Origin of the sequence: Ktedonobacter sp. SOSP1-85 (assembly GCF_016587415.1) — a bacterium.
GTDB lineage: Bacteria > Chloroflexota > Ktedonobacteria > Ktedonobacterales > Ktedonobacteraceae > Ktedonobacter.
This window is the reverse complement of record NZ_BNJI01000001.1, coordinates 1,368,871-1,426,541: the sequence shown is the minus strand read 5'-3', so window position 1 is coordinate 1,426,541 and position 57,671 is coordinate 1,368,871. Positions and strand designations below refer to the sequence as shown.

General features: G+C 52.4%; 39 protein-coding genes, 1 tRNA gene and 3 pseudogenes (2 of these 43 only partly in view). 27 read left to right on the top strand and 16 right to left on the bottom strand.

Annotated elements, in window-relative coordinates; translation table 11 throughout:
* Positions 1 to 987 (bottom strand): annotated as a pseudogene (locus KTE_RS06155) (RNA-guided endonuclease InsQ/TnpB family protein); it reaches 217 nt to the left of the window's first position.
* A gap of 502 nt (positions 988 to 1,489) precedes the next feature.
* Positions 1,490 to 3,100: a class I adenylate-forming enzyme family protein gene (locus KTE_RS06150; protein ID WP_201379566.1), complete on the bottom strand. Its 1,611-nt coding sequence runs from the start codon at positions 3,098 to 3,100 to the stop codon at positions 1,490 to 1,492.
* A 261-nt stretch (positions 3,101 to 3,361) separates the two neighbouring features.
* Between KTE_RS06150 and KTE_RS06145 the strand changes: the two genes are divergently transcribed.
* Both KTE_RS06145 and KTE_RS06140 read left to right on the top strand, forming a co-directional pair.
* Entirely contained in the window at positions 3,362 to 4,948 is a 1,587-nt protein-coding gene (locus KTE_RS06145) for a GxGYxYP domain-containing protein (RefSeq protein WP_201379565.1), read from the top strand.
* A 15-nt stretch (positions 4,949 to 4,963) separates the two neighbouring features.
* On the top strand, positions 4,964 to 6,100 hold the full coding sequence (locus KTE_RS06140) for a cytochrome P450 (protein ID WP_201379564.1): 1,137 nt from the start codon (positions 4,964 to 4,966) through the stop codon (positions 6,098 to 6,100).
* A 67-nt stretch (positions 6,101 to 6,167) separates the two neighbouring features.
* On the opposite strand, the gene KTE_RS06135 is transcribed toward KTE_RS06140, so the two are convergent.
* On the bottom strand, positions 6,168 to 7,475 hold the full coding sequence (locus KTE_RS06135; protein WP_201379563.1) for an RNA-guided endonuclease TnpB family protein: 1,308 nt from the start codon (positions 7,473 to 7,475) through the stop codon (positions 6,168 to 6,170).
* Positions 7,476 to 7,865: 390 nt separating this feature from the next.
* On the opposite strand from KTE_RS06135, the gene KTE_RS06130 reads away from it, so the two are divergent.
* The 3 genes from KTE_RS06130 (at position 7,866) to KTE_RS47380 (ending at position 9,809) form a co-directional block, all read left to right on the top strand.
* A complete protein-coding gene (locus tag KTE_RS06130; RefSeq protein WP_201379561.1) occupies positions 7,866 to 8,300 on the top strand; it encodes a hypothetical protein in 435 nt (144 codons plus the stop codon).
* A gap of 128 nt (positions 8,301 to 8,428) precedes the next feature.
* The gene (locus tag KTE_RS47385) at positions 8,429 to 9,256 is read left to right on the top strand and encodes a transposase DNA-binding-containing protein (RefSeq protein ID WP_236600303.1); all 828 of its coding nucleotides are present in this window, start codon (positions 8,429 to 8,431) and stop codon (positions 9,254 to 9,256) included.
* Complete coding sequence (locus tag KTE_RS47380) at positions 9,183 to 9,809, top strand: IS4 family transposase (protein ID WP_236600302.1); 627 nt, start codon at positions 9,183 to 9,185, stop codon at positions 9,807 to 9,809. Before KTE_RS47385 ends, KTE_RS47380 begins: the two co-directional genes overlap by 74 nt.
* A gap of 22 nt (positions 9,810 to 9,831) precedes the next feature.
* Here the strand turns inward: KTE_RS47380 and iscB are convergent, their stop codons facing one another.
* Complete coding sequence (gene iscB, locus KTE_RS06120) at positions 9,832 to 11,148, bottom strand: RNA-guided endonuclease IscB (protein ID WP_201379559.1); 1,317 nt, start codon at positions 11,146 to 11,148, stop codon at positions 9,832 to 9,834.
* A 1,177-nt stretch (positions 11,149 to 12,325) separates the two neighbouring features.
* Here iscB and KTE_RS06115 point away from each other — a divergent pair.
* Together KTE_RS06115 and KTE_RS06110 are read left to right on the top strand one after the other, a co-directional pair.
* Positions 12,326 to 12,649 (top strand): hypothetical protein, encoded by a 324-nt coding sequence (locus KTE_RS06115; protein ID WP_201379557.1) that lies wholly within the window; start codon positions 12,326 to 12,328, stop codon positions 12,647 to 12,649.
* Between the two features lie 430 nt (positions 12,650 to 13,079).
* Positions 13,080 to 13,418: a hypothetical protein gene (locus KTE_RS06110; RefSeq protein WP_201379554.1), complete on the top strand. Its 339-nt coding sequence runs from the start codon at positions 13,080 to 13,082 to the stop codon at positions 13,416 to 13,418.
* Positions 13,419 to 14,329: 911 nt separating this feature from the next.
* Here the strand turns inward: KTE_RS06110 and KTE_RS06105 are convergent.
* The 3 genes from KTE_RS06105 to KTE_RS48780 all read right to left on the bottom strand — a co-directional run bounded on the left by KTE_RS06105 (position 14,330) and on the right by KTE_RS48780 (position 17,520).
* Positions 14,330 to 16,150 (bottom strand): hypothetical protein, encoded by a 1,821-nt coding sequence (locus KTE_RS06105; protein ID WP_201379552.1) that lies wholly within the window; start codon positions 16,148 to 16,150, stop codon positions 14,330 to 14,332.
* 357 nt (positions 16,151 to 16,507) lie between these two features.
* A complete protein-coding gene (locus KTE_RS48785) occupies positions 16,508 to 17,083 on the bottom strand; it encodes an IS630 family transposase (protein WP_236600298.1) in 576 nt (191 codons plus the stop codon).
* The gene (locus KTE_RS48780) at positions 17,014 to 17,520 is read right to left on the bottom strand and encodes an IS630 family transposase (RefSeq protein ID WP_236600299.1); all 507 of its coding nucleotides are present in this window, start codon (positions 17,518 to 17,520) and stop codon (positions 17,014 to 17,016) included. The genes KTE_RS48785 and KTE_RS48780 overlap by 70 nt, the downstream gene beginning before the upstream one ends.
* Before the next feature lie 261 nt (positions 17,521 to 17,781).
* Here KTE_RS48780 and KTE_RS06095 point away from each other — a divergent pair, with 261 nt between their 5' ends.
* From KTE_RS06095 to KTE_RS06045, 11 genes are all read left to right on the top strand, one after another.
* Positions 17,782 to 18,351, top strand: coding sequence for a hypothetical protein (locus KTE_RS06095; protein WP_201371523.1), 570 nt, complete (start codon positions 17,782 to 17,784; stop codon positions 18,349 to 18,351).
* 37 nt (positions 18,352 to 18,388) lie between these two features.
* Complete coding sequence (locus KTE_RS06090) at positions 18,389 to 20,653, top strand: peptidase domain-containing ABC transporter (RefSeq protein ID WP_236600301.1); 2,265 nt, start codon at positions 18,389 to 18,391, stop codon at positions 20,651 to 20,653.
* A 483-nt stretch (positions 20,654 to 21,136) separates the two neighbouring features.
* Complete coding sequence (locus tag KTE_RS06085; protein ID WP_201379549.1) at positions 21,137 to 21,556, top strand: mersacidin/lichenicidin family type 2 lantibiotic; 420 nt, start codon at positions 21,137 to 21,139, stop codon at positions 21,554 to 21,556.
* 946 nt (positions 21,557 to 22,502) lie between these two features.
* Entirely contained in the window at positions 22,503 to 22,925 is a 423-nt protein-coding gene (locus tag KTE_RS06080) for a mersacidin/lichenicidin family type 2 lantibiotic (RefSeq protein WP_201379547.1), read from the top strand.
* A gap of 343 nt (positions 22,926 to 23,268) precedes the next feature.
* On the top strand, positions 23,269 to 23,706 hold the full coding sequence (locus KTE_RS06075; protein ID WP_201379545.1) for a mersacidin/lichenicidin family type 2 lantibiotic: 438 nt from the start codon (positions 23,269 to 23,271) through the stop codon (positions 23,704 to 23,706).
* A 347-nt stretch (positions 23,707 to 24,053) separates the two neighbouring features.
* Positions 24,054 to 24,473 carry a mersacidin/lichenicidin family type 2 lantibiotic gene (locus KTE_RS06070; protein ID WP_201386991.1) on the top strand — a complete coding sequence of 140 codons (420 nt, stop codon included), beginning with the start codon at positions 24,054 to 24,056 and terminating at the stop codon, positions 24,471 to 24,473.
* A 341-nt stretch (positions 24,474 to 24,814) separates the two neighbouring features.
* Entirely contained in the window at positions 24,815 to 25,192 is a 378-nt protein-coding gene (locus tag KTE_RS06065; protein WP_201379544.1) for a mersacidin/lichenicidin family type 2 lantibiotic, read from the top strand.
* Between the two features lie 334 nt (positions 25,193 to 25,526).
* Positions 25,527 to 25,964 carry a mersacidin/lichenicidin family type 2 lantibiotic gene (locus KTE_RS06060; protein WP_201379543.1) on the top strand — a complete coding sequence of 146 codons (438 nt, stop codon included), beginning with the start codon at positions 25,527 to 25,529 and terminating at the stop codon, positions 25,962 to 25,964.
* 418 nt (positions 25,965 to 26,382) lie between these two features.
* A complete protein-coding gene (locus KTE_RS06055) occupies positions 26,383 to 29,688 on the top strand; it encodes a type 2 lanthipeptide synthetase LanM family protein (RefSeq protein WP_201379542.1) in 3,306 nt (1,101 codons plus the stop codon).
* Between the two features lie 502 nt (positions 29,689 to 30,190).
* Positions 30,191 to 30,502: a mersacidin/lichenicidin family type 2 lantibiotic gene (locus KTE_RS06050; RefSeq protein WP_201379541.1), complete on the top strand. Its 312-nt coding sequence runs from the start codon at positions 30,191 to 30,193 to the stop codon at positions 30,500 to 30,502.
* A 292-nt stretch (positions 30,503 to 30,794) separates the two neighbouring features.
* Positions 30,795 to 34,076, top strand: a complete 3,282-nt coding sequence (locus tag KTE_RS06045) for a type 2 lanthipeptide synthetase LanM family protein (RefSeq protein ID WP_201379540.1) — start codon at positions 30,795 to 30,797, stop codon at positions 34,074 to 34,076.
* A gap of 301 nt (positions 34,077 to 34,377) precedes the next feature.
* Here the strand turns inward: KTE_RS06045 and KTE_RS06040 are convergent, their stop codons facing one another.
* From KTE_RS06040 to KTE_RS06030, 3 genes are all read right to left on the bottom strand, one after another.
* Entirely contained in the window at positions 34,378 to 35,316 is a 939-nt protein-coding gene (locus tag KTE_RS06040) for a ribonucleotide-diphosphate reductase (RefSeq protein WP_201379539.1), read from the bottom strand.
* A gap of 103 nt (positions 35,317 to 35,419) precedes the next feature.
* On the bottom strand, positions 35,420 to 36,190 hold the full coding sequence (locus KTE_RS06035) for a thioesterase II family protein (protein ID WP_201379538.1): 771 nt from the start codon (positions 36,188 to 36,190) through the stop codon (positions 35,420 to 35,422).
* Positions 36,191 to 36,371: 181 nt separating this feature from the next.
* Positions 36,372 to 43,973: a type I polyketide synthase gene (locus KTE_RS06030; RefSeq protein ID WP_201379537.1), complete on the bottom strand. Its 7,602-nt coding sequence runs from the start codon at positions 43,971 to 43,973 to the stop codon at positions 36,372 to 36,374.
* Between the two features lie 501 nt (positions 43,974 to 44,474).
* Between KTE_RS06030 and KTE_RS47375 the strand changes: the two genes are divergently transcribed.
* The 4 genes and pseudogenes from KTE_RS47375 (at position 44,475) to KTE_RS06015 (ending at position 47,671) form a co-directional block, all read left to right on the top strand.
* Positions 44,475 to 44,981: an IS630 family transposase gene (locus KTE_RS47375; RefSeq protein ID WP_236600299.1), complete on the top strand. Its 507-nt coding sequence runs from the start codon at positions 44,475 to 44,477 to the stop codon at positions 44,979 to 44,981.
* Positions 44,912 to 45,487: an IS630 family transposase gene (locus KTE_RS47370; protein WP_236600298.1), complete on the top strand. Its 576-nt coding sequence runs from the start codon at positions 44,912 to 44,914 to the stop codon at positions 45,485 to 45,487. The genes KTE_RS47375 and KTE_RS47370 overlap by 70 nt, the downstream gene beginning before the upstream one ends.
* A 111-nt stretch (positions 45,488 to 45,598) precedes the next feature.
* Positions 45,599 to 45,745: pseudogene (locus tag KTE_RS49465) on the top strand (ISAzo13 family transposase); the annotation flags it as partial.
* Positions 45,746 to 46,819: 1,074 nt separating this feature from the next.
* Complete coding sequence (locus KTE_RS06015; RefSeq protein WP_201379535.1) at positions 46,820 to 47,671, top strand: aminoglycoside 6-adenylyltransferase; 852 nt, start codon at positions 46,820 to 46,822, stop codon at positions 47,669 to 47,671.
* Positions 47,672 to 47,973: 302 nt separating this feature from the next.
* On the opposite strand, the pseudogene KTE_RS47365 reads toward KTE_RS06015, so the two are convergent.
* Positions 47,974 to 48,613 (bottom strand): annotated as a pseudogene (locus KTE_RS47365) (GDP-mannose 4,6-dehydratase); the annotation flags it as partial.
* Between the two features lie 678 nt (positions 48,614 to 49,291).
* On the opposite strand from KTE_RS47365, the gene KTE_RS06005 reads away from it, so the two are divergent.
* The 3 genes from KTE_RS06005 to KTE_RS05995 all read left to right on the top strand — a co-directional run bounded on the left by KTE_RS06005 (position 49,292) and on the right by KTE_RS05995 (position 52,374).
* Entirely contained in the window at positions 49,292 to 49,807 is a 516-nt protein-coding gene (locus tag KTE_RS06005) for a CHAP domain-containing protein (RefSeq protein ID WP_201379533.1), read from the top strand.
* A 281-nt stretch (positions 49,808 to 50,088) separates the two neighbouring features.
* Positions 50,089 to 51,186 (top strand): acyl-CoA dehydrogenase family protein, encoded by a 1,098-nt coding sequence (locus KTE_RS06000; protein ID WP_201379531.1) that lies wholly within the window; start codon positions 50,089 to 50,091, stop codon positions 51,184 to 51,186.
* Between the two features lie 6 nt (positions 51,187 to 51,192).
* Positions 51,193 to 52,374 (top strand): acyl-CoA dehydrogenase family protein, encoded by a 1,182-nt coding sequence (locus tag KTE_RS05995; protein ID WP_201379529.1) that lies wholly within the window; start codon positions 51,193 to 51,195, stop codon positions 52,372 to 52,374.
* A 178-nt stretch (positions 52,375 to 52,552) separates the two neighbouring features.
* On the opposite strand, the gene KTE_RS05990 is transcribed toward KTE_RS05995, so the two are convergent.
* Together KTE_RS05990 and KTE_RS05985 are read right to left on the bottom strand one after the other, a co-directional pair.
* Positions 52,553 to 52,945 (bottom strand): hypothetical protein, encoded by a 393-nt coding sequence (locus KTE_RS05990; protein ID WP_201379527.1) that lies wholly within the window; start codon positions 52,943 to 52,945, stop codon positions 52,553 to 52,555.
* A 374-nt stretch (positions 52,946 to 53,319) separates the two neighbouring features.
* A complete protein-coding gene (locus tag KTE_RS05985) occupies positions 53,320 to 54,459 on the bottom strand; it encodes an RNA-guided endonuclease TnpB family protein (protein WP_201379525.1) in 1,140 nt (379 codons plus the stop codon).
* Between the two features lie 263 nt (positions 54,460 to 54,722).
* On the opposite strand from KTE_RS05985, the gene KTE_RS05980 reads away from it, so the two are divergent.
* Together KTE_RS05980 and KTE_RS05975 are read left to right on the top strand one after the other, a co-directional pair.
* Positions 54,723 to 54,794 (top strand) — tRNA-Val (locus tag KTE_RS05980).
* Between the two features lie 262 nt (positions 54,795 to 55,056).
* Positions 55,057 to 55,593: a hypothetical protein gene (locus KTE_RS05975; protein ID WP_201379523.1), complete on the top strand. Its 537-nt coding sequence runs from the start codon at positions 55,057 to 55,059 to the stop codon at positions 55,591 to 55,593.
* 40 nt (positions 55,594 to 55,633) lie between these two features.
* Here KTE_RS05975 and KTE_RS05970 read toward each other — a convergent pair whose 3' ends face one another.
* The 3 genes from KTE_RS05970 to KTE_RS05960 form a co-directional block, all read right to left on the bottom strand.
* Positions 55,634 to 56,782, bottom strand: a complete 1,149-nt coding sequence (locus tag KTE_RS05970; protein ID WP_201379521.1) for an RNA-guided endonuclease TnpB family protein — start codon at positions 56,780 to 56,782, stop codon at positions 55,634 to 55,636.
* 189 nt (positions 56,783 to 56,971) lie between these two features.
* Positions 56,972 to 57,226 carry an ATP-binding protein gene (locus KTE_RS05965; protein WP_236600296.1) on the bottom strand — a complete coding sequence of 85 codons (255 nt, stop codon included), beginning with the start codon at positions 57,224 to 57,226 and terminating at the stop codon, positions 56,972 to 56,974.
* Positions 57,223 to 57,671: the 3' portion of a histidine kinase dimerization/phospho-acceptor domain-containing protein gene (locus tag KTE_RS05960; protein WP_201379519.1), read on the bottom strand. 1,069 nt of this gene lie beyond the right edge of the window; only the last 449 of its 1,518 coding nucleotides appear in the window; its start codon lies beyond the right edge, outside the window; its stop codon occupies positions 57,223 to 57,225. The genes KTE_RS05965 and KTE_RS05960 overlap by 4 nt, the downstream gene beginning before the upstream one ends.

The following is a 57,671-nucleotide window of genomic DNA, read 5'->3' as shown; positions in this document are numbered from 1 at the left end:
CGTGCTCCACAGGCGCTACACTCCTGGGTGGTGAAGGCTGGCTCGACGGCGATCACTGGAACCGCATGCAAGGCTGCATAGTAGGTGAGCCACTCAATGAAACGGCCCCAGGCTGCATCGCTGATCGACTTTGCGAGCCTCCGGTTCTTGACGAGGTTGGCGATTCTCAGGTGCTCATAGGCAATCAAATCGTGAGATGTGATAAGCGCGTTCGCTGTCTTTCTGGCGAAATCTTCACGCTGCCTCTGGACCTTGAGATAGCCTTTGGCAAGCTTCTTTCTTGCCTTCTTGCGATTGTGAGATGTCTTGTGCGTGCGCGAAAGGCGACGATGCAACCGCTTGAGCTTGCATTCGGCCTTTCTGAGATGGCGCGGGTTGGCAACGGTGTTGCCCTCTGCATCCGTCAAGAACACGTTGAGACCGAGATCAATACCCGTGTGCTTGCCTGTTGGGACATGCTCCATGTGCCGCTCAGCTTGTATGGCAGCTTGAGCATAGTAGCCATCGGCACGCCGGATGAGACGAACACGCTTGATAGCGGGTATGGGACGAGTAGCAAGATCACGACTCCCGATCAGACACATCACCTTCACCGATCCCACAGCCATCGGTGAAGGTGATGTGTCTGCCATCTGGCTCAAGGCGCCAGCCAGTCTGTTTGTACTCCACACTGCGGCAATCGTGCTGAAATTGGGGATAGCCTTTCTTGCCGGGTTTCTGGCTGCGGCAGTTGTCATAGAAGCGGGAGATGGCAGCCCATGCGCGATCAGCGGCGGCTTGCCGGGCCTGGGAATTGAGCAGGATGGCAAAGTCGTAGGATTTGGCAAGCTCGGCGCAGTAGCATTGCAAATCATTTCTGTTGATGCCACGAGTATCCATCCACAGGTGCAGGCACTTGTTACGGATGAACTGTGTGATCCGTATGGCCTCATCAATGGCAGCGTATTGTGCTTGTGTGCCATCCAGTTTGTACTCGTAGATCAGCATAGCGTCTCTTGCTCCTTCCCTCTTGCTGTGCTCTATGGTACAGCAAGAGGTTGATGTATGCAAGAGGTGAAAGAATGAAACGTACAACTATTTCTCTGAACGAGAAACAACACCAGAAATGACATGAGCAGGCAGAGAAAGAGGGCGTCCCGGTTGCGGAATTAGTACGACATGCTATTGATGCGTTTCTTCTGTGGGACGATCCAACGTATCAACTCGACTCAATCCACCCCAAAACAAGGACTCGCCATTCATCCCCCGCTTAAAAGACTGTCTTTTACCCACAATTAACAAAGCGAGCTTGAGTGCAGACCGTTTCCATTGAAAATGAAAGCCCATCAGCAGCGTTTCCAAGCTCGCACCTGCTATCAATTGTAAAATGAGGGTAAAAGACAGGCTTAAAAGACGAGGGCTTTCTGGCTCGTTTCTTGTAACTTCACTTCTTGATTGGGAATGTGTGCATGGGTAACCTACGGCTACCCATGCACACATTCCCAACCAATTATTCTTGTGTGAGCTTGAGCGCCTTTTCGCGCTCTTTTAGTTCGCGGCGTAGAATTTTGCCTGAAGCGGTTTTCGGTAAGGCATCAATCTGCTCGATGAAGTGGAAACGCTTATAGCCTGCCAACTTGCCATTGGCAAAGGCCATGATCTCATCAGGTGTGGCGCTCTGTCCCGGGCGTAAGACGACAAAACCCTTGATCAGTTCGCCAGCCTCATCGTCTGGTATGCCAATGACCGCAGAGTCCATGACCGCGGGATGCTCCATCAGCAGGGACTCCAGTTCCGCGGGCGCGACGCCAAAGCCTTTGTACTTGATCATCTCCTTCTTGCGATCCACAATGTAGGTATAGCCCTCAGCATCCAGGTAGCCTATATCACCTGTATACAGCCAGCCATCGCGTAGCACCCGTGCAGTCTCCTCTGGCGCCTTCCAGTAACCCTTCATGACCTGGGGGCCGCGAATGACGATTTCGCCTGTCTCGCCCAGGGATAGCTCTTGCTCGCCCGTCTCAATGTCCATGATCCTGATATCTGTATTATGGACAGGCAGTCCGACGCTTTCTGTACGTACCAGGGCTGGATCCTTGGGCTGGGAGTGCGTCAGGGGAGAGGTCTCGGTGAGGCCATAACCCTGGACGACATTGATGCCAGTCTTCTCTTTCAGGCGGCGTGTGGGGTCCATGGGTAGCGGGGCCGCTCCTGAGAAGATATACTTGACGCTCTTCATCTTGCCCAGGTCGATGGGCGCGTTCGCCAGTGCCAGCACGATAGGTGGTACCGCGAAGTAGTAGGTGACGTTGTGCCTCTCACAGAGTTCAAGCGACTGAACCAGGTCGAAGCGTTCCATTAGCACCTGTGTCGCGCCACAGGCGAGGAAGCCTCCCATAAGCATCACACCATAAATATGGTAGAAGGGTAAGAAGATAAGCGCGACATCATTGGGAGTGGTCTGGAGTGCTGTCGTGAATTGGAGATTATTTGTCGTCATATTACGATGGGTGAGCATGGTTCCCTTGGGCAGGCCCGTGGTGCCGGAGGAATAGGGGAGGGCCAGCAGGTCATCGCCAGTGATATCGGCATGCTTCTGATAGGTTGGTGCGTAATTTCTAATGAACTGGCTGAGTGGAATGGCCTCGGGCAGGCTTTCAGGGGCCTGGCTTCCCGTGACGAAGATGTGCTGGAGGTGCGGAAGTTTGGTGTTATTGAGTGCAAGCTGCAAGATGGGTACAAGCTCTCGTTGCACCAGGATGGCGGAGGCCTCTGAGTTCTCTAGCTGATACGCAACTTCGCGCTCTTTATACGCGGGATTCATAGGGCTTGCGACCAGGCCCAGTGTCGCGGCAGCGATAAATGTAACTGTATATTCGGGGCGGTTGGTAGTGAAGAGACAAATGCGCTCACCTTTGCGTAAGCCTAACTCATGCATTCCATTGGCGACGCTATTGACCATAGAGACTACTTCGCGGTAGGTGAAGTAGAGGTCATGGTAGATAATCGCTGTTCGTTCCGGGTATTGTTCTGCGGTTTTTCTCAGCAAGTGATCATAGGGGACATCAGGAAATTCAACGGGCGGACGAAAGAGTTCGGGAGCAACCATCTTGGTAAGCATGACATGGCATCCTTTCGCTGCAACTCAGCACTGAGTAATAATCAAAGGCGTGAAAGGTTCCTATCTCTAGATCCTAGCCGCAAGGCTATTTGCTATGCAAGTAGAATAACATCAATCAGGCAGGAGAATCAAGAAATGTTGTGTTAAGGTTTCTTTTGTACGCTTTTTTGGTTATACTTAACTTCAGGTATAAGCGAAAGCTATGGTTTTTGTAACTTCGCTTAAAGGCGTAAGTGTCAGCGGCGGAGAGGAGATGCTAGCGTGCATAATCCAATGATGCACCTGAATGAGTGTTTAACTCAATTGCGTTCCCTGTTCCAGGCCCCTGAGCAGTTGTCCATCTATGATATCTCCTCAACATCCTCAGAGGAGCGCCAGGCGGTATCGACCCTAACAGGCCTGATCAATCGTTCTCAGCCTGAAGTCTACCTGATCTACAATCAAGACGACCGCTTCTGGCTCGAGCAGATTCCTGACTCTCTGCCACGCCGCAGTATGAGCGTAAGTGGTGGCGACGTATTAGGTGCGCTGATCCAGGAGTATCGCACACGTATCAAGGGCATTGTCATCTATGATCCCGCTCAACAGGATACACTCAATCTGGCAACAACGATTGCGGGTTTGCGCGATGGCTTTGTGGCTGATCCTGAACTGGCGGCTTCCCTTCAGCAGCAGTATCATCTTCCCGTTATCGATGACCTGCGTAACTACCAGTGGCGTTCGCGTCTGCACATGTATCGCTGGGCGCAGCAGAGCTTCTTGCGCGACACTAACAATCTTTTACTGGCTGGTCTGACTCCGGAGGGCCTGACGCCCTTGCGCTCGCTTCTCGTCGCAACACGTGCCTTTGTCTACTGGCTGGATGCACGCAAATATGTGCCAGAACCCCAGGTAGACTGGCTCTCCGAGCGGGCGTTGTTCAAAGAGATCCTGGCTAACTACCCGGCGGGGGCGCTACACCTGGGCTGGTTTCCTGATGAGGGGAGCGGTGTACAATTGACTTCGCAGCATGCCCTGCCTGTCTACGCTTCGGACTACTATCAGAACCTGGAGGTCTGGTTGTCGCTACCCATGGCCGATATGCCTCTGCCAGTCGCTCCAGCTGTGCAGGCCAGCAAAGCGCCACAGAAGAAAACGTATCTCTCTTTTACCATTAGCGACGGTGACAATATTCAGTATTGCCAGCACCGCTTGCTGCAACTCTGGCGTGATAACGTGCGTGGTTCATTGCCACTGGGCTGGACCATCTCGCCCGCGCTGCCCTACTTCGCGCCTTCCCTGGCGAAGTATTACCTGGAGAGCGCGACGGCGAATGATGAGTTGATAGCGGCTCCCAGCGGGGCTGGGTATATGTTCCCATCGCATTGGCCTACGCAGCATATGCAAGACTTCCTGGATGATACGGGTGAGATGATGCAAGCCATGGGACTCTCGACATTAGAGGTTCTAGATACAGACTTTCTCCATGGCCTGGGCCTGCTCCCATTTAGCATCACTGGCATGGGTTTTCTCAATAAACGTCTACAACGCACCTTCACCAGTCTGCTTACTCCTGATGGTTTGCGTGGTATATTAAGTGGTGCTGGCACATTCTGGGCCTGCTGGCACCTGGCGAACAAGGTTCCCTGGTATCAGAGCCTGGGCCTGGCAATGAGTGTTGAGCAGACGGTACAATTGATTACCACAACCGCGAAGATTCGCCGCCAGCGTCCACTCTTCCTCAATATCTATGTCCTGGCCTGGCGCATGTCACCCTCAACACTTTTAGAGGTCATGGCGCGCCTGGGAGACGAATATGAACTGGTGTTGCCGCGTGATCTCCTGGCAATGCTCGCCCAGACCTTGTAACAGGAAAGCCTTTTAATGCATAATGACTCCGATTTTTCATCCTTTGCCTGGTATCGGCATATGCGAGAGCATGCGCCTGTCACATACAGCGAGCAGCATCAGCAGTGGATGGTGTTTCGCTATGACGACGTCAAGCGGGTACTCTCCGATTATGAGGCCTTTTCCTCCGAGGTCGAGTCTGAAGGGCATACGCTCACGCCGATGGACGTAAGCCTGGTGGCGCTGGATCCACCGCGCCACCGCCATCTCCGCGCACTGATCACCCAGGCTTTTACGCCTCGCATCGTGACCCAGATGACTGCCCGCATTGAGCAACTGGTCAATGCTTTGCTGGAAAAGCACGCCAGTCGCGGCGAGATGGATATTATTGACGATCTGGCTTATCCGCTCACGGTAACCATTATTGCTGAAATCCTGGGTGTGCCTGCCTCCGACCGGGCACGCTTTCGCCACTGGTCTGATCTCCTGGCTGGCGTGGCTCCTTTTGATGGCAGCGATTTTATGGGTGAGATGAGTGCATATTTCTCGCATATGCTTGATGAACACCGTAGTGAGCCACGGGAGGACCTGATCTCCAGCCTGCTCGCGGCCCAGGTGGGAGGAGAGCACCTCTCTACGCTTGAGCTGTTAGGCTTTTGCATCCTCTTGCTAGTGGCAGGCAATGTTACATCCACGCACCTGTTGGGCAATGTCTTTCTCTGCTTTGATGAGTTCCCTCATCTTCTTGACGACCTGGCACGAGACCTGATGCTATTGCCAGGAGCCATCGAAGAAGTTCTGCGCTATCGCTCGCCCTTGCGCTTCATGTTCCGCGTCGCCAAAAAGGATACGCATTTAGGTGGACAGTCTATTTATGCAGGGCAATGGATCAGTGCCTACATCGCCTCCGCCAATCATGATGAAGCTGTTTTCTCGCATCCTGAGCGCTTTGACATCACCAGAATGCCCAATCCCCATCTCTCATTCGGCCATGGTGTGCACTACTGCCTGGGTGCTCCGCTGGCGCGCCTGGAGACGCGAATAGTACTAGAGATCATGCTCCAGCGTTTCTCCTCGATTCAAAGACACCCAGGAAGCACGCTAGAGTCGCTTGACCCCCAGGGTTTTATGCAAGGTGCCAAGCACTTCCCCATCGTTTTTACCCCTCGTTAGCCTCATTGCGATTCCGCCTTTATTGCTGAGAATAGCGTACCTGAACAATTCGTCAGATACCCTACGGCTAAAGCCGAGGGCTTGTGTCTGAACTCCACCGCAACTCAGCATACCTTTTCAGGCGTGCTGCTTTGGCTTCAGCGTCCGACACATCAGGGCGTACTGACAAGACGCCCGTTCCTATCCAGTCTTGCCGGATAAGAAGCGTTCTCATGGCAATATTCCTCGCGCCAACCAGATCGGCATGGAGCATGTACTGACAATTCTTACAGACAAACATCAAACCATGGTGAGAGCGATTCTCTTTGCAGGTGTGCCCACATTTGGGGCAGGCCTGCGAGGTATAGTTGGCATCCACCTTGATCGCCATACTTCGATGCAAGAGCGCTTTATAGGCGATCATCGCGTGCAACTCACCAAAAGCCCATTTGGAGTAGATACGATTGGCTTTTCGCGCTTTTGCACTGGCTTTTTTGCCTTTCCGTCGTTTGGTCCGCTCTCGAATGTCTGTCAGATTCTCCAGTCCAATCAAGCTTTGAGGGTGCTCTAGGACGATCCGCTTACTCACGACATGATTGGTATTCTGCTTCAACCGTCTCTCTCGTCCACTCATGGCAACCAGTTTCCTGGTCGCGGAACGAGTGCCTTTCTTTTGCAGACGCTTTCTCAGTCGTGCGTAGTGGTGTGATTTGGCAATAGGAGAGATATCAGCATGGAAGGTGCAATCGCCTTGCATCGTCGCCGTCACGGCAAGGTATCGCATCCCAACATCCACGCCAACGACCTGCTTGTGCGTTTCAGGGGTAGGATCAGCCGCCTCCACTTCAAGGGAGACGAGCAGGTAAAACTGCTTCTTGGGCTTGTCATACCAAAGTTTCGATGCACCAATCTGTGCTCCACGCTGGATCAATGCCACGTGCTTATCATAGCCAGTATAGGGAACCTTGACACGTCCCTCAAGAGTGAGGAGACTCACCTGCTGCTCTTTCTTGAACGTGTAATCCTTCTTATACTGATAGGTCAGCGTGGGAGAGAGAAACGTAGGAGCCTTATCAAGCCCTTTGTGCCGCTTTTTGGTTTTCTTTGCCTTACGATGAGCAGCGTTGTTCTTCACCTTTGTCCAGAGAGCTTTATAGGTGGCTCCAACTTGGCGAGGAACAGAACAGGCCATTTGTGAGGGAAGGTGAAAATGGAGGCGAATCTCATCATATGTGCCATCTTGCAGACGAACAGCATTACTCATTTTGCCATTCTCAAAGGCATATTTACTGACATAGTTGAGAGCATCACGATATGCCAGTTGCGTCTCACGTAATGCCTTGAATTGCTCGGGCGTTGTATTCAATTTGAGTTTCGCTGTTAATACCGTTTTCATACTCTGGAGTATATCATAGTTTTCATTTACCTGTCAATAGAGAAGTAGCAGATGAAAGAATGTCTACGGTGTATCTCACCCAAGCCACCTACAAAGGAACGCCGCATTCCTCCCCATGCCTGAAAGGGCAGGGGCATCCTGCGGCGGTTTCGGTGAAAAAGATTGGTTTTGTGTTGATGGGTTTGAATAGCTTTCTATCAGATAGGGATAACCTGAATAGTGACGGAGGGAAAATAGGTTGCTTGATGGAACACTGTTCATAAAGAGCGCTTTATTCTCTCTAAGGGTTATGTCTCTTTTTGAGAATTGGTTGTAATTTATAAGCTTGACCAAACAATCAGATCTGATCACTTAACACGATCTTTGTCTGATGAAGAAAGGAACCCTGGTATGAAGTGTGATAGTGCGCAGTATTGGGATGAAGAGCCGGAAACCGTGAGGCTCAGAGATACTATCGGTGGTTTTGAGTTAGACGAAGCCGAACTTCAACAAGCTTCTGGTATGGGTGGCGATACTAGTGGAGGCTATGGCAACGGCTATGGCGGTTATGGCAACGGCTATGGCGGCTATGGCAACGGCTATGGCGGTTATGGCAACGGCTATGGCGGCTATGGCAACGGCTATGGCGGCTATGGCGGTTATGGTAACGGCTATGGCGGTTATGGTAATGGCTATGGCAACGGTTATGGCAACGGCTATGGCGGATTTGGAGGCGGATTTGGAGGCGGATTTGGAGGCGGATTTGGCCATGGTGGACATAAAGGTTTCATAGGTGGGAGAGGCGGCAAAGGCGGCAAAGGCAACAGAGGGGGCTGCGGCTGCTAGAAAAAGCTGATCGGCGGGGAAAGGTTGTTCCAGCACATTTACTCCTACGTCAGCAAAACGCCGGCGCGGAGGCCCCAGCGTTCACGCCTGTCTCTTTTACGGATTTAACAAACTGCTAGAATAGGAAGATGAACACGCAAGACCTCCTGGACCCAGAACGCTGGGCCCAAAAGACGTTCGGGCCGGCCAGGCTCAAGGCTATTCGGCGAACGGGTCGAGCCGTCAAGGCGGCTCGTCGCATGGCTGAGAATGCCTCGGCCTCCTTGCCGGCCCAAATGCAGACCTGGAAGGATGTGATGGCCTTGTATCGCTTGCTCGATGCAGATGATGTGACCTTTGAGGCGCTCATGCAGCCTCACTGGCAACAGACCCGCCAACAGATTGAGGCACAGAGCATTATCCTGCTGGTCCAGGACACGACCCAGGTCGACTTGAGCCATCATCCCAAAACGACAGGTCTGGGCCAGGTTGGCAACGAGCGGGGACGAGGATTGTACCTGCAAACGGTGCTCGCAGTCCAAGCTGAGAGTGGCCAGGTGATGGGCTGTGCCATGCAGGAGCCCTTTGTACGTACTCCTGCCCCCCAAGGCGAGACACGAGGCCAGCGACGACAACGTAGCCAACGGGAAACGGATGTCTGGGCGCGTTTGGTGAGGCGGTTAGGCCACTTTCAGCCAGCGCTGCTCGTGATCCATGTTGGAGATCGCGCCGCCGACCTGTTCGCGTTTTTTGAGGCGTGCCAAGCCACACAGACCCACTTTCTGGTACGAGGCATGCAAAACCGGCGCGCCTACGAGGAACATGGAGAAGCAACCCATGTGCTTGATGAGATCCGCTCCTGGCCCTCTCAAGAGACACACCCTTTGAACGTGCCTGCCACTCATGGCAGAAGCGCTCGTTGCACTCAGGTCCATCTCGCATGCGGGACCATTGAAGGTGTTGCCTCCTCGCAATGAACCAGGAGCAGGCAACACGCCATTGCCTCTTTGGGCGGTGCGAGTCTGGGAAGAGCTGACTCCGGCTGATGAAGAGCCCTTGGAGTGGATTCTGCTGACGTCGGTGCCAACAACGACCCTTGCTCAGGCCTGGGAGCGGGTCGAGTGGTACAAACATCGTTGGGTGGTCGAGGAATATCATCAATGCCTCAAAACAGGATGTCGTCTGGAGGAACGCCAACTGCAACGTGTAGAACGCATCATGCGGTTGTTGGGATTGTTGTCTCCAGTGGCTATGCGATTGCTGCAACTGCGAGATCTTTCCCGCCAAGAACCTCAGGCACCTGCGTCCCAGGTGTTTGAAGCCGATGTCCTCGCCGTAGTGGCGGCGCAAACGGGTCAGTCCCCGACACAGATGACAACAGAAGCCGCTTGGAAAGCCGTCGCTCAAATGGGAGGCTATTTGGCCCGCCGCAGCGATGGTCCTCCCGGTTGGAAACCCCTTTGGAGGGGTTGGCTTCGCGTTCAAACCCTTCTTGAAGGGGTGCGACTCGCTTCTCATCTTCGTTTGTAATTTGTGTATAAGAGACAGGCGTTCACGCCTGGGGAGGAAGCGCCGCCTCTCCCTGCCAGTAGGCATAGCCATCTCTTTGGTGCAATGGTGTACAATAGCGAACGTGAATGCCCTCAACCATGCCATAAGGGCGGCCCATGAGCTTAAAGTACCCGTCGGCTTTGATCGCAACGCGCCCCACGTAGGTGCCGATCTTCTTCCCTTTCGTCACCCTGGCGCGGACCAGATCTCCGGTGCGAAAGCTCTGCACACGGCTCGGCCCCTTGGCTCGTCCGACCGGAAACCCATGCTTGTCGACATTGACCATGCGTCTCGCTTGCCGACCCGTCGCCTCGATGATCCAGGGACGAACGTGCTGGACCACAAGACGTGCTGGCGTCGAGCGTCCGCAGCAAGCAGCATCGATCCAGTGCCTCTTGGGGAGGTCCCGGCTCACTCTGTTCCACTTGGTGAGACCACCAGAGCCTGTTTCCAGCGGCGTCCCCAGCGCCTTGAGGTGCGCGTACAGCGCCCACCTCGTGCTGTTGACCGCGGCAGCGTCTCTCAAGGGCGCTTTGCGCTGTGCCTGCACCCGCGCGAGCACTTCCGGCCGATCGGCTAGGAACGCTTCGAGCGCTTGATCGGCCTTGCTCTGATTACAGCGGTGGCATGCGATCACCAGATTGGCGATCCGGTCGCTGCCCCCGCGGCTCTGGGGGACCACATGATCGATCTCTAGGGGGACCCCGGTGCCCTGGCAGTAGGCGCACTGATGCTCCCATTTCGCCAGCAGATACTGGCGCACTTCGGTTCCCCACAGGGTGCCGCGCTGGTAATCCACCTCCTCGATCGCGGGGTTTTGCAACAGCGCCAGGTCAAAACGCACCAGTTCCAAGGAGAGCGCACCAACCGGACACCAGTGGGCAAGCCGCTTGACCCAGGTCAGCAGATGCAGCACCCGGCTGCGCAACGAGGGGGCCAGCCAGCCTTGGGGGCGGCGGCGATTGGCAAAGCGGGCTGCCCGGTACCTGGTGTGGCGGCTTCGCCGAGAACGACGGGCCGCTCGGCGCTTGGAGAGGGCTTCGTGAATTTCCTGGCTCCGATGGGTGAGTTCCGCCGCCCACACCACTTCCCCAGAACAGTCGTTGACGATGGCCATTCCACTGGTCTTGGAGCCAGGGTCCAGTTTGACCCGCAGTGGCTCGACCACGGCATCTGGACGCTCCTCTTCGAGAATCAAGACCAGGGGAAAACGCCGCAGGATCGCGGCCTTGCGACTCTTGAGCAGGAGGCGCGCTCGTGCTGGCGTCGTGGGCATCAAGGGCTTGCGGTGCTGGTCAACGATCATGATGCGTGACATGTTCGGAGTCCTTCCTTCCCTTGCGGGACCCTCGGTAATGAGGGATCGCTGGCAGGGGACCCTGCCAGGTAGAGTTTTCCTCGCCCCTGTTGGCTGGCGGCCATCTTCCCTATGCACTGGCTTTGGACACCCCATCAACCTGTTTAACATGGGGATTGGAGAGCATCCGGCTGGAAAAGCTACCGAATGGTCCGAACGTGGGCACCTCCAGACAACGGCTCCTTGGTGCGAGCGCCAAGGGGGCTGGTCAGCATCGGGACGTGTCCCAGACCGCACGGAGCGGCTTCGGACAAGCCCCCAGGTTCACCTGTGGGGTCGCTGACCACAAGAGATGAGAAAAAGAACTCTCCGAACCAGGCTAGAAGTGAGAACAGAAATACCTGGTTTGTGACACGCCGCCAACGGTTTTCAAACCGCGCGGCTTCTTGTGGCACTGCTACGTACGCGACCCTCTGAGTGGATGTCCCATAGGGACGACTCGGCGAGGTTCGTAGTGGGTGAGCAATACCCAAAGAGGCGCTTGCCATCTCAGGTGTCTCTTCTCCCCTTTCGGGGGCGCGGCTGCGCGATGCCTTGCGCGACCACGGCTCCATGCCCTGTGCCAAGAATGGATGGTTCTTTTGCGAGTTGGGTGGCCCGGGAGCCGTGCCCACCTCCCGCTTTCGCGGACCTCTCTGCCTGCAGAGGAGCGTGAGGCTTTTCCTGGTGACGATGTTGAGATCCAACGAAAACACGTGTATGTCTGCATATGGCTCATGCAGAGTATAGCACAAATAGAACATAAGTTCAATCTCTCCGGGAAGGGGAGGAGCGTCCAGCAAAGGCTGAAGCCCACGAAAAACCCGCCTCACCGCTGGGGCTTGCAGCCCCAGCGGTGAGGCGGTGAGTTCTTCTCTGTCAAAGGAGGGTTATGTTATTGAAGTAGGGAGAGGGTATAACGTTAAAGAGGCTAGTAAGCATTTTTAATGTTTGTGAATATCATTTTGCTACCTATAAGTAATATGAATAGTGAAGGCAGTTGAAGTGCGGAAAAATAGTAAAGTTTGCAAGCCTGATCGACTTCCAGCAAAAAAAGATAGTGTAAGGCGGTTACTGTTGTTTGTAAACTTTGCTATATATGCTTCAAATTGCTGTGATAAAAATTTTTAGCATGCACAGAGGAAAGGTTTTAACGGTTATGAAGTGGAACATTTTTGGCGCAAAGAACAATAAGACCCCAGACGTGATTGCTGATGAGATGGTCGAATTGAATGACAGCGATCTGGAGATGGTAGATGGCGGCAGCGGCGGCTTTGGAGGCGGCGGCTTTGGAGGCGGCGGCTATGGCGGCTTTGGAGGCGGCTATGGCGGCTTCGGCGGCGGCTATGGCGGTGGCTTCGGCGGCGGATTTAAAAAGCTTTTCAAGGGCTTTGGCCACTTTGGTAAAGGCTTTGGCGGCGGCTATGGCGGCTTTGGAGGCGGCTATGGCGGCTTCGGCGGCGGCGGCTTTGGGTGTTTCTAAGTAATAACGCTTGAGCTAGTTGTGGCGATGCTTCGATGGGAGAGTGGACATTGTATAGCGTCTAACTCTCCTATTATAGGCTGGCGCAATAGCTTATTCCGTGGAATTTTGGCCTCTCTGCAAGAGGAGGCGATAAAGTCTGGATGCGCATATTTTAGATAAATAGAAAAATTTGCGTGCATGTATAAATTAAAGCGAATATTTTATTGAACTGTAAATAAAAAATTGGCTACTTTGTCTAATAAATATAATATGGATAGGTAGCCTATGTGGAGAGGAAAAGTGGATAATTGCGAGGTCTGGCTATATATCTCCACGAATATGATGAAGAGATTGAAGAGGGAGAGATTGCCGTTACAGCTTCGTTTCCCTTTTCTTAAAAAAGGTTACCACGAATACTTCAGGTTGAAACAGAGAAAGGAACATACACATGATGTCACATGAATATCATACAGGGAACGACCACGAAGCGCTTGCTAATGAAATTGAGCTGAATGACGAGCTGTTGACTATGATCAATGGCGGACTGGACGGCGTGCCCGGAGGAGCGGATGGTCTAGGTGGTATGCCTGGAGGAGCGGATGGTCTAGGTGGTATGCCTGGAGGAGCGGATGGTCTAGGTGGTATGCCTGGAGGAGCGGATGGTCTCGCAGGTGGTATGCCTGGAGGAGCGGATGGTCTCGCAGGTGGTGCGCCTGGAGGAGCGAATGGTCTTGGGAGCTTCTCTAAATTACTAGGATCTGTGCCTCTATTGGGTGGCTTACTTTAAAACGAACCATTGAATATTTCAGTGTGCCATAAAGTCTATGGCACACTGATGTCCATAAACACAAATCTAATCTAATGTACTCTCGAGCATTCGTTAATCCATGTCGATTGCAAGATCAACTAATTGACACTCCCCCTGCTAAAGCAAGGGGGATTCTTCTTTCATCCAGCCCGCTTGCCCGTTCTCGCCTTGCGACCAGAACGAGTAGAGGCAGTCTGTCCAGAAGCGTTCGGTGCGACTTGCGCCTCACCCGTTGTAGGGTAGGGGGCTGGCGAGTTGCCGTTGCCGGTACTTTTCCAACCTCCCCCCTCCGAACCCGTGCTTGCGATTTTCACCGCACACGGCTCTCCAGCTTCCGATAGCATCCCAGTTCAGTCGTCTGCATTACGCATGCTTCCCTTTTCTGCTATCGTACAACCTGTTCCCCTTCCCCTTGTATCGGACATTACTCCGATTATTTGGGTATTACGGGAACTCCGTCGCCATAGGCTCGCGCCCGTAGGCGATCCCGCATTTGCGCTTGTGAAACGTTGAGGATGGGTAGGTACCCGTTCGTTCTTTCACCCGATCATTTCGGGCCGTTCCCTGAAAAGAGCTTTCACGTCCCAACAGGAACAGGACGCCATTTCAGGGTCATCGTGTCATGGAGGTTATGATGGGAGCGGGCTTCTCCACGAGAACTTGGGTTCAACAAACACAGCTTTACCATGCATCCAAGACTTGCGGGTCAAACTGCCATACCTCCCTTCTGGCTTCCCCGCTTTCTTCTGCCATGCTCTTGTCCTCTTTGGGTTTCCCCTCCAAGTAAGGCAATGTCTTTGGGGGTATCTGCTCTTAACCCCCAGCTACTCGGTAGCGATTCCACAAGCGCCGAAGCGGCGTACCCTGTCTGCCCGACAGTACGATAGGCCTTAGATAGGTTGCGCCAGGCGATAGCCGTCAGCATGGAGTTGTCTGGCGGCTTCGACAATTTGAGGCCACCACTTGAGAAGCTGCCCAAACTGCACTGAAGCATGTTGGATCAAAACTGGATTTACTTGGAAAAGCTGTTCTATTGGCAGTAACGCACTTTGATGCATCTTTTTGAAGAACTTTTCTACATCACGTCGCCAAAAAGCAGGAAGGTTTTCTTGATCCCTGATCAATCGTTCTTCTAACCTTGCGACAAATACCCCTCTACCCTCCCACAGGAGATGGTGCGCAAATTCGGTAAAAGAAGCCTTGGGCAGGCAACCGATTTCTTCGACAAATTGCCCCAATTTGTATAGGCGATCAACCGGGCTGCTGACAAATTTAGGCTCAAAGAGTCCAATACAGGCTAATATCCAGTCGGGAAAACCCACATTGAGTATAGGTGATGGTGTGTATGACCGAACTTGGAGGGGGGAGTGAACGAGAGTCCAGGGGAGGTGTACGGTGTAGGTGTTGAGAAAGCATAGCGTGAGCATTTCTCCAAATATGGCGTCTTCCCCACGTCCAACGGGAGGGAACGGAGGTAGCAGTTCGCGGTTGTCCAGCCCTATACACATACCGAAGAAAGGCTTCGCTTGCTCTGTGATGGTGGTCTGCTCTACTACTTGAACTACTTCGCGGCTTGTAAGCGCTGAGCGATAAGCCTGCTCGGAGCTTGTTAGCCGCTCGAAGTTTTTACCTCTTAGGGTTAGAAAAAAAAGCTCGTCTTCGGCAGACCAGCCGCAATCACCTACGCTACCATTCACCGTCAGGACAACCTTGCCTGATTGGGTGGCTAATTTTTGCAAGCAAGCAGGGTCAGCTTTCTCGGTTGAGATTTGACTATCACCAGCGTAGCCGGCTCCACCTTCTTTGGGATCTTGCCCGAGCCACTGTTCATGTAGTGCGAGAATGTCTTGCTCTGAGAACTGGACATACGAGAGGGCGCTTTCCCGATCGGGATAAAAACGGATCGCCAGGGGACTCCCTTTGGAACTTATTGCCAACCCCTCTTCCATTTCGGGAGAGGCGGCGACATGGCAGATAATATCATCATCAGAGCTGAATGTGCGTTCTCCCACAGTATGAAGTAATAGTGCGTTGCGGTTGGCTCCTATAGTGACTGCGCCATATCGTTTGTCACCAAGACAAGCCCAGGAAACGACCTCTTCTGGTATGTTCCCTTTATTGCTGAGTCGCTTGATAAAGGCCGACTTTTCTTCAAGACCGGCGTAGGCAATATTCATGCTATAGCGAGCCTTTAAGCTGTGTAACATTTGGCGGTAAGATTCACGCGTAGCGGAAGATCTAGAGTCATCTGCCACAACAAACTCGGGGGTGCGGTCAAAGCGGATGCAGTGCTCTAAATAACTGATCATGCCCCGCTGCAATGCTTCTACCCGATCGCATGTTGGAAAGCCGATGGAAGTTATAGGCGAAGGCGAAAATTGCTTCTCTGATCTTTGGAAGAGATGGCGAAGATCGTTTTGCGAAACGAGGTAACCATCCCGTGCGAACTGCTGGAGGTTGCTGCGCAACGTTTGAAGGGTGGTATCGCCGAGCTGCCGCTCCTGATTAAAAGCGTGGAGGTGTTCGTCAAGAGTTTTAAACTTCTGACACTGGGTAAGCATTTCTGCAAGACCTACATGTAGGATACGTGTGGTATCGGTATCTCTAACATGGGCGAGCACGCGCTGATTGCCGATTGGATAGAAGGCCACATCTGCTAGCCGATAATTGTAGCTAGTAGTTGCTTCGGAGAGAGTAGATATGTTGCTCATCAATGTCTTTATGACCCTTTCACAATGAAAGTAGATTGTTTGGGTATGCCAAAATCTTCTTCTTGGATGTACCTTTTAAGATCTTATTCCGAACCCCACGCCACTACGTGTCTAGCACTTCCCCCATTCGGGGACAAGCGCGCTCAGGGTTTTCGGAGAAGAAGCAAGTAGCTTCATTGAAGAGAAGCTACATTGTGCCTCTGGTTTCTCTCACGTAAGAGACCGTTATGCACTTCAGATACGCTTGTATTGTAAATAATTCGCATTTTTTGTTCAATAGCAAAATAATAGTAAAAACGATTTGTGTATTTGTTTGCTCTAATATTAATTTTTTAATATTGATCTGAGCATAAAAACCTAAAGAGAGTAGCCGGCATGAGCAAAACAGTGACGCAGAGCCTGCTTGCGATGCCTGAGCCTTGCACGGGCGAGCAGCAGTTCATGCTCAAGCTCAGACAGATCCTTGCAACAGCGATTCTTGAGTTCACGACGTTTAAGCAGATTCCAGACTCCTTCCTGGGGATTGAACTCGGGTGCATAGGCAGGCAAACGTTCCAGGTGAATGCGTGCAGCAGCGCCTTGCGCCAGGAAATCTTTGACGGCCTGGCAGCGATGGATGGTGGAACCGTCCCAGATGACGAGCAACTTGCCTGGGATCTCGCGCAACAGCAGTCGCAGAAACCCCACCACATCTGGTCCCTTGTAAGAGCGTTCTTGGGTCTGCATAAAGAGACGCCCCTCGGGAGTCAGCGCACCAATAGCCGAGATGTGGTCATACGTCAGCGGCACGCGCAGGACCGGCGTTTGGCCCACAGGAGCATACGTGCGCACCGCCATCGGCAAGAGATAAAAGCCCGCCTCGTCTACAAAAACGATCTGCCGCTTTTCTTGCTCTGCTTTTTTTTGAGGGCAGGCCAGCGCTCTTCTTTCCATGCCTTGATGGCCTCTTCATTCCTTTGGGTGGCCAGTTCAATCGGTTTTTGCACACTCTGCTTGGCTGCGCGAAGGAGGCGGCTACAATGGGCTGGATGATACCTGACACCAAATTGCTGCTTGATCAGCACTGCCACCCGAGCCGTGGTCCAGGCCTCACCGCGAAATCCATAGTGCTCGGATCCTTTGGCCAGCAGGTCAGGCAACTGGGCGCGTTGTTCCTCAGTCAGTTTAGGTTGGGGACCTGGTGGTGGCTGGTGGCGCAGCCCATCAGGACCATCTTGCTTCGCTCGACTCATCCATTGACTCACCGCACCTTCAGTGACTCCCAAGGCCTCGGCGATGTCTTTCTGTTTCCAGCCTTGCTGATACAGTTGCCAGGCACGCAGTCGTCGACCTTCGCGCCAATCTTTGGGAAGGGGTTCTTTCTTGCTCATACCTCCGTTCATCGGCTCGCATCGTGCTTCACTTTAGATCCTCATGCTCAGGTCAATAATTAGTGGAATATTGGTTATATATATTTACTCGTGAGCTTTGTTTGGTTGGAAGAAATTTTGTATGCTGGGAATTTGATTGCTTTCGTGAGAAATACCTCTCCCACTTTCCAAGTTGATCACTACAAAGTAATTTGGGAAAGTTATTATAATGCATTTAGTAGATTTAATTTTGTAGTAGTAGCATAGAAGATTAAAATACCTATGTTGAATCCTAACCATCCTGTCTTCCGTAAAAACGCACTTCAACACTACTTACAAGGCCAGGAGAAAGATACCGTACCGCAATTTATCAATACTCCACTGGCGCTTGTGATGTGGCTCTTATTGGCCATAGTAGTAGTAACGTGTACCGTGTCCTGGTACCAGGAGATCCCTTTATATAATGCTGGGGCGGGCATTGTTCTTAAGCAAGTAAAGTCAGATCAAAGCAATGTTGTAGTTTTTGTACCCTGGTCGCCGGCGTTGCAGCCGCGTGTGGGACAAACTGTCTCGCTGAGTGTAGGAGGGGCTAGTAGCCAGCAAATAACAGGCACAATCGCGCAGGTGAATCTAAAGGCTCAGAGCCCCGCTACATTATGTCAGCAATATGAGCTGATGGCTGGCTGTAGTCTACTGGTCAGGCAACCCTCAATTGCCATACTGATTCAGGCACAGGCACTACCAACCGAAAGATATGCCGGAGCAATTGTTCTCGCCAACGTGCAGACAGGATCACAGCGGATGCTTGCGTTCTTTCCTGGGTTAGAGTGGCTAGCTGGAAAGTCGGGTTAAGAATATGGTCAAAGAACTCAAAGCACAAGACGAAACGATGAAATTGCCAAAGGAACCAGGGGATAAAGGAAAGGAAAAGCCTGTCGAGAAACGCTCTTCAGGCTTGACTTTCCCTCGCTTGTTCAAGCCTCGCATTGCTCCGATATTGCAGGTAAGCGAAGTTGAATGTGGTTTAACCTGCCTGGCAATGATTCTTAGCTACTACGGGCGCAAAACAACGCTAACAGAACTGCGTTCCCGTATGGGGGTTGGGCGTGATGGCCTCTCGGCCCTGACAATCGTTAAGGCCGCCCGTCATTATGACTTGAGGGTACGCGCTGTTTCCTTGCAGAAGAGTGATTTGCGTGCGGTGAACTTGCCCGCTATCGTACATTGGGAGTTCAATCATTTTCTGATTGTAGAGCGCTGGACAAAGAAGTATGTCGAGGTCGTGGATCCCGCTCATGGTCGTTTGCGCCTCAGTATGGAGGAGTTCGATAAAGGCTTTACTGGCGTCGTTATTATGCTTGAGCCTAAAGCAAGCTTTGATCGCCAGGGTCAGGCTCCCCCCTTAACCCTGGTTCAATACCTTACGGTTTTTATCAAGCAGATTCCAGGCATTCTCTTTCAGATCCTTCTGGCCTCGCTCTTCTTACAGGCTATGGGGCTGATTCAGCCGGTCCTTACCAAGATCATCATGGATCAAATCATCCCTTTTAAATTAGCAAGCCTGATGGAGATCCTCGCGGTCGGCATGTTTTTGCTCGTTTTGTCTCAGATCTTGATCTCGCTCTTGCGTGAGTGGTTGCTTGTATACTTGAGGGCGCGTCTGGATACGCATATGATGCTGGGACTCTTTGAGCACCTCTTGACGCTACCGTATAGCTTCTTTCAGCAGCGCTCAACCGGTGACCTTTTGAGCCGTTTAGGGGGTAACAGCGTTATCCGCGAGATGCTCAGTAGTCAACTCATTTCCACTCTTTTAGATGGGGGAATGGTGATTACGTATCTCTTTATCCTCCTGTGGCAATCACCTGTGTTTTTGGGCCTGGCCCTGCTTATCGGTGCCATTGAAATCGTCTTTGTTGTCGCCACCTATCCTGTTATGCGTAATATGTCCAGGCAGATGCTCACGGCACAGGGGCGTTCACAGGGTTACCTGACTGAAGCCGTAAGTGGTATCGCTACTCTCAAGGCCGCTGGCGCAGAAGATAGAGCTGTGGATCGTTTGACCAACCTGTTCTTTGATCAACTGAACATTTCGACGCGCAGCAGCTACTTTTCGGCAGTCTTTGGAACTGTCAAAACCGTCTTGCAATCGCTCTCGTCACTGGCTCTGCTCTGGGTAGGAACCATGCAGGTGCTTAATGGCTCAATGTCTCTAGGCACGATGCTCGCTCTCAATACACTTGTGGGGGCTTTCCTGGCTCCTCTGATCTCACTTGTGGGCAGCGCGCAGCAGTTACAGAGTATTCAGGCGAATTTTGACCGCCTCTCGGATATCATTTCTACTCCCCCTGAGCAAAACAAGCATGTGGTTGGGATGCCTCCTAGACTGACGGGGCAAATTCACTTAGAGAATGTGAGTTTCCGTTATACAGAAGGCGCGCCTGAAGTTTTGCGCAATATCAATCTGAGTATCAGGCCTGGTCAGAAAGTTGCTATTGTGGGTCGTACGGGAAGTGGAAAAAGCACGCTGGGCAAGTTGATTCTGGGGCTAAACTTGCCAACCGACGGAATGATCATCTATGACGGCATGCCTCTACAATATCTGAATTATCAAGAGGTGCGCCGCCAGTTTGGCGTGGTGTTGCAGGAATCAGCCCTCTTTAGCGGGACGGTTGCGCATAATATTCGCCTGAATAATCAGAACTTGACGATGGATGAGGTGACCAGGGCCGCGCGTTTAGCCGCTCTGCACGATGATATCGTGAAAATGCCTATGGGGTATGAAACGCATGTTGGCGAAGGTGGGAGTGCTTTATCGGGGGGACAACGTCAGCGCCTGTCTATCGCCCGCGCTATCGCTCACAGACCTTCTATTCTGCTCTTTGATGAAGCTACCAGTGCGCTCGATATCGCGACAGAGCAGCGTGTCGCCAACAACATGCATTCCCTCTCATGTACGCAGATCATCATTGCCCATCGCCTGAGCACGATCTGTACCGCTGACTTAATCCTGGTCTTAGATAACGGTACTATTGTCGAGCAGGGGACACATGACCAGCTTGTACAACGTGGGGGCTTCTATGCTGGCCTGATTCTCTATCAGATTGAACGCGAGGATACACGACCGATGACGGCACTCACGATAAAAGGCTAATTGTGTACAGGGTCTCTTCTATGTTTAAGGATGGGACATTTTTTAGGCTACTTCTGATTTTGCATAAGAGGAGGTGTGGTGGGTGCTGGCGGCCGCGGCCGCCAGCACCCACCACACCTCCTCTCTACACTTGCACGTAGGATTTTTGGCTGATTGTACAAAACAACTGACAGGAGGGCCTGAGCAAACGCTCAGGCCCTCCTGTCAGTTGTTTTGTACAGAGCATTCTAAGATATGCATAGGCTGAATATAAAGAGGAAGCGTATTTTAATTTATAGTAAATATCGTTTTGCATGATAAATATAATAAAGATAGGTAATCCACTGGCAGAGTGAAGGACAACGAATAGCGAGGAATGCATTCTTGTCTTTCACAAAGTTAAAAGAGGTGAAGTAGAGTGGAGTCCCTCAAGAGGATTAGCTCTGCTTTGGCCGCAGGGGTGCCGTAATAATCAGGTTGAAACCAAGAAAGGAACATACACAAATGCAGTACAATGAGACCCGCGCGTGGAAAGACGAAGAGTATCGCGAGAGCCTGGAGGAGGCGATTGAAAGCCCAGTAGCCGAGCTGAGCGAGGCCGAGCTGGAGCAGATTACCGGTACCGGCGGCTATGGTGGCGGTGGTATCGGCGTCGGCGGTGGCGTGGAGAAGTACGGCGTTAGCGCTTTCGGCGTCAAAGGCAACTCCTACTACTGTGGCAACTTCTCCATTCGCCCCCGCACCGATCTGAACCTTGGCAATCGCCGTGATGATGAGGATCATGGCGACAACGACGTGAAAGCGAGTTTTGCTTCCGTTGACCTCCAGAACACCAACAGGCGCAATACGCGCAATAATCGCTTCGATTTTGGTTGCAGTGTCTCGGGTGGCTTCGGTGGATTCTGTCTCTTCGGTGGAAAGTAGAGCACACCAGTAGCGCTATTTTAGACAGAAGCACGTATAAGAGGGTCAGGGCATATGCCCTGACCCTCTTATACGTGGAAACGCGTGTTGTGAGAAGCCGATATGATCGGGCACTATGCAGATACCATGTTGTTTGTGACACTCCGCCAACGGTTGAAACCGTACGGCTTCTTCGTGCACTCCTTCGTAGTCGGTGCTGTGAGTGGATGTAGCGTGGCTACAACTCGTTCAACCCCGTAGTGGGAGAGGAATACGCTCAAGCTCTGATCTACACATCAGATATCTTGAAGGGCGGTGCCCTGCCCGTTCAAGCTCTCATGCCTTGCTTTGCCGTTGTGTAGCCCTGCGAAGCTTTTGATAGCTTGGAGAGAGTGAACACCTTTCTCTTTCGAGAGCTGCTGTTGCCAGCAGTGGGAGGCTTTTCTTCTGCATGTTCTTCGTTCTCGCAACACTTCCTAAAGCCGTACTGGGGTCGTGCCTTCGTTGCTGCATTTGCTTATTATAACAGGAGAACGTTTGTTCGTCAAGTGCAAGGCTAAAGCCACAAACGCCTCACCACTGCTGTTGAAACGGCGTGGCTTGCGGCGGGCTAAAGCCCATATCGTCACGCCCCGCAAAACTGCTCCTATCCCATCCTGTTTCGCTTGTGGAAAGGGTGTATAGAGGTTTTCCACACGCGAAGGTCTAGATAGTCATCCAGCATGAAAGAATGAAATTAAAATAACGGGAAATATGGTTTTCAATTTATAATAAATGCTACTTTGTATATTAAGTATAATAGCAATAGGTAGCCCGCTTGGAAGTGGAAGATGAAACAGGTTGAAAAGCCTCATCTTGCATTGGGAAGAAGAGAAGAGGAGTAGCGTGCTTCAAGGAGACGCGCTCCAGGTTCTCTCGCGGGGTTGCCGTGATAATCAGGTTGAAACCAAGAAAGGAACATACACGAATGCAATACGATGAGACCCGCGCGTGGAAAGACGAAGAGTATCGCGAGAGCCTGGAGGAGGCGATTGAAAGCCCAGTAGCCGAGCTGAGCGAGGCCGAGCTGGAGCAGATTACCGGTACCGGCGGCTACGGTGGTGGCGCTGGTGGTATCGGCGTTGGCGGCGGTGTGGAGAAGTACGGCACCAGCGCTTTCGGCGTCGTTGGCAACTCCTACTTCTGCGGCAACTTCTCGTATCGACCCCGCACCAACGTGAACCTCGGCGATCGCCGTGATGAGGATCATGGCGACAACGACGTGAAAGCGAGTTTTGCTAACGTTGACCTCGTACGCAACAACAGGCGCGACACTCGCAACAATCGCTTCGATTTTGGTTGCAGTATCTCAAGCGGCTTCGGTGGAAACTGCATCTTCGGTGGAAACTAGGGCTACGCCAGTAGCGCTATTTTAGACAGAAGCAAGCGCAAGAGGGTCAGGGCATATGCCCTGACCCTCTTGCGCTTGGAGTCGGGCGAGCGGGATGCGTGGGCGAGTGCAAAGGGCAGGGAAAGAAGGGCATATTGTCATGTATACTAAATATCGTTTTACATCTTAAGTATAATAGCAATAGGTGGCCCGCTTGGCAGGTGGAAGATGAAGCAGGTTGAAAAGCCTCATCTTGCGCTGGGAAGAAGAGAAGAGGAGGAGCGTGCTTCAAGGAGACGCGCTCCAGGCTCTCTCGCGGGGTGCCATGATAACCAGGTTGAAACCAAGAAAGGAACATACACGAATGCAGTATGATAAGACCCGCGCGTGGAAAGACGAAGAGTATCGCGAGAGCCTGGACGAGTCGATTGAAAGCCCGGTGGCCGAGCTGAGCGAGGCCGAGCTGGAGCAAATCACGGGTACGGGTGATGGTGGCTACGGTGGCGGCGGCTATGGTGGTATCGGCTACGGTGGCGGTGTGTCTAAGGGCTATCTCTCTGCTGGCGGCATTGTCAGTAACTCCTACTACTGTGGCAACTTCTCCATTCGCCCCCGCACCAATCTGAATCTTGGCGAGCAGAGGCGCCGTGATGGGAATCAGGGCAACGACATCTTTGCAGGACCTCTCGCAGACGTTGACCTCACGAGCACCAACAGACGCGATACTCGCACCAACCGCTTCGATTTTGGTTGCAGTATCTCAAGCGGCTTCGGTGGAAACTGCATCTTCGGTGGAAACTAGGGCTACGCCAGTAGCGCTATTTTAGACAGAAGCAAGCACGAGAGGGTCAGGGCATATGCCCTGACCCTCTCGTGCTTGAAGTCGGGCGAACGGGATGCGTGGGCGAGTGCGAAGGGCAGGGAAAGAGGGGCATATTATCATGTATACTAAATATCGTTTTACATCTTAAGTATAATAGCAATAGGTGGCCCGCATGACAGGTGGAAGGTGGAAGCAGGTTGAAAAGCCTCATCTTGCGCTGGGAAGAAGAGAAGAGGAGGAGCGTGCTTCAAGAAGACGCGCTCCAGGTTCTCTCGCGGGGTGCCGTGATAATCATCAGGTTGAAACTAAGAAAGGAACACACACGAATGCAGTACGATATGACCCGCGCGTGGAAAGACGAAGAGTATCGCGAGAGCCTGGAGGAGGCGATTGAAAGCCCGGTGGCTGAGCTGAGCGAGGCCGAACTGGAGCAGATCACAGGCACAGGTGCTGGCGGTGGTGGCATCGGTTTTGGCGGTGGTGTGTCTGAGGGCTATAAGTCTGCTGGCGGCATTGTTGGCAACTCCTACTACTGTGGCAACTTCTCCATTCGCCCCCGCACCAACCTGAACCTCGCCGATCGCCGTAATGAGGATCAGGATAACGACAACGACGTGAAAGCGAGTTTTGCTACCGTTGACCTCGTACACAACAACAGGCGCAATACCCGCAACAACCGCTTCGATTTTGGTTGCAGCATTTCTGGTGGCATCGGCGGCGGCACTTGTATCTTCGGCGGAAACTAAAGTACTCTATTTGCGCGGCTTTAGCAGCGCAACGACAAGAGGGTCAGGGCGTATGCCCTGACCCTCTTGTCGTTTGAAAAAGATCGTCTTCAGAAGCTATAGAGAAAAGCCCTAAGTAATTGCCATAGCGTATTATATATGCTTTAACGGCTATTTATATATTGCGTATACTAAGGCAGGTAGACCACTTGAGGAGTGAGGGACAGAAGGCCGCGAGTATTTTGTCTTTCATCGTTATAAGAAGAGGTGAAGTGGGGTGGTATTCTGCAAAGGAACGAACTCTGTTTTCACTGAGGGATACCAAAATATTCAGTATAAAACAGAGGAAGGAACACATAATAATGAAGTATAACATAGTATACGCGTGGAAAAACGAGGAGTATCGTGAGCAACTGAGCCAGAGCGAGCAGTCTCTGCTGCCTGAATGCCCGGTTGGCGAGGTTGAACTGAGCGAGGCTGAGCTGGCGCTTATTAACGGCACGAGTGGAGGCTATGGCGGTGGTTATGGTGGAGGCTATGGCTTTGCTGGCGGCATTGTCGGCAACTCCTACTATTGTGGCAACTTCTCAGGCGGCGGCACAACCAATCTGGGTTTTGATGGAGGCGCCTTTGGCGGAGACACCTTTGACGGAGGCATCTTTGGCGGAGGTGGCAGGTTTAACTTTTCATGCAGCGTCTCAGGTGGCTTCGGCGGCACCTGCATCTTCGGTGGAAACTAAAGAAAGAACTGGAGGCATTCGCTATAGACAGCAGGAGAGCCACTGCTCATGCCCTGGCTCTCCTGCCTTCTACGCTGTGGCGAGTTGTGCATATTGATTACAAATATGCTGAAAATATTATAATTCGCATAATACATTTAGTTTTACTTTTTAGATATACTGGTAACAGGTGTCCCGTAAGAGATGCAAATGAATTCAGAGTTGTGGGCGTAGCTACAGCTTCCAAAGAAGTGAAAGAGGTGAGGCAGAGGAAACCCCTTCAAGGGAAAAGGCTCTGCGGGCGCTGATGGGTATTACGACAATCAGGTTGAAACCGAGAAAGGAATATAGAATTATGCAGTTTGATATGACACGCGCGTGGAAAGACGAGGAGTATCGCCAGAGCCTGAGCCGGGAGCAGTGGGCGCAGTTAATTGAGAATCCAGCGGGCGAGGCCGAGCTGAGCGAGGCCGAACTGGAGCAGATTACAGGCACAGGTGTAGGCGCTGGCGGCGTCGGCGCTGGCGGCGGTGTGGCGAAGTCCGATGTTAGCGCTTTTGGCGTTAAAAATAACTCCTACTACTGCAACAACTTCTCAATTCGCCCCACAACCAACGTGGACCTTGGTGAGAATGACCGTAACAGAAACGGCGGCCTCCTTGATAACCTCACCATAGCTCTCTTTGGAGATCACACCACCACTCGGGATCGTAGAAACATTAATTTCGATTTCGGATGCAGCATTTCGGGCGGTCTCGGTAACAACGTGTGTATCTTCGGGGGCAACAAATAAAGAACACACACCTATTGACGCATATCTGATGCAACAGAGAAGAGAGCCGGGGCTGATGCCCCAGCTCTCTTTTTTTATTTCACGATAGTATACTTGCCTGCTTGTAGTGCGTTATAAGCTAGACTTTTGCCTGATTAATATAATATTAATAGAGAATTTTGAGGAAAATAATATGTGGAAAGTTAACAAAAGTCCCTGCATAGTTTAGATGCATTGCTGAAGTAAATTTAAAATACCCACCCTTCTGGTGCATCGTTGTGAAAAGATACATCATATTATTTTTCCTCTCTCATTGCTAACTCTCAGATCTTATTCCGAAACTCAACCACCTAACCCACATTCGGGGGCAAGCGGTGGCACGGCAAGCGCGCTCAGGGTTTCGGATAAGAAGCATTAGTGTTTTGAGGAAAGCATATCTATGAGCATGAAAGAGATTACCTCATCTACAAGCGCATCTACGCTTGAGCTGCAGTCATATACACATGTGAGCGCGAACTGGTACCGCGCCCTAACACTCGCGGAGCGGGCCGCTCTGCTTGCCCGCGCTGACAAACCTTTCCCTACGCCATCGCAGGAAGCGAGCGCAACTGCGAAACGGCGATTGACACGCTGGAAGGAGCAGCGCCCATTTAAAGATGAGCACTATTTTGCGCAGCGCCTGGCAAAGATTGGCGTAACGGAGGAAGAGTTCCTGCAATTGCTGAGTGTGCCCCCTGAATTCCTCAAAGAGTGCGTCACTACTGTACCTGAATGGCTACGTACCCTGCTTTCTATCTTTCAAGACGAGCAGGCGCCAGAGGAGGAGGTGCTCAAGCTCATAGAGCAGAATCAGGCCATCTCTCATTCGTTTATTACCACGCTTCAACCCCTATTGATATATGCCTACCGCCGCCTGAGGGATGGTGTGGATCGTATTGCGGAAGAATTTACGGCTCTGCCTTTTGAGCGGGAGCAGGTCGTCACGAAGCTCTTCACGCTCTTGCCAGACTTCCTCTTGAATAAGTCAGCCAAGGCTTTTGTGCTTGAGCTAAACGTCGCGCGTGTGGAAGGACGGTTGCAAGGCGAGATTCCAGAAGAACGCTTTCAAAACTTTCTGCAACAACTCAGTTCGAAACAAAACATGCTGGCCTTCCTAGAAGAGTACGTAGTACTTGCTCGTCTGCTTATTGAGGGCATTGAAAGCTGGCTGGAGGTTCACCTGGAAATCCTGAGACGGCTCTGCCGTGATTGGAAGGAGATACGCGCGACCTTCTGTCCCGATCAGGACCCGGGCATGCTGATTGAGATACAGGGTGGGCAGGGCGATACGCATCGAGGCGGACAGAGTGTGTCTGTTCTGCGTTGGAGTTCTGGCTTCCGCCTCGTCTATAAGCCACGCCCACTGTCTACAGATATCCATTTTCAAGAATTGCTGCTCTGGCTGAACGAACACGGTTTTCAACCCGCTTTTCGCCCCTTTACGCTGCTCAACCGGGAGCAATATGGCTGGGTAGAGTTTATTCCCAACGCTCCCTGCCAATCCACTGATGAGCTTGAGCGCTTCTATCAGCGACAGGGAGGATTCCTGGCGCTTCTCTACGCCTTGCAGGCTGCGGATTTCCACGCCGAGAACCTGATCGCTTGCGGCGAGCATCCCTTCTTGATCGATCTAGAGGTGTTATTCCTGCCCCTGGCGGGGGACCCGGCAGAGGCATCTGAAGATAATCAGGAAGCCCACGTAGTGGATGGGCCGCCACGCACTGTCTTAAATATAGGGCTGCTACCTAGTCGTATCTGGTCGGACGAGAATCAGGACGGCGTTGATATTAGTGGCGTCGGTGGTCGACCTGGCCAGCTCTCGGCAGTTCCTGTGTCAACCCTACAGGGAATGGGAACTGACGAAATGAGCATTAAGCGCGAGCGGGTTGAGATGGCGCTTGGTCAGAACCTGCCGACGCTACAAGGACAGTTTGTTGATCCCTTCGATTATTCTGAGTGCCTGGTGACAGGTTTTACCAGCGTGTATCGCCTGCTACTCGCTCATCGCGAGGAGCTTGTGACGAGAATGATACCGCTCTTCGCGCAGGACGAAGTGCGCTGCCTGGTCCGCCACACGCAATTCTACTACACCTTGCTGGAGCACAGCCACCATCCTAATGTGCTGCGCGATGCCCTGGATCGTGACCGGTTATTTGATCGTTTATGGTTTACTGTTGACATCATTCCGCCGCTCTTACACGTGATCGATGCCGAGACCGCTGATATGTGGGCCGGGGATATTCCTTTCTTCTATTCCCATGCCTCCTCACGCGATCTTATGAGTTACCGTGGCGAGCGTATTCCTAAGTTCTTCGTTGAGTCTGGGTTAGACATGGTGCAGCGTGAGATATTGCGCCTGAATGAACGGGACCTGGCGCTGCAAAGTTGGCTGATCCGCTCGTCGTTTATCTACCTGGTGAATGGGTCCAATAGAAATCTCTACCCTTCATTACAGCTAGACCCTACGCCGAGACCGTTCTCACGCGAGTGTGCCCTGGATGCGGCCCTGGCAGTGGGAGAGCGCCTGCACGAACTGATGCTAGAGAATGGCGAATTCATTGACTGGATGGGTGTATCAATTTTTGACCAGGAGGCATGGGGGTTAGGGCCTGCCGGCGCCGATTTGTATGCTGGCAATGCTGGCATCATCTTTTTCCTGGCATACCTGGGAGCGCTCGCAGGGAAAGAGAAATATAGTACCATTGCCAGACGGGCACTCAAGATGCTCCGTGGCCAGGTGGAGTTCCACAGGAAAGTGGTGGGTACCTTTAATGTTGGTGTGTATAATGGCATAGCATCGTATGTCTACCTCCTCTCACATCTGGGTATGCTATGGAATGAACCTGCGCTCTTCTCGGAGGCTGAAGAGTGCGTGCGTGCCATTGTTGAGCAGGTGCCCACGGATGAAATGCTTGATGTGGTCGCGGGTTCGGCCAGCGCTATCGCGGCTTTCTTGAGTCTCTACCATGTTCATCCGTCTAAGGCAACCCTGGACGCCGCTATCGCGTGTGGCGAACGCCTGCTGGAGAAGAAAGTTCAGTTAGAAGTGGGTATTGGTTGGATTACCAGGACGGAGGATGCACCGCTCGCCGGTTTGGGTCATGGCAATGCCGGTATCGCCCTCAATCTGCTCCGCCTCGCCGATATTAGTGGTGATGAACGCTTCCGTGAGGCTGCGTTACAGGCTTTCGCGTTTGAGCGACATATCTTCTCGCCGCAGCATAACAACTGGCCCGATCTGCGTGCGGAAGCCGATGGAACAGAAAAGGATGAGCAGAAGAAATATATCATGGCGGCCTGGTGCCATGGGGGAGCTGGCATTGCCCTGGCCCGCCTGGGGTGTCTGGGCTACATTGATGACGAAGCCATCCGTGCAGAGATTGAGGCGGGATTGCAAGCGACGATGAAGCGGGGCTTTGGGAACAGCCATTCGCTTTGTCATGGCGACATGGCAAGCCTGGATACGCTACTCACTGCTGCGCTTGTGCTCAATGATCCACAATATCAGGAAAATGTTGAGCATGCCGCTCCGATTCTGCTGGAGAATATCGAGCGCCAGGGCTGGGTGAGTGGTGCTCCGATGGGTATGGAGACTACAGGCTTGATGTTGGGTATTACCGGTGTGGGATATACCTGGCTGCGCCTGGCTTTCCCCAATATGATGCCCTCTGTACTACTGCTGGACCCACCTATCCAGAACAACTAAAGTTTCAGCTCAAGTGTACATAATAGCAAGGCTTGACGGACACCATCTGGTATCCGTCAAGCCTTTTTAATTAGCACATGATAGCGGCTCTCCTACCCTTCTTTTCAAGACCAAATGTTGGAACTAATGAGGACGATTGCCCTGATTTTAGTGATTTCGCTGGGAAGATAACCCCGAATTACATTCTTCACTCAGGATATATACCCAGGATTTGCGCTTTTTTAAAATTCCTAAAAATAGGCTTCCATTAGCTTTAGGAGCTTGTTTAGATAGGCTCATGTGATATACATGTATACCTGTCATTTATCCGAATATCATTTTGTGTCGATCGTATGATGGTAATAGATTGCTCGAAGGGAAAAAAGAAATGAAACAATTCCGAAAGGCAATTGCCTGTTTTCACAATGAAAGTGCGGAGTTGTCCAATGCGAAAAGCAAATGTATCTTTCATCCGAGTGGGCAATTATAAGATTAAATTGTAGCAGTAAAGGAAATAATGAATATGCAGTATGATATCGTTCGCGCTTGGAAAGATGAGGAGTACCGTCAGAGCCTGGGCCAGGAGACACTCGCTGAGAATCCTGCTGGCGTTGCGGAACTGAGCGATGAGTCCCTGGAGCTCGTCAGTGGCGGTTGTCATCGTGCCTGGCATCATGGTGGCGACGAGAATACCAGCCAGGAAAACAACGTACATGTCTCGTACATCTACAACAATAATGGGGGCTTGATTGGTAGCGTAGTTAATGTCAACGTTTGTGCCTACTCGATCAACGTCCTGGCTTCCGGTTGCAACAATATCAACCACAACAGCTAATCTCTGTGACACAAGCAAACTATACGCTTTTCTCGGAAGAGGGCTGGGGGTCATCCCTTGGCCCTCTTCCACTGTTTTTCTTGAGTGCCTGATCATTGTGTCACTTGTGCTGAAAGGTTTTGCTTCATAAATATAATTTCATTAGATAGGGAAAAGGCAGTAAAAGCGATAATTAGTACGAATCGGGACAAAGCTAGCATATTGTGCAGAGTATGAGCCTGCATAACTGCCAATGAGGGCCACCCCTACTATGTTTTTGAATATGAACTAGTGATTTCAAGGGATTATATAGATGAACGTGAGAGATATGGCTCAGGCCTCGGAGAAGCCAGGAGATAAGCAGGTGAGCGCAAACTGGTATCGCGCATTAACGCTTTCCGAGCGTATTGCTTCTCTCCCCCATAGCCAGGCGACAAATTCAACGTCCACGATAAGTGACAACGCTCGCCAGGGCCTGGCACGTTGGAAAGAACAACGGCCTTTTAATGAGGGCGATTATTTTCGTCAGCGTCTAGAGATGGCGGGGCTGACGGAGGCAGATCTGCTCTACTTACTCAACGAACCTGTAGAGGAACTGAAGGCGCGCGTGGGGGCAACGCCTGACTGGTTAATCACGCTACTCGCTGTTTTTTGCGGATCCTCAACCCCTGATACCTCCGTGCTGAAGATAATCGATGGCGAGCAACATATCCTCTCACGCTCATTTCTGGTGGCGCTGCAACCCTTGCTGGTCTACAGCTATCAGCGCTTGCAGGCCGGTGTGGATCAACTGGCAGAATCATACCCAACGCTACCCTTTGAGCGTGAGCAGGTGACGGCCTCACTGTTTAAACTGCTGCCAGAGGAGCTACTCAGTAAGTCGACGAAGACTTTTATCCTGGAATTGAATGCGGCACGTGTGCATGGGCTACTACAGGGGGAGACGCCAGAGGAACGCTTCCAGAGCTTTCTTCAGCGTTTACGCAACCAGGAGCACATTCTGGCTTTTCTAGAGGAATACGCGGTCCTGGCACGCCTGCTGGTCGAAACCTGTGAACGCTGGGTTAATACGCAGTTAGAACTGTTGCAGCGCCTGTGTCTTGATTGGGCGTCGCTGAAGGCCCTCTTTGCTCCTGGCAGTGATTCTGGGGCGCTGGTCGAGGTGCAGACGGGAAAAGGTGACACCCATCGCGGTGGCCGTAGTGTCGCGGTGCTCCGCTGGAGTTCTGGCCTGCGCGTGGTCTATAAACCACGCTCGCTTGCCACGGATCGTCATTTCTCGGCACTGCTGAACTGGCTGAACGCGAAGGGCTTCAAGCCGGAGTTTCGCACGCTGAAGATGTTGGAGCGCGAAACATATGGCTGGGTGGAGTTTATTGAGCTGTCGACCTGCCACTCAGTTGAAGAGGTTGAGCATTTCTACCAGCGCGAGGGTGGCTACCTGGCGATTCTCTATGCCTTGCATGCGGGCGATTTCCACGCTGAGAATCTGATCGCCAGTGGTGAGCATCCCTTCCTGGTCGATCTTGAGGTGCTCTTCCTGCCGCGCCTAAAAGCGCTTCCACTCCCAGCTGAGAGTGAGGGGCTGGATCTCTTGCTTGATGGGCCTCCTCATACGGTACTCAATGTGGGCATGCTCCCCAATCGTATCTGGTCGGATGGCGATAATGCGGGTGTCGATGTTAGTGCTGTGGGTGGCCGTCCGGGGCAGCTTGCTCCGACACCGGCTTCTGTTGTACAGGGGGCTGGCACTGATGAGATGCGTGTTGAGCGTCAGCAAATGAGCCTGAAATTAGGCCAGAATCTGCCCACGCTGCAAGGTGGTGAGGTTGATATTGCCTCCTACAATGAGCATTTCGTTACCGGTTTTGCCACTGTCTATCGCCTGTTGATGACGCACCGCGAAGAGTTCCTGAAGAGCCAGGTCGCGCGTTTTGCTGAGATCGAGGTCCGCTGTCTCCCGCGTAATACACAACTCTACGATCTGATTCTGGAGCATAGCTATCATCCAGACATGTTGCGTGAGGCGCTGGAGCGCGATCGCCTCTTCGACCGTCTCTGGTTTAATATCGATAATCTGCCTCAATTGAAGCCACTCCTGAATTTAGAGATTGCAGATCTCTGGGTTGGCGATATTCCTTTCTTCTATACCCATGCTTCATCACGAGACTTGATTAATGGACATGGTATCCATGTTCCAGACTTTTTTGCGAGTTCGGGTCTGGAACTGGTGCAGGCTTTTGTCGCACAATTGAATGAGGAAGACCTGGAGCGCCAATCCTGGATTGCGCGTGCATCATTTATTAATCTGGAGCTGCCAAGCGGCCAAAAACTATATCCCTCGCTCAAGTATGAGCCAACGATCACGCCGTTCTCGCGCGAGCGTGTACTGGATGCCGCGCTTGCTGCGGGAGATCGCCTGCTAGGGTTGCGGTTGGAGAATGGCGAGTTCCTTGACTGGCTGAGTATTACCTCGCGTGGGCCAGGGCGCTGGGGTCTCCACCCCTCTGATCCCGATTTATATAATGGGGTAGCTGGCATTGTTTTCTTCCTGGCGTATCTCGGCGCGCTGACCAGAGAAGAGAAATACACCTCAGTTGCCAGGCACGCCTTAAGAATGCTCCACCGCCAGATGACGTACAGGCGCGAATCGGGCCGCCCTTTTACCGTAGGTGGCTATAACGGTGATAGCTCGTATATCTACCTGCTATCGCATCTAGGGACTCTCTGGAACGATCCTACGCTGTTTCTGGAGGCTGAGGAGTACATAGGGCCGCTGGTACGGTCTGTGGCGCATGATGAGATGTTTGATGTCATGGCAGGTGCGGCAGGCGCCCTTGCGGCCTTGCTCAGCCTCTGCCAGGCGCATCCATCTGAAGCCACATTGGATGCCGCGATCAAGTGCGGTGAGCGCTTGCTGGAGAAAAAGGCGCCGCAGGAGGTTGGAATTGGCTGGATCGCCTCGGTGGAGACCGTGGCCCTGGCGGGAATGGCTCATGGCGCTGCCGGGATCGCGCTCAATTTGCTGCGCCTGGCTAGCGTGAGTGGCGATCAGCGCTTCCATGAGGCAGCATTGCAGGCCTTTGCCTATGAGCGCCATCTCTTCGCGCCAGAGGCAAATAACTGGCCAGATTTACGTTCAGGAAGTAAACCAGGGGATGAAAATGAGAAGTACACGATGTCTGCCTGGTGTCATGGGGCTGCGGGTATTGCCCTGGCGCGTTTAGGCTGCTTGCGCTTTGTTGATGATGCAGCTATTCGACAAGAGATCGAGATTGCCCTTCAGACGGCCATCTCTAAGGGCCTGGGTAATAGCCACTCTCTTTGCCATGGCGACCTGGGTAATATGGATATTCTCTTGAGCGCGGCCCAGGTACTGGAAAGGCCTGAGTTTCTTGAGAGCATTGAGCGAACCATGCCAAAACTGTTAGATACGATTGATCGACAGGGCTGGGTAAGTGGTGGTCCCATGGGCATGGAGACGCCAGGCCTGATGCTTGGCATCTCTGGAGCCGGCTATGCGCTGTTGCGCTTAGCGTTTATGCACCATGTACCCTCTGTATTGCAGTTAGAACCGCCCATCAGTGCTCAATAGTGCCTATGTGAAGTACCCCACGCTTCTGCGGCGGGGGCTTTGACAGCCACTAGCCCTCTCCTCAGAGAGAACTGGTGGCTGTGGGAGGCTTCCCGTCCGACCCACCTTCCTGATGGGTTTACCTGTCTTACGAGCAGGGAAGGCTCCTTGCAACTCATAGCAGCGGAGAATGTTGAGCGCGGCATTCCTGCTCGCTTCAGCGCTGAGACATGTTTGCAGGTGTAGAACAGAATTTAGAGAACCACGCCTTACGGTTGTCATGGTTCTCTTCGACGTCGACAGGGATACATTGATTGCCATTTTACAAAGATCCGAGAAATTTCTCTCCTTCGCCAACATCTGCCAGGCAGATTTGCTCCAAACTCTGTTCACGAGCTTGTGCAAGCCGTGCCAATCGCTTCTGAAACTGTTGTCGTGTATAAGCTCGGATAGCTTCAGATGTCCCATTCTGCGACTGATTGCTCTCAATAGAAGCAAAGTGTTTCTTCATATGCGCCTCTGCAACAGACCAGAGCGATGGATCCTGCGCGATAAGCCGCGAGATCAAAAACACTCCGTAGGCAATGTGCCGAGACTCGTCTCGTTGGAATAGGCGAAGGCCTTGTCTCAGACCAGGCATAAAGTTCGTCGAAGCAAGCATTTTGGAGAAGGGGCCATCATCGGTCTCCACCAGGATATTCTCAATAAGATCTAGCATCCTGAGGAGGCTATAATAGCCTGTCTCTGCCAAAACCCCCTCAACAATCATATTATATGTTACCGAGGCCCTCACCTGATTGGCGGGAGAAGGGTCAGTTAGCAAGCGATTCATATCTTGAGGAAGGTCATCTCTGAACAGATCACGAGCGGCATTTAAGGTGTGATACTCATGCAAATCCCCGTGTTCTTGTAGCACTTCATCCAGGATGCGCCGAACAAATTCCGTATGCTTGGCCTCTTCCCACAAGAAAGTCGTCAAAAACAATTCTTCTTCGAGGCGCCCCTCCCGCGCCATGGTCATGACAAGGGGCAACAGATCCAGCGTTACAGCTTCCTCACCAGCCTGAAAGTCAAAAATAATACAGCTCAAGGTCTCTTTGTAGACGCCAGGAGTATGTTGCCAATGTTCAATGTCGAGCGTCAAATCAATATCGCGGGGGTTCCAAATCCCCAATTTCTTTGCTTTCTGGTAGAGTTTCATGGGTAATATGTCGTGGTTCAGGCCACGATTGCTCAGCGTGACGTAGGTCCGTTGTGCCATAGAAATTCTCCTAGCCTTTTTTTCGGGTTTACTGTATGCCTATTATCTGATGCCTATGCAGGCCCGCTTTAAAATCAGCTTCCTCTCAGTATTAAGAGCGGCTTCAATTCCTCACCGGTTCTCGCTCTACCCCGTTCAACGAAGGTTGAAACCTTCCTGTTATGGCATCAAGTAAGGGTCGAGCATCGGTGTAAAAGAAGCAGTGATGGCCTGGAAACATTTGGAGTGCGAACCGCCCAGTTGTGTACGTTTTCCAAGCGGCGAGTTGATCGGCAGAGACAAAAGGGTCTAGTTCAGCGCCAAAGATGGTTAGCGGACAGGCAAATGGTTCACCAGGACAATAACGATACTGCTGCCAGAGCATAGCATCCAACTCAAACAGGTCGTGAGCCTTTCGCTGACCTTTAACATAGTTGACATGGAAAAATATGTCACTGCTGATCGATGCGGTTTGCAAAAAAGGCAACGTCTCATAGAGCATATGTGGGGGAGAAAAGCAAGCGAAGAAGAGTTGGTCGGGGCCAGGGTGATTATTATATCGACGCAACTGTTGCGCAACTTCATAGGCAAGGGTTGCCCCTAAACAATGCCCAAAGAAGGCAAAGGGGAGATCCTGGTGTTGGGATATTGCTTCAGCCATTGCTTCAATAACCATAGAGAATGCCGCATCAGGCGAAATATCAGGCTCTGGTAATCGTCCAGGGAGTTGCATGATGCATACTTCCATCGATGTCGGCAAGAAATCAGGCCAATGAGCATAAAGCGACGTATAAGCTCCCATACCCGGAAAACAAAAGAGGCGGGTAGTCGCTCGTTTGTTGGGTCGAGGATAATGTATCCAACCATCAGGTGAAGTGAACATAAATTTCTCCATATGCTTTCTCGTAAGCAGGCGCGGAAACAGCGGCGGAAGCATAGCGCTCCGCTGAAAGAAGAGCATCCCAACGCGCATCCGCTGTATCTGAGAGAAAAGGCGTTGGGATGCTCACAGATCCGCAGATATTCAAATCTGTCCAGACTCAATATCTGCGGAAGAAAACATATTCAACAGAGCATCAGTGCTTGAGTGCAGCTTCTTTTACAGAGGACGTTGGCACATCTCTTGTCGCTTGCCTGGATGATTCCTCGCTTGAGAATTGGTGCATCATCCAGCTGACGAGGTCAGAGATACTTTGAGGACGCAGGAGCTGCATAGTTGGAACGTCGATGTGTAGATCCTGTTTTATCCTATTGCGCAGCTCCATCGCCATCAGAGAGTCCAGACCAAGATCTGTGAGCGACTGTTGTGGATCGATGTCACTAATGGAGCACCCTAGTACCTGACCGAGTTTCTGCAGAAACGAGATCGAGAGAGAACTTAGGCGTTCCTCTGGCGTCATCTCCAAGAGAGCGGGGATATGCGTATCTCCGCTGTGTCCCTCCTGTGCACGAGGAAGAAGGTGTGCCCAACGAGAGCAAGAGAGAGAAGGCTGGGTGGCCGCATTCAGCTTCTCCCAATCGAGTGCTGCGATGCATGCGTGTGCCCCTCCTCTCTGGACAACATATCCAAACAGATCTAGTGCCTGTTGAGGTTGCATCGCCTGGCAGCCCATGAGATCAAGATGGCGCAGAGTGGCGGCGTTGCGTGAAACATAGCCAACCTCTTTGAGCGCACCCCAGCCTATCGAGAAGGCTGGAAGCCCTTGTGTGCGGCGATAATGCGCCAGTTTTTCGAGGAACAAATTGCCTGCCACATAGTTGCCCTGACCTTGATTACCAATGAGAGCACTGATAGAAGAATAGAGCACAAAGAAGTCTAAGGGCAGGTGCCGGGTATGCAGATGCAGGTTCCAGGCCCCCAGCATTTTGGGCGCAAGCGCCTTTGTCCAGGCCGCTTCATCCAGCTGAGAGAACGGACGATCATCGAGGACCATCGCCGCGTGGAAGAGGCCGTGCAGAGGTGGGAAGGAGGTCTGTATTTTGTCCAGAAGCGCCTTGACGGCATCCTCTTCAGTAACATCCACAGCTTCCATCAGGATGTGAATACCAGCAGCTTGCAGAGCCTCAATGGCTGGCAAGTCCTCTGGTGCGGGCTGACCTCGACGGCTTACCAGCACCAGATGGCGTGCGCCGTGTGCAGCCAGCCACGCTGCCGTTGCCAGGCCGAAACCTCCCAGGCCTCCAGTCACCAGATAGGAGGCATCTGGTTGGAGAGCGAGTGGTTGCGTTACTGACTTGTGAAGCACGGGCGCATATTGGCGTTGGAGAGTGACGACCAACTTGCCAATGTGCCGGGATTGCAGCATGTAGCGAAAAGCATCCTGGATCTGCGCAAGCTGGAAGACCTCATAGGGCAGAGGGCGATAAATGCCTTGCTCAAAGAGGTCTGCAAGCTCTTGTAATAGTGTGCGCACAGTATCTCTGTCTTCCACCAACATACGACCAAGATCGATGGCGAAGTAGGAGAGGCAGCGCCCAAAAGGCCGAAGGCCCAGCTTCTTATTTTCAAAGAAATCCCGCTTGCCAATTTCGAGGAATCGACCAAAGCTGCGCAGCACACTCAAGCTCTTCTCTGCCGCTGAACCCGAGAGCGAGTTGAGCACAATATCGATGCCCTCACCATTGGTCAGGCGCATAATTTCGTCAGCGAAGGAGAGCGAGCGTGAATCGAGCACATGCTGTACGCCGAGTGCATGCAGGTAGGCGCGTTTCTCTGGGCTACCTGCGGTTGCAAAGATCTCGCCACCCGCGGCCTGCACGATCTGAATGGCAGCCAGGCCCACGCCACCTGCCGCGCTGTGAATCAGCACACGCTCGCCTTTGCGCAGATGGGCAAGCCGATGCAGGGCATAGTAGGCCGTCATAAAGACCGCCGTTACTGTTGCGGCTTCCTCCATGCTCCAAAGAGCAGGTTTGCGCGCGACAAGACGCGCATCGGTCGTCACGAAGGGTGCAAAACAATTTGCGGCCATGGCGATCACCTCATCACCAATCTGAAAATCAATCACCCCTTCTCCAACAGAAACGATGGTGCCAGCGCATTCAATGCCCAGGGTAATTTCTTCCTTCCCATCGCCAGGCTCAGCAGGGATCAAGCCCATGACTAAGGCCACGTCTTTGAAGTTGAGACTGGTCGCGGCAATCGCAATCTCAACTTCTCCAGGGCCAGGACTCCTGCGTGCGTTGGTACTGAGTTGGAGGGCATCAAGGGTGCCCGAAGCAGTCGTCTCCAGATGGAAAGACATGGAGGGATCAGCCAGCACCATATCCGTGCGTAAGCGTTGGCTCAGAGGAACGCGCTCAATCCGATTGACAAAACGGGCGGAGTCGTGCAAAAGGATCTCCGCGTCGTTGGTTTGAATCTGGAGTTCGTCGCAGAGCGCTTGAATCTCTGTATAAGAGTAGATACCAGCCTTCGCTTCACTCAGAGTGATGAGTTTGCTGGATAACTCCGGATGCTCGCTGGCAATAACACGGACAAGGCCATAGAGCGGAGCCTGAACAACGGAGGAAGCCCCATTCTCGGAGGACAACGGCTGGACGTCACTGGTAACAATCGAGAGACGAGGCCCATTTGGGGTCTTCTGCTGCAGCACTTGTACAAGGAAGAGCAAGCTGAGACAGGCCGTATCAACGGATTCCTTGAGCAGAGAAGGAGTAACCTCGCCTGCTGGACTATCCAGTCCCCAGAGGTAGACAATGTGCTTAGGACACCCACCCGCACCCTCTAGTGTTTCAAAGAGCGTCTGTAGATCCTCACGGGAGCACGGGCGCAACAAGAAGCGATCAGGGGAAAGTTGCTGGAACTGCTCTCCTTTCTGCACCAGAATCGTCGAGGAGGCATGAAGTTGAGTCTGCATCGCTGCAGCCAAGCCCATGTCATCGGCAAAGATGAGATAGGTGGCAGGAGATATGGCAATGGGCCGCTCCTCTTGCATGAGGAAAGGTTTTTGTGCCAGAAAGACCATCTGTTCGGGCTGGTCCGTTTCAGGATGAGGAGAGAGCTCTGTTACAGCGGCGAACCCTGATGCTGAGAGAACGTCATGCCATTGCTGGTTAGTTAAAAGGGGCAGACAAGGACGCAGATCGGTATCCTGAAAAAGCCAGAAGCCTTCAAGCAGACCAAGCGTCAGTATAGCTCTGTACCACAGTGGACGTGTTGACTCGATCAGGCATAACATACCCTCAGGCGCCAGCAGTTGATGGATAGCATGGAGCGATTGCTGAATGTCACTGGTGGTATGAATAACATTAGAAGCGATAACAAGATCAAAAGAGTGCTCCTCGAATCCTTGCGTGAGCGGATCGTGCTCCAAATCGAGAATCTGGTAGGAAACGAAGGGATAGGCTTGATATTTCTGCTGCGCTCGTTGCAAAAACGCTTCGGAAAGATCAGTAAAGATGTAGGTGGAGCGATCTGCTGGTAGGATGGGAAGCATATACGAAGTGGTGCCGCCTGTACCTGCGCCAATCTCCAGGATACGCAATGTCTGACCTTCAGGGAGTTGATTTACAAGCTGATGAAGCATCTCTTGAGCGATGCTATTGCTTCTTCTGAGAAGGAGCTCATTGGTATAGAGGTGTTCGAGTAGGGTGGCATCACCATCGGGAAAGAGCACAGAGAGCGGGTCGATTGCTCCTGTGAGGATCTCTGCCAGCTGATGTCCACAGCGCTTCACTAGAAGCAGGCCGAGATGATTTTCGGGATGGCCTGTGAAGCCTGTACGAAGCAGTTCCTGGAGGTTCATGTCCTCTGGCATATGCACGACGGTCCAGCCCTCCTGAGACGGAGTGAGAATATGCTCCTCAGCCAGCACGAGGCACCAGGCATGCAGCAGACGCTCATAACGGGGAAGAATGTGCAAGCGTGAGAGTAACTGCGAGACTGTGATGCGCTCACCCACCTGCATGTCCCAGCCAAGTTGGCGGAGGGTGATCAGTATATATGCCAGAGAGAGTCGATCGGTGAAGGGCTGCGTATGTTGATAGTAGCGCTCGGTTGGGAATTCCCGGCAGACCTGTTCAATGCCAGGATATGCTTGAGCCGCGAGAGCAGCGACGGAAGGAAGTCTGCCTACACCGTGCTTCAATGAAGGCAGAGGCGTAGGAACCCAGGCTTCTTCATAGATGTGCTTATCCGGAGAGAGTGAGGTATGCTGGTCCGAGAAGTTGGCCGCCTGTAGACGCACACCGGTGATTTCAACCAGCACGTGGCCCTGACTGTCGAGTAGCTCATAGTCGGCAGTCAGAGAGTGTGTTCCTTGTGCGACCAGCCGAGCATAACTGTAAAGCGGCGTCAAGGGCAATTTCTGAACATAACAGCGGAAACGCTCGATACTGACGGGAAGGAAGGACCGAGCATCATGTTGAATGCTCAAAGCCAGCAAGACCTGTATACAGCAGTCGAGGACGGCCGGATGTAGCAGGTAATCCTGGGCATCTTCTGGAAGGCGAACCATACCGAGCGCCTCCTGCTCACCCAGGGAAATATGCTCCACCAGTTGGAAGGCCGAGCCATAGTGATACCCTCGGAGGCGACACTCCTGATAGAAGTCCACAGCTGTTAGCTCGTGCTGACAGCGAACGCACAGCGCGTCCACATCAACGGCTGTCGGCGCTGAGAGAGACAGGGGCGTGAGTTGAGCACTGGCGTAGGTAAGCCAGCCGCCAGACACGTGACCGCGTAACTCAATCTTGCCGTCCTCAGGCAGCAAGATCGTCTGAAGAGTGAGTTGCTGATCATCACTGAGGAAGAGCGGGCGCTGAATCTGTATCTGCGCAAGCTCATAGGCCCTATCTTGGAAGTGATCACCAGCAGCAGCCAGGAAGAGTTCAGGATAGCCAGCTGCAGGAAAGAGCGCCACACCATCAACCTGATGATCACGCAGATAGCGAAGATCGTGATTGCCAAAATGATTCTCCCACAGTGGCAATGCTGCCGCAAGACGATAGCCCAGTAAGGGATGGACAGTATGGCCCTGCATCCCTTGAGAAGAGACTTGGGGTTCGTTCCAGAAACGTTCGTGCTGCCAGGGATACGTAGGCAGTTTGATATACTTGCCACCAGCAACAAGATGCTCCCAGGCAACGGGGAAGCCGAGGGTGTAGAGCGAGGCAAGCGAGCGCAAGAGAAGCTGTTGATCGTTCTCCTTGCGACGCAATGAAGGGAGAATGATCGCTTGCTTGTCGACCAGGCACTCAGCAATGTATCCGGAGAGCACCGGGTGAGGGCCGACCTCAACAAAGGTGGTAAAACCATCATCGAGCAGGTGTTGGACGCCAGGGGCGAATTGGACCGGGCAGCGAAGGTTCTGCCACCAATAGCCTGCATTGCAGTTGTCGCCATGCATAGAGGCCCCAGTCACTGTCGAAATGAAGGGGATGTGGCCCTCTCGCGGCTGAAGACCCTGTGAGGACTGCAGGAATTCTTCGCGGAGTGGGTCCAGCGTTCCGTGATGGAAAGCGTAGTTGAGCTTTAAGAAGCGGCAGAAGATACCCTGCTCGACAAGAGAAGCGGTGATCTCCTCCAGCGCCGCTTTCTCGCCAGAGAGCGTTACCGATTGAGGAGAGCTGACTGAAGCCAGCGAAACGCGCGATCCATATGAGGCGATCAGCTCATGCGCTTTCTCTGCGGAGATGCCTACAGCTACCATCGCGCCCTGGCCCGCCGTCAGCTCCTGCAAACGACTGCGGTGGTAGAGCACCTGGATAGCATCTTCAAGGCTGAGTATGCCGGCCACGTAGGCGGCGGCGATCTCACCGACGCTATGGCCAATCACCGCCTGCGGCTCAATGCCCAGGGATTTCCATACCTCCGAGAGCGCGATCTGGAGCGCAAAGAGTGTGGGCTGAGCGACCTCGGTACGATCCATGCGCGAACGTGTCTCATCGGTCAGTAACTCTTCAATGAGCGACCAGCCTGCTAGTGGAAGCCAGCGCCGATCACAACGCTCGATGATAGAGCGAAAGAGCTCATCGTGGGTCAGCAAGTGGCGACCCATAGCAAACCACTGCGGACCATTACCCGAGAAGACAAAAACGAGCCTCTTGGCGTCGTCCTTCAGAGTGTGATTGAGGGCCACACCCTGAAGGGTAATGCCGGGGCGATGAGCGGAGGCGAGGAATACCTGGAGTTTTTCTTTAAGGTCATCGAGGGAAGTGACCGTCAGCGCTAGGCGATAGGGATGGTGTTCACGGTGCAAGCTGGCGGAGAAGCAGAGATCGCGCAGAGAAGGCGTGCCAGGCTTATCCAGGAAGTCAAGAACAGCTTGCGCAAGCGCGCCCAGGGCCCGAGGGCTACGCGCTGAAAGTGGGAGCAGGAAGGATTGATCCTCTCCGAAAGGAGCAGAGGTAAGCTCGGCTGGAGCCGATGCGGAGTACTCTTGCAGAATGGCATGGGCATTGGTCCCGCCGAAGCCGAAGCTATTGATGCCGATGATGTAGGGATCGTCAAAGGGAGGAAGAGCCTCGGTAGTGGTTTGCACCTTGAGGCGCAGTTGCTCAAAGGCGATTCTCGGATTGGGATTCTGGAAATGTAGATTGGCAGGGATCTGGCGGTGCTTGAGGGCCAGCGCGGCTTTGATAAGACCAGCTATGCCCGATGCGCCCTCCAGGTGGCCAATATTGGTTTTCACTGAGCCGATGCGCAGTGGCTGCTCCTGAGAGCGGTAAGCAGCAAACGCTTCGCCCAGCGCGCTACACTCGACGAAATCGCCTGAGCTGGTACCGGTGCCATGTGCCTCAATGTAGTGGACCTGGTGTGGAGTTATTCCCGCTTGTGCGTAGACCTGGCGCAAGAGCGCGACCTGGGCCTGCTGGCTCGGGTAGTGCAAGTTCGGTGTGCGACCATCCTGATTGATGGCTGTAGCACGAATGACGGCATAGATCGGATTGCCGTCTGTCAGCGCCTGAGAGAGCGGCTTGAGCACAGCCACACCGGCACCCTCACCACGCACATACCCATCGGCGGCAGCGTCAAAGGTGCGACAGCGGCCATTAGGAGAGAGTATGCCTGCCTTGCTGAAATTGATACTCATATTCGGATCGAGCAAGATATTGACGCCAGCAGCGAGTGCGAGTTCGCACTCGCCGTGTCTGAGGCTTTCACAGGCCAGATGGACAGCGACCAGAGAAGAGGAGCAGGCGGTATCGACGCTGAAACTGGGACCATGGAAATCGAAGAGATAGGAGATGCGGTTGGCTGCGATGCTAAGGGCATCACTACCTGCACTGCTGTAAGGATTAGCTGCCGTCGGATCTTGTCGCTGAATATCCGAGTAGTCGCGAGAGCAAATACCGACAAAGACGCCGGTCCGTGAACCAGCCAGCTGTTGTGGAACCAGTCCAGCATCTTCGAGCCCCTCCCAGGCGACTTCGAGCAACAGGCGCTGCTGGGGATCCATGCGACTTGCTTCCATGGGCGAGATGCCAAAGAAGGCCGCATCGAACTGATCAACCTGTTTGAGGAGCGAGGCATGACGGGAATACATTTTGCCAGGTTGACTGGGGTCGGGATGATAGTAGCGGCGCAGATCCCAGCGCTCAGTTGGGATCTCTCCAACAGGATCGGTGCCATTCAACAACAGTTCCCAGAATGCCTGGGGACTGTTGGCGTCACCTGGAAAGCGGCAGCCGAGACCAACAATCGCTATGGGTTCAGTGGAATGATGCGAATCCATGCACAACCTCCATTTATTGTCAGCCAGCCCAAAGGTGGACTGGTGTTACCGATATGAACTATGAGGAAGATCATCCGCCCTTGCGGGACTGACGCCATAATGCAAGGAGCGTGCTTCAAAACCGTTTCATTGAGGGCCATTCTAATCCAGCAGCTCTCTCTTTTGAAGCGCATACATAGACATATATCTCACGATTCGATAATTTATAGAATTTAAAAGGATTTTGCAGCTCATCCTCTCCCTTTCTCATATAAATCAAGCCCCAAAATTCATTCAAAAACATTTTTACTTAAAATAACTATTTTATCTTCATTTGATGAGTAATTAAATTGCATCATATACTATAAAGTGACTAATAAGCATAAAATGCATTTCTACAAGGAAAACATTGTACAAGTACACGAAAATCGTTTTGTATGCAGTTGAGCCTGTCCCTAGTATATTATTGACCTGAGCATGAGGATCTAAAGTGAAGCACGATGCGAGCCGATGAACGGAGGTATGAGCAAGAAAGAACCCCTTCCCAAAGATTGGCGCGAAGGTCGACGACTGCGTGCCTGGCAACTGTATCAGCAAGGCTGGAAACAGAAAGACATCGCCGAGGCCTTGGGAGTCACTGAAGGTGCGGTGAGTCAATGGATGAGTCGAGCGAAGCAAGATGGTCCTGATGGGCTGCGCCACCAGCCACCACCAGGTCCCCAACCTAAACTGACTGAGGAACAACGCGCCCAGTTGCCTGACCTGCTGGCCAAAGGATCCGAGCACTATGGATTTCGCGGTGAGGCCTGGACCACGGCTCGGGTGGCAGTGCTGATCAAGCAGCAATTTGGTGTCAGGTATCATCCAGCCCATTGTAGCCGCCTCCTTCGCGCAGCCAAGCAGAGTGTGCAAAAACCGATTGAACTGGCCACCCAAAGGAATGAAGAGGCCATCAAGGCATGGAAAGAAGAGCGCTGGCCTGCCCTCAAAAAAAAGCAGAGCAAGAAAAGCGGCAGATCGTTTTTGTAGACGAGGCGGGCTTTTATCTCTTGCCGATGGCGGTGCGCACGTATGCTCCTGTGGGCCAAACGCCGGTCCTGCGCGTGCCGCTGACGTATGACCACATCTCGGCTATTGGTGCGCTGACTCCCGAGGGGCGTCTCTTTATGCAGACCCAAGAACGCTCTTACAAGGGACCAGATGTGGTGGGGTTTCTGCGACTGCTTTTGCGCGAGATCCCAGGCAAGTTGCTCGTCATCTGGGACGGTTCCACCATCCATCGCTGCCAGGCCGTCAAAGATTTCCTGGCGCAAGGCGCTGCTGCACGCATTCACCTGGAACGTTTGCCTGCCTATGCACCCGAGTTCAATCCCCAGGAAGGAGTCTGGAATCTGCTTAAACGTCGTGAACTCAAGAATCGCTGTTGCAAGGATCTGTCTGAGCTTGAGCATGAACTGCTGCTCGCCCGTGCAAGGCTCAGGCATCGCAAGCAGGCTCTGCGTCACTGTTTTGCTCATGCCGGCTACTCTCTTTAGGTTTTTATGCTCAGATCAATAAGGAGGAAATCGTTCTGTAGTGGACCCGGTCGAGGATCAGGAAAGATCCTCTATGTCAAGTCTAAAAAGCGCATCAAGAAAACCGAGAGGGTTTACGATCTCGTTTACAATCATGGCTTCATCAATGTTAGCATCGACCACGATACTGCTGAATTTGCGGTCGAGAGCATCCAGCAGTGGTGGCGGCAATCTGGCAAGATGCCTTACCCCAACATGAACCAGATCCTCATTATCGCTTTCAAAGAAACAGACGAACCGTTCTTTTTCTGCGGGAGTGATGATCTTAATTTCCACGATAACTGGCTTATTATTGCAATGGCTCGTATGGAGTCTAATGCTGATATCTGTGTTGTGGGAACGAATGATCTAGCTTATCCTGGAGTTCTAAACGGAACTCATGCAAATCACTATCTTGTTCGTCGCTCCTATATTGAGGGTCCAGGCGGTGTTGTCGGGATACCTGGTCAGGTTTTATATGAATATGACCACTTTTGTTGCGACGACGAATTTATAGAAACGACTCAGTCCAGGGGCGTCTTTATGCCATGCCTTGAGAGCGTGGTCGAGCATTTGCATTGGGTCTGGGGAAGGCACAGATAGATAGCACCTATCAGAAAGATATGGATACGTCTTCTAAAGATAGAAGAATCTATCTCTCGCGACGACATTTGTGGCAAAAAAGAATCTTAGTTACTGGCGCTGGCGGTGGGTCATACGCACTTTTGATGATGAAGTGAAGGACAACCGCTGTAAGGTTCACGCGGCATGACTCACTTGTAGGGGTCCCGACTTAAAACCCCTTCAAAATTCCGGCAAGGGCGACCAAGAAAGCGGCAGCGACGAACGGGAAGATTGCTCTGGCTCGGCGGATGTTCGATGATCAGAGTCATTCTGTTCTAGAAATGTGTGCGACACTTAGAATCTCTCGTACGACCTTGTATTGGTCTATCAAAAAGACCAGGGCTGGAGCACCTGAACCTCAAGCTCAGCGGAATACGCGTTGAGATCATTACCAGATGTACCTGCCCTTAGCGGAATCTAGAGGGAAAAATATGTCGGAACCCCCAATTGGTAGAGACTCTACAAAACTGAGTCAAGGTAAGTTCGCTATGTTGAGATCAATAGTACTTAACCTTTGTGGGAATTTTGAAAACAGCACGAAAAGAGTACACTATATTTAGCCCGTCTTCGGTTGTGGAGCGAGGTTAGCCGCTCACAGCACCATTGGCAAGGGACACATCTGTTCAATTGATTGCTGAAGCAGCGGTGCATCTAGGAAACAAATCAGGAAAAAGAGAATGGAGAGCTCACATGGCAGAAGTATTGACACGCGAGGAGATGGTTAGGCGGATTGTAGAGGTAGGGCGACGCGATCATCGCATTGCGGGCCTGGTTGACTATGGTTCCAACGGGGGGCTCGCACTCGATCCATGGTCTGATATCGATGTAGCCGTCTTTCTCCATGACACGCAGTTCGAGGCCTTTGTATTGGCACTGCCGGAGTGGCTTGCTCAGTTGGGAGAGCCGCTCCTTCTCATAAATGCTGTAAATCCGGTACGTTCGTCTACACGTGTGGTCTTCGATACGGAGCAATTGCCCTTGCGGGTCGATATAGTGTACTATTACCTGACCGAAATGAGCAGTGCTCTGCGCTTTCCGCAAATCCCGACAGCAGATACGGCAAGCGTCTGGTATGATGCGACGAATGGGGAACTAACTTCCTGCATGCGCCAATTACCCAACTCCAATCTGCATCCGTCGGATCTACAAGAGGTTTTTGAGCAGACTGCGCGTGGGTTCTGGTATTGTCTGCTCGAAAACGTTTGCAAATTGCGGCGTGGTGATCAGTGGTACACCCGCCAGCTTTTTCATAACGCGGTTGTTCCCCGACTCATCGATCTCCTCAGACTGCACGAAGGCGCCATCTCCCGCTGGGATGCAAATCAGAGAATCAAGGGAATTGAACAAGCCCTCTCGCCTGAGTTCCTGACCCGGCTCAATGCCTGTCTTCCTGATGCTGCATCTCTGAGGGGTATGACAGATGCGATCAAGAATACAGCTACTTTAGCCATTGAGGTATGTAGTAACGCTGCCGCGCAGCATGGCTATGTTTGGCCAGAGGTTCTGGCTGAGCGTGTAGAGAAGAGTCTTGCTCAAAGTTGAAAGGACTTTTCCACATACCCTTATAGTTGAAGTATCTCTCTGGACTGCTCCCCAAAAGCCACTCCAGCTCAGATTTCAAATTCCGGATCAAGCGCACTTCAGACGAAAGCTTCAATGACGAGCTTGCATTTTTGCCACAAAGAATCTACCATTGAAGGTGGAGAAGCACGGTGGCATAGCTATCCGCTGGGAAGGGCACCGCAGAACCCTCTAACGCACTTGGAGCTTGACTCTTGATCAAAATCTGGGGGGCGTGTTCGGACTCCTGATAAGAGTTTGAAGGCTACACTTCTCGTCTGAAGTTGCCAGTTGTCGATATCCACACTAGCAAAAGCAACAATTACAAAATCACGAACGCTATGAGCAACACCAGTCGCAACAACATAGTCATCAGATGTATCTTGCTGGAGCATTTGCCACATTGCTTGAACGTAGTCACCAGCAAAGCCCCAATCTCGCATTACCAAGGATTAACTTATCCTGTAAACCCGGGCAGATGCTTGCCACAGCATGTGAGATCTTCCGTGTCACAAATTCCATCCCTCTACGGGGAGATTCATGATTAAATAAGATTCCTGAGCAGGCAAATAGATCATAGCTCTCACGGAAGTTGACCGTGATCCAGTGGCCGTACAGTTTAGCAACACCATAGGGGCTACGCGGATGAAAAGGTGTATCCTCATTTTGTGGAATAGCACGTACTTTCCCGAACATCTCACTGCTGGAGGCCTGGTAAAAACGAATGGGCCAATCTGCTAGTCGTACAGCCTTGAGCATACGTGTGACACTGAGTCCCGTATATTTCCCCGTTGCATAAGATTGTTGAAACGAGGTACTCACAAACGACATAGCTGCAAGATTGTAAACCTCGTCTGCCTGCGAGATGCGAAGCGCTTGAATCAGCGATAACTGGTCGAGCAAATCAGCTTCAATCAGTGTGATCTGAGCAGTAACTCCTTACATTCTGTCATCCTGTTCCTCGTTTGGAGTGAAAATAAGGTGATACTTTATTTACTCTGGTTGAGCCATATCTTTCACGATAGGCACTCGTGATCCTTGTAATTGAGCTTATATGACTCAAGAACTAACATCGTGTTTGTGACTGCAGATTTATACAGAACACGGCAATGATCACGTTATTTGCTAGTTCTCCGTATATAACGCTATAGTCCATTATATGCTGGATGTAAGATTTTGCAAATTGCTAAGTTGAATATAGGCAACTATCCTTGTTTACCGCACTATTCCTCAAAGGAGAGAACAAAAGAGACGATACAGATGCTGTCGTGGGTTGGAGGGTGAGCCAGCGGGCTCCTTTTGGGAATGTACATCTGCTGGAAGCATAGGTGCTCGGTCAGCCGGGCGCGTGTTTCCAGGCTGTCGTGACTTTGGTTATCATGTCCTACTCGTAGGAACGAGCAACCTTGAAGGACTACAAGCGGGAGCGCAAAACGCTCCTGCACTGCAAATTGGAATACATGTTATTGTGTACTTTTGTATAGTATATTTAGACGCTGCTTTTCCTCATGTAGTTGCTAAAGATGCTAAAACCCGTTCATTCAGTCGAGGAATGCACGTCAAAAAGAGATCCTACTATTTGAAATATTAGAAGAGGAAACAATGCGAACGCGTCAAAAGATCTGGAATATATTCCGGGGAAGCAACGGGGCAAAGAGTGTGGTGTGGAGATGTGCGGCGGTAGCGTTGGTAATGTTCACTATCGTTGCAGCATTGAGCGTGAGCATTCATGGATTTCAAGCCCCCAGGGTGGCGCATGCTGAAGACGCTGTGTATGAGAATGTCTATCCCTTCGGGGAATGCACCTGGTACGCGAATGAGCGGTATCATGATTTGCATGGCTACTATGTGCCCTGGACGTATGGGAATGCCAGTGAGTGGGTTGATCGTGCTGCCGATTATGGCTGGATTGTATCGAGCCAGCCAGTACTCCACTCGATTATGGTATTGCAAGTCGGCGTCCAGGGCGCTACTGGCTATGGACATGTAGGTGTGGTCGAGGCAATAGAGAGTGATGGAGCCGTGGTCATGAGCGCCATGAACGCGGGTGGCGGGCCTGGTGAAGTGACGCATAATGAGTATTATCCAGGTCCAGGAGTCTCGTTTATCTGGGGGTAGTGTCCTGTCCTGTTATGCAGATGATGCCCAGTTTTTGCTGAGCTGTTGCCACGATTGGCTCCTGATTGTACCTGATTGTAAAATAATTGGCCCGGCGCAAGGCTTGAAAGTATCAGTTGGTGCTTTCAAGCCTTTTTTATGCGTATTTCGGTTGCATTCAGGAGAAAATATCGCATAAAATGAGAAGAGATGAAACGGCATGTATTCTTAAGTAGGCTGTCCAATCCCCTGGTGGGGGTCAGAGAATACATTCAGTGTCAAATGGCGAAAGGATGTCGTTGATGCTCAATTTTTCTCCCTCTGAAGAGCAGGAAGAGGTACGCCGCCTGGCCTCAAGCCTGGCCATTGATCTATTGCGTCCCCAGGCTAGAGCCGCGGAAAAACAGGGCGATATTTCTCAAGACGTCATGCGTACGTTCGCGCAAACCGGGCTTACGCTCCCCTTTGCTGAAGAATATGGAGGTGCTGGCCCCATCGAGGCCGCTACCTATGCCCTGGTGGCTGAGGAATTGGGATATGGGGATGGTGGCCAGGCCTTATCTATCCTCGGCTCGCTGATGGGGCCACTCTGTGTTGAATTGGCGGGGAATGTGTCACAGAAAGAAGCCTATCTTCCAGATTTTGGTGATGCCCAGCGCGGATATCTGGAGCGTGGTTGTCTGGGTGTCGCCGAGCCTACAGGGGGCTATGAGCTTCGCAATGTGCAGACGATACTCAAGCGTCAGGGCAATCACTATCTTCTCTCTGGCATGAAACGCGACGTCCTTCATGGAGAGCAGGCACGACTACGTGTCGTGCTAGCGCGGGTAGAGGGTACACAGACCTATGATGGTCTGTGTGCTGTACTTCTGCCAGAGCAGGCGGCGGGCTTGGAAGTGCGCTCAGAGAAGCAGAAGCTAGGATTGCAGGCTGCTCCCAGTGCCACTTTTCGCCTGGAGAACGTGGTTCTACCGGAGGGGGCCTTGCTTGGAGAGCCAGGTTCGCCTGCTATATTGCGTGCGGCCTCGCTGTATTTGCTCCTGCGGGCTGGCGTGGCATGTGGGATGACACGCGCGGCGCTTGAGTATGCCAGTCGCTATGCTGAGGAGCGGATCGCCTTTGGGCGCCCCATTGTCTCATACCAGGGAATTGCCTTTATGCTGGCCGAGATGGCAATGAAGCTGGACGCGGTACGGCTCTTTCTCTGGCAGGCGGCGACGCAGTGGGATCAGGGGCAGGATATAGCCGCGATTGTTCGTGATATCGAGGCCGTACAGAAGCAGGCTATCAAGCTGGCACAATCAGCGACGATTGACGCGGTACAGGTTATGGGTGGCGCTGGCTTTCTACAGGATCACCCCGTTGAGATGTGGATGCGCAACGCCGCATCGATGGAGTAGAAGCTTATGCTAGATTTTCGCTTAAGCGCAAAGCAGCAGGAATATCGCGAGTTCGCACATCAGATCGCGCTAGAAGAGATGCGCCCGATCTCATTGGAGTGTGATCGCACCGAGCAGATTCCCGAGTCGTTTTTCTGGCAGATGCAGAAGCGTTTCCGCGGTGGCGTTGAGGGGCAGGCGCGACAGTTCCGCCAGCCGGGAGAGCGCCAGGAGGCAATCCTGGCGATGCTCGCGCACGAGGAGATGGCCTGGGGTGATGCCGCCCTTGCCACCGCTATGCCTGGACCGGGCCTGGCCGCCCCCCCTATCCTTGCCCAGGGTTCACCAGAGCAGCAAGAGAAATTTTTACGTATCTACAGAGATGACCAGCTACACTGGGGTGCCCTGGCGCTGACGGAGCCTGGAATTGGTTCAGACGTTGCCGGGATGGCGACGACCGCCAGGTTAGAGGGTGAAGAGTGGGTCATTGATGGGCACAAGCACTATATCACCAATGGAGCCAGAGCTGACCTCATCATTACCTTTGCGACCATAGATAAAAGTATGGGGCGCGCAGGTATTCGTCCCTTTGTCGTCCCCAAAGGAACGCCGGGACTGGTTATTGGTCGTATTGAAGAGAAGATGGGGTTGCGAGCCTCGCAGACAACCGAGTTAATCTTTGAGAACTGCCGTATTCCTAAAGATCACCTGCTCGCCGGACGCGAGGCGGGCGCGAAGGGTGGCTTTAAGGCCGCTATGGGGACTCTGGACGCTACGCGTCCCATGGTCGGAGCACTCGCGGTTGGTATTTGCCGGGCCGCGTACGAGGGTGCGCAAGCCTGGTACGAGCAAGAGTTACCAGCGGGGTATGCTCCGTATCAGCGACGCGAGATCGCTGAGAAGTTGGAGGAGTTGCGCCAGGAGATCCAGATGGCGCGTTTGCTTGTGTGGCGTGCAGCCTGGATGGCTGACCAGCGTATCCCCAATTCAAAAGAGGCATCGATGTGTAAGGCCTACGCGGGGCAACTGGTCATGAAGGTGACCGCGGAGGCGGTACGCATTACTGCGCCGGGAGAGATGACCGAGACAAAGCAGTTTATCCATAAGTGGTTCCGCGACGCCAAAGTATTTGACATTTTTGAGGGAACCGCGCAAATTCAGCGCCTGGTGATTGCGCGGCGCATGTTCCCCAAGGTCAGCATCCCTTGATGGGCCCCTCATTCGAGTTGAGCTACTCACATGGTTTTCTTCAGATTTGATAGTTTGTGCCTGCGGCACTTGTAGATAGAAGATAGAAGAGTGGGGTCTGGGCCGTGGCCCAGACCCCACTCTTCTATCTTCTTCTTAAGGCGAGCTTGCGAACTGAGATGAAGGAAAGAGGAATGGCTTAACGACTATAATTGCCCGCTTGCGTAAAAAATATTTTGCGGAAGCCAAGGAAAATGACAATTGCAATCGTCAATTCAATCACAGCCATGCCAATCCAGAGCCAGATGAGATTGAGCCCATGGGGCCCCGTTGGCGAGGATGGATCGATGGCTTGCAGGACGAGCGGGGAGAGAATGCCGAGCGGGATAAAGAACAAGAGTATGCAGCACGCGGCGACAAAGCCCGGCAAGAGGATGCGCCAGAGTCCCGAATCCTGCAAATTCTCGGTCTTGGCGGTTCCATAGGCCTTGCGAGGCTCATTCCCAGCGATTTCTGGCGTCGATGAAACCTTTTGTTGCTCTTTAGCTGGCTCCATTGCCACTTCATTTGTGGTTGAGGTCTTTTCTTCCATAGATACTATCTCCAAAGAACAAGAAATTACTTCTGCCCCTCAGTATATCATACAAAAGCGCCAGGCTCAGCCACCGTGGCGTATGGATTAGATATGTCGTTGGACGAAACGTTCGAGCTGGCGACGAACAACAAGGATCAATGCAGGAACGAGCACTGTACTGATCAGCCATTTGCTAACTCCTCGCCCGGCGGACATGCGTGACATAAACGGCCCCCTCTGCTTATGTGGTCATAAGATTAGCTCTCTGCTCCAATTAATGTAGTAAAACGTATGCATGCATAGCTCTACCGCATCTTTCGTTGTTCCTGCTTCCCTCCCAGGTGCCTCCAAGCTGAAGCCCTTTGGTCTTACCCCAAGTCCACAGGCGACTTTTACGCTCCGCCCGAGCCAGTATCGAGAGCGGCCTGATCAATGAGCCCGATCAAGCGGAGGGCTTCAAAGAGAATATTGAGGCTCGCATTCGAGTCTCTATCCTGCTCAAACTGAGAGTAGGCGCACTGGGGATTCTGGCAGTGGAACGCCCGATCAGAAAGTTGCATCTCTTCCCACTTCCAGCCACAAGCATGGCAGGTTTTGCTTGATGGGAAGAAGCGCCCCACCTTTACCACCTGCCCGCCGCGTTGTTCAACTTTGCTGGTGAGCAGGTTCAAAAGTTTGCCAAGGGAGGCATCAGAGAACGAGCGAGCCAGTTTGCGATTTTTGAGCAACCCCTTGAGGTTGAGATCCTCCACCCCAATGATCCCATAGCTATTGGCGAGCCTCGTTGTGGGCTTGTGGAGCACATCATCGCGTAGGCAGGTAATGCGATAGTGGAGGCGAGCCACTTGACGACGCGCTTTCTCCCGGTTTTTGGAGTCTGGCTTGCGCCGATGGAGACGTTTATTGGCCTGACGCAGCTTTTTGAGTGCGGTGCTGAGGCATTTTTGGTTCTCAAATCCCTCACCAGTACTCAAGGTTGCCAGCCGGTTCAAGCCGACATCTATTCCAATGGCAGCGGGGCGCGTGATTGGTTGATCATTGGGGACGTCTACCGTGATCGAGATAAACCACCAATCCGCCGTGCGCGTTATTCGCGCTCCGGTCACTTTCCCTTTCCATCTGAGATTTTCCGATATATTCACCCATCCAAGTTTGGGGATCCAAACGCGGTGGTCACCGAGTTCCATCTGATCATTGGCGAGATAAAAGCTCGGCTTACTGCGCTTTTTGCTCTTGAAACGAGGACGGTGCGCCCGACCCTCGAAGAAGGCGGTCCAGGCTTTGCCCAAATCCAAAAAGGGCTGGTCCGACGCATTCTTGGTGACCTCCCACGTCCAAGGAAAACGCTCCCGCCGGATCTCGTTGAACTGTTTTTTCAGTTTCAATACGGTCGGTTTCTCGCCCACCTCATATTGCTGATTCCACTCAGCCAACGCCCAGTTCCATGTAAACCGTGCAATTCCAGCTGCTTTCGCAAAATAGAGCGTTTGCTCCTTGGTAGGATGGAGGCGAATTTTGTGCGCACAAATCACTTGAAAGTCATTTTTACACCATGAGCTCCTTTTACATAATTATTTTAGAACATTTCTTCCCCGATGTCAATGAGAAAGGAATGTGTGCCATGTGCTGTTTTTTGACTCCATTCTCCTCTCTTTTGATGAACTGTTGATTTCTCTTTTAAGCATAGGTGCCTCCACAAGCTGAGGCAATTGGGGAGCGTGAGGGTGGTAAATTGAAGACAAAAATTGCTTGACAAATAGCTGCATAGATGTTACTATGACGACGTCAGCAGTTAGGGCGCTTAGCTCAGCGGGAGAGCGCTTCGTTCACACCGAAGAGGCCACTGGTTCGATCCCAGTAGCGCCCATTTTTAAATTCCCTTCTACAACTATTTTACCTCTTCTTCTCTAGCTTGTTCTTCTTTGCGTGGTTACGCTCTCCCACATTTTTCCTAACAATGTCCTTACCTCTTTTTGTGAGCTATATTCTTGTTTTCCTATCCTTTTTGGGCTGTTGCAATTGCTTCCCTCAAATTTATAGCTTATAATAATAGATACACACTACTGGTTTCGGCGGGTTCTTGTCTTCATGCGAGGACTTTCTGACCGTGTTTTGGGCGAGGGTATGCTATGCCAGCATTAGCAGTTACGCTTATGAATGTCCTGCACTTCCAGGTGGTATATCCGCTGGGAGCCGTCCTGCTTGCCGTCTTCTGGATAATCTCTTTCCGCTTAGCACATCTCCTGGTGCTTTTACTCCGGCGGGAGCCTGTGATCGGGTGGGCAATTGGTCCCCTTGGCGTCTCCTTTATGGTCTTGCACAAGCCTTCCGTGTTCTTCACCTGGTTAAACGCGCTTGTCCCGGCGCTGGTCTCTGGAAGTGTGCTCTACATTGGCTTCTTTACCCCTCTCAGTCCGTTTATTGTACCTCACCATCCTCTGTTTATCGGACTGGTGGTCTGTTGCGGCGTTCTTGTTAGTAGCACGAGCGATGTTGTGCTTGCCTTGCGTGATTTGCTCTATCCACTTTGGGGCGAGGCACGTATTCTGCGCAATATCCAGATCTTACGGTCTACCTGGGCCAGCATCCATTTCACGCCCTATGGTCACTCGTATGTCAATGATCACTTTGGCTCGTCTCCCGCTGATTTATTGAAAGCTTTTTAGTCAATAACCCCATGCATGAATGCAAGGGCTTGCCCACATCCTAGGACTGGGCTTCAGGGCTGATTGACAGCAGCCCACTACCCCGAAAGGCAGTATAGCGGTTGCGAATGTTTACCGCCGCATTGACGTCAGCATGATCCGTGTGGCTACAGTGAGGACAGGAGAAGGCATGACGTTTGCGCACCCCACGCAAGCCACAGCGTGCACAATTCATACTCGTGTAGGCAGGGTTCACCTGTGTGACGGTCAGCCCACATTCCTGGGCTTTATTCTCCACACAGGTACGAATGAGGTGCCGTTGCCACAGCGACATTCGACGTCGAAGTGCCTTGCCTTTGAGCTTGCCCTTCTCTGGTTTGGGTATCTGCAAGTCCTCAAAGACGAGCACGGCATTCTGGGGGGCAAAGGTGATCAGTTGCTTGGCTGTTTGTTGGGCAAAGGTGCGGGTACGATTGCGTTGTGTGCGACCTAACCGTTTGAGAAGACGCCGAATACTGCGTGTATCCTTCTTCTCTGCCTTACGGGTCGCATGTCTGCGCTGGAGGCGAGCGCGAGTCTTGGCTGTACGTCGATTCTTGACTTTGACGTCTCTCCCACTCACAAAGAGGGTGCGCCCATCGGGGTCAACGGCGACAAGGGCATTGGTTTCATTAAGGTCAATGCCTACGGGGAGAATGCCTTGAGGCTCTGGGGCGTCAAGGGTAAGCGTCACACGCCCAATGAGCTTGCCACGGCGCTTGATAACCGTAAGGCTATCAATCTCAATGGCTTTCATAAAGGTCGTCTCATAGTCTTGAGGGAGCGTATACGTGAGGTGTTTCCGTCCTGCTACCGTCCAGAGAGAGAGGGTGCCATCTTTGCGAAAGTCAGCGTCACGCCCACGCTTTCCGACCAGGAACAACGCACGAGCCTTCTTGAAGAGAAAGGGGCGTTGTGCAGGTTTCTTGTTGGATTTGGCGCTGGCATAGGCGGCGGAGACAAGACGAATAGCAGAGATCGTCATTTGTGCCGAGAGCGAACCTTTCACCTGATGGTAACAGGCCCGTTGCAACGCGAGAGCACCAAGAGGTTTGCCACCATTGAAACACGGTTCAGAGAGGGCATGTTGCACCTCCCGAAACACATCAATAGTGTGCTCAAGGTCGCTGTCAGGCTCTATGACAATGGGAACGGTTCGTTGTATCTGCATACGCCCATTTTACCACTAAACTGGAGTAATATCCAATTATATGTGTGGCATTTGCGGCAATTCCTCCCTACGGCTCAAGCCGATGGCACCCTTGCCGCAATTTTGGTGGGGGTAGTGGTTTATTGGTCTGCGAGCACGCCAACGAGAAGCGTGGACCTCAAGTCCATACCAGCATGGACCCTACACTCTCTAGTGGTTGCGCAGTTCGTGTGAAGCCGTGCGTGCGGTTGGTGGCAGGGTAAAGTAGAAGGTTGTGCCAATGTGTTGATTATTCGTAAACCAGATACGCCCCCCATGCCGCGTAATAATTTCTCTGGTCACAAAGAGACCCAGCCCGATGCCCGAATATTGTTGGGTTGAGGTGTTGTGGACGCGGTAGAAGCGTTCGAAGATGTGGTCGTAGTGCTCGAGACTAACCCCAATGCCTTCATCAATGATACTCACCAGGAACTCCCCTTGCTGTCTTTGCAGGCGTACAGTAACCTTTCCTCCATTGGGGAGTACTTGATCGCGTTATCCAGAATATTGCCAATGACCTGTCCAATCCGCTTGCGGTCAGCAATGATACGTGTATCGCGTGTCTGAATGTCCAGGTAGAGGGTATGTTGCTCGGCGCTATCCTGGATGGTACGGACATATTCATTGAGCAGGTCGGTCAGGTAAAACTCTTCGTATTGTAGTTGTAGCTGGCCCCATTGAAGTTGTGAGAGATCCAGCAGATCATTGACCAGGCGTTCCAGGTGCTCTGTCTGGCTCTGAATGATGTTCAGGCTGCGCAAGTCATAGCTCTCAGGTGGCTCGGGTGTGGGCAGAGGATTGAGTTGTGGGGGCGTGCCACGTAGCTTGCGCAGGCGTCGTTCAACGCGTCGTACCAGGTGTTGCGTATAGC

What these genes read in the sequence shown, in the direction of transcription:
- KTE_RS06150 (WP_201379566.1), bottom strand. Translation starts at nt 3,100, where the DNA reads ATGCTTACCAAGATGGTTGCTCCCGAACTCTTTCGTCCGCCCGTTGAA.
- KTE_RS06140 (WP_201379564.1), top strand. Translation starts at nt 4,964, where the DNA reads ATGCATAATGACTCCGATTTTTCATCCTTTGCCTGGTATCGGCATATG.
- KTE_RS06135 (WP_201379563.1), bottom strand. Translation starts at nt 7,475, where the DNA reads ATGAAAACGGTATTAACAGCGAAACTCAAATTGAATACAACGCCCGAG.
- KTE_RS06130 (WP_201379561.1), top strand. Translation starts at nt 7,866, where the DNA reads ATGAAGTGTGATAGTGCGCAGTATTGGGATGAAGAGCCGGAAACCGTG.
- KTE_RS47385 (WP_236600303.1), top strand. Translation starts at nt 8,429, where the DNA reads ATGAACACGCAAGACCTCCTGGACCCAGAACGCTGGGCCCAAAAGACG.
- KTE_RS47380 (WP_236600302.1), top strand. Translation starts at nt 9,183, where the DNA reads ATGGCAGAAGCGCTCGTTGCACTCAGGTCCATCTCGCATGCGGGACCA.
- iscB (WP_201379559.1), bottom strand. Translation starts at nt 11,148, where the DNA reads ATGTCACGCATCATGATCGTTGACCAGCACCGCAAGCCCTTGATGCCC.
- KTE_RS06115 (WP_201379557.1), top strand. Translation starts at nt 12,326, where the DNA reads ATGAAGTGGAACATTTTTGGCGCAAAGAACAATAAGACCCCAGACGTG.
- KTE_RS06110 (WP_201379554.1), top strand. Translation starts at nt 13,080, where the DNA reads ATGATGTCACATGAATATCATACAGGGAACGACCACGAAGCGCTTGCT.
- KTE_RS06105 (WP_201379552.1), bottom strand. Translation starts at nt 16,150, where the DNA reads ATGAGCAACATATCTACTCTCTCCGAAGCAACTACTAGCTACAATTAT.
- KTE_RS48785 (WP_236600298.1), bottom strand. Translation starts at nt 17,083, where the DNA reads ATGGAAAGAAGAGCGCTGGCCTGCCCTCAAAAAAAAGCAGAGCAAGAA.
- KTE_RS48780 (WP_236600299.1), bottom strand. Translation starts at nt 17,520, where the DNA reads ATGAGCAAGAAAGAACCCCTTCCCAAAGATTGGCGCGAAGGTCGACGA.
- KTE_RS06095 (WP_201371523.1), top strand. Translation starts at nt 17,782, where the DNA reads ATGTTGAATCCTAACCATCCTGTCTTCCGTAAAAACGCACTTCAACAC.
- KTE_RS06090 (WP_236600301.1), top strand. Translation starts at nt 18,389, where the DNA reads ATGAAATTGCCAAAGGAACCAGGGGATAAAGGAAAGGAAAAGCCTGTC.
- KTE_RS06085 (WP_201379549.1), top strand. Translation starts at nt 21,137, where the DNA reads ATGCAGTACAATGAGACCCGCGCGTGGAAAGACGAAGAGTATCGCGAG.
- KTE_RS06080 (WP_201379547.1), top strand. Translation starts at nt 22,503, where the DNA reads ATGCAATACGATGAGACCCGCGCGTGGAAAGACGAAGAGTATCGCGAG.
- KTE_RS06075 (WP_201379545.1), top strand. Translation starts at nt 23,269, where the DNA reads ATGCAGTATGATAAGACCCGCGCGTGGAAAGACGAAGAGTATCGCGAG.
- KTE_RS06070 (WP_201386991.1), top strand. Translation starts at nt 24,054, where the DNA reads ATGCAGTACGATATGACCCGCGCGTGGAAAGACGAAGAGTATCGCGAG.
- KTE_RS06065 (WP_201379544.1), top strand. Translation starts at nt 24,815, where the DNA reads ATGAAGTATAACATAGTATACGCGTGGAAAAACGAGGAGTATCGTGAG.
- KTE_RS06060 (WP_201379543.1), top strand. Translation starts at nt 25,527, where the DNA reads ATGCAGTTTGATATGACACGCGCGTGGAAAGACGAGGAGTATCGCCAG.
- KTE_RS06055 (WP_201379542.1), top strand. Translation starts at nt 26,383, where the DNA reads ATGAGCATGAAAGAGATTACCTCATCTACAAGCGCATCTACGCTTGAG.
- KTE_RS06050 (WP_201379541.1), top strand. Translation starts at nt 30,191, where the DNA reads ATGCAGTATGATATCGTTCGCGCTTGGAAAGATGAGGAGTACCGTCAG.
- KTE_RS06045 (WP_201379540.1), top strand. Translation starts at nt 30,795, where the DNA reads ATGAACGTGAGAGATATGGCTCAGGCCTCGGAGAAGCCAGGAGATAAG.
- KTE_RS06040 (WP_201379539.1), bottom strand. Translation starts at nt 35,316, where the DNA reads ATGGCACAACGGACCTACGTCACGCTGAGCAATCGTGGCCTGAACCAC.
- KTE_RS06035 (WP_201379538.1), bottom strand. Translation starts at nt 36,190, where the DNA reads ATGGAGAAATTTATGTTCACTTCACCTGATGGTTGGATACATTATCCT.
- KTE_RS06030 (WP_201379537.1), bottom strand. Translation starts at nt 43,973, where the DNA reads ATGGATTCGCATCATTCCACTGAACCCATAGCGATTGTTGGTCTCGGC.
- KTE_RS47375 (WP_236600299.1), top strand. Translation starts at nt 44,475, where the DNA reads ATGAGCAAGAAAGAACCCCTTCCCAAAGATTGGCGCGAAGGTCGACGA.
- KTE_RS47370 (WP_236600298.1), top strand. Translation starts at nt 44,912, where the DNA reads ATGGAAAGAAGAGCGCTGGCCTGCCCTCAAAAAAAAGCAGAGCAAGAA.
- KTE_RS06015 (WP_201379535.1), top strand. Translation starts at nt 46,820, where the DNA reads ATGGCAGAAGTATTGACACGCGAGGAGATGGTTAGGCGGATTGTAGAG.
- KTE_RS06005 (WP_201379533.1), top strand. Translation starts at nt 49,292, where the DNA reads ATGCGAACGCGTCAAAAGATCTGGAATATATTCCGGGGAAGCAACGGG.
- KTE_RS06000 (WP_201379531.1), top strand. Translation starts at nt 50,089, where the DNA reads ATGCTCAATTTTTCTCCCTCTGAAGAGCAGGAAGAGGTACGCCGCCTG.
- KTE_RS05995 (WP_201379529.1), top strand. Translation starts at nt 51,193, where the DNA reads ATGCTAGATTTTCGCTTAAGCGCAAAGCAGCAGGAATATCGCGAGTTC.
- KTE_RS05990 (WP_201379527.1), bottom strand. Translation starts at nt 52,945, where the DNA reads ATGGAAGAAAAGACCTCAACCACAAATGAAGTGGCAATGGAGCCAGCT.
- KTE_RS05975 (WP_201379523.1), top strand. Translation starts at nt 55,057, where the DNA reads ATGCCAGCATTAGCAGTTACGCTTATGAATGTCCTGCACTTCCAGGTG.
- KTE_RS05970 (WP_201379521.1), bottom strand. Translation starts at nt 56,782, where the DNA reads ATGCAGATACAACGAACCGTTCCCATTGTCATAGAGCCTGACAGCGAC.